44 protein-coding genes, 1 tRNA gene and 1 pseudogene (2 of these 46 cut by a window edge) are annotated in these 57,671 nt (G+C 58.5%); 22 read left to right on the forward strand and 24 right to left on the reverse strand.

What is annotated here, in order from left to right:
• Nucleotides 1–338 carry the 3' portion of a hypothetical protein gene (locus G536_RS0119785; protein WP_022825342.1) on the forward strand. Its footprint begins 55 nt before the window's first position, so only the last 338 of its 393 coding nucleotides appear in the window; its start codon lies beyond the left edge, outside the window; the stop codon is at nucleotides 336–338.
• Between the two features lie 117 nt (nucleotides 339–455).
• Here the strand turns inward: G536_RS0119785 and G536_RS0119790 are convergent, their stop codons facing one another.
• Nucleotides 456–2,153, reverse strand: a complete 1,698-nt coding sequence (locus G536_RS0119790; RefSeq protein WP_022825343.1) for a M28 family peptidase — start codon at nucleotides 2,151–2,153, stop codon at nucleotides 456–458.
• A gap of 131 nt (nucleotides 2,154–2,284) precedes the next feature.
• Nucleotides 2,285–2,764 carry a 2-C-methyl-D-erythritol 2,4-cyclodiphosphate synthase gene (gene ispF / locus G536_RS0119795; RefSeq protein ID WP_022825344.1) on the reverse strand — a complete coding sequence of 160 codons (480 nt, stop codon included), beginning with the start codon at nucleotides 2,762–2,764 and terminating at the stop codon, nucleotides 2,285–2,287.
• A gap of 249 nt (nucleotides 2,765–3,013) precedes the next feature.
• On the opposite strand from ispF, the gene G536_RS0119800 reads away from it, so the two are divergent.
• The 5 genes from G536_RS0119800 to G536_RS0119820 all read left to right on the forward strand — a co-directional run bounded on the left by G536_RS0119800 (nucleotide 3,014) and on the right by G536_RS0119820 (nucleotide 10,553).
• The gene (locus G536_RS0119800; RefSeq protein WP_022825345.1) at nucleotides 3,014–3,628 is read left to right on the forward strand and encodes a TetR/AcrR family transcriptional regulator; all 615 of its coding nucleotides are present in this window, start codon (nucleotides 3,014–3,016) and stop codon (nucleotides 3,626–3,628) included.
• 24 nt (nucleotides 3,629–3,652) lie between these two features.
• Nucleotides 3,653–5,353, forward strand: coding sequence for a TolC family protein (locus G536_RS30985; protein WP_022825346.1), 1,701 nt, complete (start codon nucleotides 3,653–3,655; stop codon nucleotides 5,351–5,353).
• 61 nt (nucleotides 5,354–5,414) lie between these two features.
• Entirely contained in the window at nucleotides 5,415–6,554 is a 1,140-nt protein-coding gene (locus tag G536_RS0119810; protein ID WP_022825347.1) for an efflux RND transporter periplasmic adaptor subunit, read from the forward strand.
• A gap of 191 nt (nucleotides 6,555–6,745) precedes the next feature.
• Nucleotides 6,746–10,162, forward strand: coding sequence for an efflux RND transporter permease subunit (locus tag G536_RS0119815; protein WP_022825348.1), 3,417 nt, complete (start codon nucleotides 6,746–6,748; stop codon nucleotides 10,160–10,162).
• Between the two features lie 127 nt (nucleotides 10,163–10,289).
• Complete coding sequence (locus tag G536_RS0119820; protein WP_022825349.1) at nucleotides 10,290–10,553, forward strand: acyl carrier protein; 264 nt, start codon at nucleotides 10,290–10,292, stop codon at nucleotides 10,551–10,553.
• A 439-nt stretch (nucleotides 10,554–10,992) separates the two neighbouring features.
• Here the strand turns inward: G536_RS0119820 and G536_RS33000 are convergent.
• Both G536_RS33000 and G536_RS29020 read right to left on the reverse strand, forming a co-directional pair.
• Nucleotides 10,993–11,346, reverse strand: a pseudogene (locus tag G536_RS33000) (YkvA family protein); the annotation flags it as partial.
• A gap of 177 nt (nucleotides 11,347–11,523) precedes the next feature.
• Nucleotides 11,524–12,126 (reverse strand): C40 family peptidase, encoded by a 603-nt coding sequence (locus G536_RS29020; protein ID WP_022825351.1) that lies wholly within the window; start codon nucleotides 12,124–12,126, stop codon nucleotides 11,524–11,526.
• 303 nt (nucleotides 12,127–12,429) lie between these two features.
• Here G536_RS29020 and G536_RS0119835 point away from each other — a divergent pair, with 303 nt between their 5' ends.
• Complete coding sequence (locus G536_RS0119835; protein WP_022825352.1) at nucleotides 12,430–12,792, forward strand: hypothetical protein; 363 nt, start codon at nucleotides 12,430–12,432, stop codon at nucleotides 12,790–12,792.
• A 95-nt stretch (nucleotides 12,793–12,887) separates the two neighbouring features.
• Here the strand turns inward: G536_RS0119835 and G536_RS0119840 are convergent, their stop codons facing one another.
• Complete coding sequence (locus G536_RS0119840) at nucleotides 12,888–13,619, reverse strand: SDR family NAD(P)-dependent oxidoreductase (protein ID WP_026880403.1); 732 nt, start codon at nucleotides 13,617–13,619, stop codon at nucleotides 12,888–12,890.
• Between the two features lie 157 nt (nucleotides 13,620–13,776).
• Complete coding sequence (locus G536_RS29025; RefSeq protein ID WP_022825354.1) at nucleotides 13,777–14,580, reverse strand: SDR family NAD(P)-dependent oxidoreductase; 804 nt, start codon at nucleotides 14,578–14,580, stop codon at nucleotides 13,777–13,779.
• Nucleotides 14,581–14,772: 192 nt separating this feature from the next.
• Between G536_RS29025 and G536_RS0119850 the strand changes: the two genes are divergently transcribed.
• Nucleotides 14,773–15,282 carry a hypothetical protein gene (locus tag G536_RS0119850; RefSeq protein ID WP_022825355.1) on the forward strand — a complete coding sequence of 170 codons (510 nt, stop codon included), beginning with the start codon at nucleotides 14,773–14,775 and terminating at the stop codon, nucleotides 15,280–15,282.
• 101 nt (nucleotides 15,283–15,383) lie between these two features.
• Here the strand turns inward: G536_RS0119850 and G536_RS0119855 are convergent, their stop codons facing one another.
• Nucleotides 15,384–17,648: a heavy metal translocating P-type ATPase gene (locus tag G536_RS0119855; RefSeq protein ID WP_022825356.1), complete on the reverse strand. Its 2,265-nt coding sequence runs from the start codon at nucleotides 17,646–17,648 to the stop codon at nucleotides 15,384–15,386.
• Nucleotides 17,649–17,850: 202 nt separating this feature from the next.
• Here G536_RS0119855 and G536_RS0119860 point away from each other — a divergent pair, with 202 nt between their 5' ends.
• Nucleotides 17,851–19,296: a phytoene desaturase family protein gene (locus G536_RS0119860; RefSeq protein WP_026880404.1), complete on the forward strand. Its 1,446-nt coding sequence runs from the start codon at nucleotides 17,851–17,853 to the stop codon at nucleotides 19,294–19,296.
• Nucleotides 19,297–19,583: 287 nt separating this feature from the next.
• Here G536_RS0119860 and G536_RS0119865 read toward each other — a convergent pair whose 3' ends face one another.
• From G536_RS0119865 to G536_RS0119890, 6 genes are all read right to left on the reverse strand, one after another.
• A complete protein-coding gene (locus tag G536_RS0119865; RefSeq protein ID WP_022825358.1) occupies nucleotides 19,584–20,648 on the reverse strand; it encodes a M14 family metallopeptidase in 1,065 nt (354 codons plus the stop codon).
• A 55-nt stretch (nucleotides 20,649–20,703) separates the two neighbouring features.
• On the reverse strand, nucleotides 20,704–22,086 hold the full coding sequence (locus G536_RS29030) for an ABC transporter permease (protein ID WP_022825359.1): 1,383 nt from the start codon (nucleotides 22,084–22,086) through the stop codon (nucleotides 20,704–20,706).
• A gap of 4 nt (nucleotides 22,087–22,090) precedes the next feature.
• Complete coding sequence (locus G536_RS0119875) at nucleotides 22,091–23,509, reverse strand: ABC transporter permease (RefSeq protein WP_022825360.1); 1,419 nt, start codon at nucleotides 23,507–23,509, stop codon at nucleotides 22,091–22,093.
• A 3-nt stretch (nucleotides 23,510–23,512) separates the two neighbouring features.
• On the reverse strand, nucleotides 23,513–24,220 hold the full coding sequence (locus G536_RS0119880) for an ABC transporter ATP-binding protein (RefSeq protein WP_022825361.1): 708 nt from the start codon (nucleotides 24,218–24,220) through the stop codon (nucleotides 23,513–23,515).
• A gap of 167 nt (nucleotides 24,221–24,387) precedes the next feature.
• Nucleotides 24,388–26,817 (reverse strand): TonB-dependent receptor, encoded by a 2,430-nt coding sequence (locus G536_RS0119885; RefSeq protein ID WP_026880406.1) that lies wholly within the window; start codon nucleotides 26,815–26,817, stop codon nucleotides 24,388–24,390.
• A 312-nt stretch (nucleotides 26,818–27,129) separates the two neighbouring features.
• On the reverse strand, nucleotides 27,130–27,480 hold the full coding sequence (locus tag G536_RS0119890; RefSeq protein WP_157530798.1) for a hypothetical protein: 351 nt from the start codon (nucleotides 27,478–27,480) through the stop codon (nucleotides 27,130–27,132).
• A gap of 245 nt (nucleotides 27,481–27,725) precedes the next feature.
• Between G536_RS0119890 and G536_RS29035 the strand changes: the two genes are divergently transcribed.
• From G536_RS29035 to G536_RS29040, 4 genes are all read left to right on the forward strand, one after another.
• Nucleotides 27,726–29,027, forward strand: a complete 1,302-nt coding sequence (locus G536_RS29035; protein ID WP_022825364.1) for a glycoside hydrolase family 28 protein — start codon at nucleotides 27,726–27,728, stop codon at nucleotides 29,025–29,027.
• 386 nt (nucleotides 29,028–29,413) lie between these two features.
• Nucleotides 29,414–32,704, forward strand: a complete 3,291-nt coding sequence (locus tag G536_RS0119900; protein ID WP_026880407.1) for a SusC/RagA family TonB-linked outer membrane protein — start codon at nucleotides 29,414–29,416, stop codon at nucleotides 32,702–32,704.
• Between the two features lie 22 nt (nucleotides 32,705–32,726).
• On the forward strand, nucleotides 32,727–34,502 hold the full coding sequence (locus G536_RS0119905; protein WP_022825366.1) for a RagB/SusD family nutrient uptake outer membrane protein: 1,776 nt from the start codon (nucleotides 32,727–32,729) through the stop codon (nucleotides 34,500–34,502).
• A gap of 43 nt (nucleotides 34,503–34,545) precedes the next feature.
• Nucleotides 34,546–35,397 (forward strand): endonuclease/exonuclease/phosphatase family protein, encoded by an 852-nt coding sequence (locus G536_RS29040; protein WP_022825367.1) that lies wholly within the window; start codon nucleotides 34,546–34,548, stop codon nucleotides 35,395–35,397.
• A gap of 92 nt (nucleotides 35,398–35,489) precedes the next feature.
• Here G536_RS29040 and G536_RS0119915 read toward each other — a convergent pair.
• A tRNA-Thr gene (locus G536_RS0119915) sits at nucleotides 35,490–35,562 on the reverse strand.
• Nucleotides 35,563–35,735: 173 nt separating this feature from the next.
• Between G536_RS0119915 and G536_RS29045 the strand changes: the two genes are divergently transcribed.
• The 3 genes from G536_RS29045 to G536_RS0119930 are packed head-to-tail and all read left to right on the forward strand — an operon-like array spanning nucleotide 35,736 to nucleotide 37,300.
• Nucleotides 35,736–36,200, forward strand: a complete 465-nt coding sequence (locus G536_RS29045; RefSeq protein ID WP_033370551.1) for a hypothetical protein — start codon at nucleotides 35,736–35,738, stop codon at nucleotides 36,198–36,200.
• A 45-nt stretch (nucleotides 36,201–36,245) separates the two neighbouring features.
• Nucleotides 36,246–37,019, forward strand: a complete 774-nt coding sequence (locus G536_RS0119925) for an FkbM family methyltransferase (RefSeq protein WP_022825368.1) — start codon at nucleotides 36,246–36,248, stop codon at nucleotides 37,017–37,019.
• Nucleotides 37,019–37,300: a DUF4834 family protein gene (locus G536_RS0119930; RefSeq protein WP_022825369.1), complete on the forward strand. Its 282-nt coding sequence runs from the start codon at nucleotides 37,019–37,021 to the stop codon at nucleotides 37,298–37,300. The genes G536_RS0119925 and G536_RS0119930 overlap by 1 nt, the downstream gene beginning before the upstream one ends.
• Nucleotides 37,301–37,435: 135 nt before the next feature.
• Here G536_RS0119930 and G536_RS0119935 read toward each other — a convergent pair whose 3' ends face one another.
• Nucleotides 37,436–40,054 carry a DUF5686 and carboxypeptidase regulatory-like domain-containing protein gene (locus tag G536_RS0119935; protein WP_022825370.1) on the reverse strand — a complete coding sequence of 873 codons (2,619 nt, stop codon included), beginning with the start codon at nucleotides 40,052–40,054 and terminating at the stop codon, nucleotides 37,436–37,438.
• Nucleotides 40,055–40,277: 223 nt separating this feature from the next.
• On the opposite strand from G536_RS0119935, the gene G536_RS0119940 reads away from it, so the two are divergent.
• Nucleotides 40,278–40,787, forward strand: coding sequence for a regulatory protein RecX (locus G536_RS0119940; RefSeq protein ID WP_022825371.1), 510 nt, complete (start codon nucleotides 40,278–40,280; stop codon nucleotides 40,785–40,787).
• 176 nt (nucleotides 40,788–40,963) lie between these two features.
• Here the strand turns inward: G536_RS0119940 and G536_RS29050 are convergent, their stop codons facing one another.
• The 5 genes from G536_RS29050 to G536_RS0119965 form a co-directional block, all read right to left on the reverse strand.
• Nucleotides 40,964–41,371 carry a hypothetical protein gene (locus G536_RS29050; protein ID WP_022825372.1) on the reverse strand — a complete coding sequence of 136 codons (408 nt, stop codon included), beginning with the start codon at nucleotides 41,369–41,371 and terminating at the stop codon, nucleotides 40,964–40,966.
• An 11-nt stretch (nucleotides 41,372–41,382) separates the two neighbouring features.
• Complete coding sequence (locus G536_RS0119950; protein ID WP_022825373.1) at nucleotides 41,383–42,018, reverse strand: DUF4230 domain-containing protein; 636 nt, start codon at nucleotides 42,016–42,018, stop codon at nucleotides 41,383–41,385.
• A gap of 97 nt (nucleotides 42,019–42,115) precedes the next feature.
• Nucleotides 42,116–43,036 carry a 1-aminocyclopropane-1-carboxylate deaminase/D-cysteine desulfhydrase gene (locus G536_RS29055; protein WP_022825374.1) on the reverse strand — a complete coding sequence of 307 codons (921 nt, stop codon included), beginning with the start codon at nucleotides 43,034–43,036 and terminating at the stop codon, nucleotides 42,116–42,118.
• A 119-nt stretch (nucleotides 43,037–43,155) separates the two neighbouring features.
• Complete coding sequence (locus G536_RS0119960; protein WP_022825375.1) at nucleotides 43,156–45,771, reverse strand: YfhO family protein; 2,616 nt, start codon at nucleotides 45,769–45,771, stop codon at nucleotides 43,156–43,158.
• A gap of 125 nt (nucleotides 45,772–45,896) precedes the next feature.
• Entirely contained in the window at nucleotides 45,897–46,820 is a 924-nt protein-coding gene (locus tag G536_RS0119965; protein WP_022825376.1) for an EamA family transporter, read from the reverse strand.
• 143 nt (nucleotides 46,821–46,963) lie between these two features.
• Here G536_RS0119965 and G536_RS0119970 point away from each other — a divergent pair, with 143 nt between their 5' ends.
• The 3 genes from G536_RS0119970 to G536_RS29060 all read left to right on the forward strand — a co-directional run bounded on the left by G536_RS0119970 (nucleotide 46,964) and on the right by G536_RS29060 (nucleotide 51,799).
• The gene (locus G536_RS0119970; RefSeq protein ID WP_026880410.1) at nucleotides 46,964–49,459 is read left to right on the forward strand and encodes a bifunctional UDP-N-acetylmuramoyl-tripeptide:D-alanyl-D-alanine ligase/alanine racemase; all 2,496 of its coding nucleotides are present in this window, start codon (nucleotides 46,964–46,966) and stop codon (nucleotides 49,457–49,459) included.
• Between the two features lie 155 nt (nucleotides 49,460–49,614).
• Nucleotides 49,615–51,012, forward strand: coding sequence for an alpha/beta hydrolase family protein (locus G536_RS0119975; protein WP_022825378.1), 1,398 nt, complete (start codon nucleotides 49,615–49,617; stop codon nucleotides 51,010–51,012).
• 166 nt (nucleotides 51,013–51,178) lie between these two features.
• On the forward strand, nucleotides 51,179–51,799 hold the full coding sequence (locus tag G536_RS29060) for an OmpA family protein (RefSeq protein WP_022825379.1): 621 nt from the start codon (nucleotides 51,179–51,181) through the stop codon (nucleotides 51,797–51,799).
• 150 nt (nucleotides 51,800–51,949) lie between these two features.
• Here G536_RS29060 and G536_RS0119985 read toward each other — a convergent pair whose 3' ends face one another.
• Entirely contained in the window at nucleotides 51,950–52,795 is an 846-nt protein-coding gene (locus G536_RS0119985; protein WP_071837774.1) for a carboxypeptidase-like regulatory domain-containing protein, read from the reverse strand.
• A 310-nt stretch (nucleotides 52,796–53,105) separates the two neighbouring features.
• Between G536_RS0119985 and G536_RS0119995 the strand changes: the two genes are divergently transcribed.
• Nucleotides 53,106–53,327, forward strand: a complete 222-nt coding sequence (locus G536_RS0119995; protein ID WP_342664772.1) for a FeoA family protein — start codon at nucleotides 53,106–53,108, stop codon at nucleotides 53,325–53,327.
• Nucleotides 53,328–53,333: 6 nt separating this feature from the next.
• The gene (gene feoB, locus G536_RS0120000; protein ID WP_084708721.1) at nucleotides 53,334–55,514 is read left to right on the forward strand and encodes a ferrous iron transport protein B; all 2,181 of its coding nucleotides are present in this window, start codon (nucleotides 53,334–53,336) and stop codon (nucleotides 55,512–55,514) included.
• 11 nt (nucleotides 55,515–55,525) lie between these two features.
• Here feoB and G536_RS0120005 read toward each other — a convergent pair whose 3' ends face one another.
• The 3 genes from G536_RS0120005 to G536_RS0120015 form a co-directional block, all read right to left on the reverse strand.
• Nucleotides 55,526–56,236, reverse strand: a complete 711-nt coding sequence (locus G536_RS0120005; RefSeq protein WP_022825384.1) for an SAM-dependent methyltransferase — start codon at nucleotides 56,234–56,236, stop codon at nucleotides 55,526–55,528.
• A gap of 140 nt (nucleotides 56,237–56,376) precedes the next feature.
• A complete protein-coding gene (locus G536_RS0120010) occupies nucleotides 56,377–57,153 on the reverse strand; it encodes an alpha/beta fold hydrolase (RefSeq protein WP_022825385.1) in 777 nt (258 codons plus the stop codon).
• 60 nt (nucleotides 57,154–57,213) lie between these two features.
• Nucleotides 57,214–57,671, reverse strand: partial view of a PH domain-containing protein gene (locus G536_RS0120015; protein WP_022825386.1) — the 3' portion only. Its footprint extends 172 nt past the window's final position; the window shows 458 of its 630 coding nt (coding positions 173–630); its start codon lies beyond the right edge, outside the window; its stop codon occupies nucleotides 57,214–57,216.

The following is a 57,671-nucleotide window of genomic DNA, read 5'->3' on the forward strand; positions in this document are numbered from 1 at the left end:
TTGATAGAATTGATAGCAGCTACCGGGCGCTGGGGTTCTTGCCAGGGTACTCACGCAACAGTTTGAGCCCTAAGTTGATTCTTCATGCAACGTACCTGGAAGTGAAAATAATGCAGACCAGCTACCACGAATATACGTCGTTGCGAGAGGTCGGCTACGAACCCGAAGGCTTTTTCAGTGGCCCCAAGCTACTTTTTAGCTTCACCGACGACACCGAATACAGCGTAACTCCCGCCTCCACGGCCATCCTCCGCGACCTGCTGGCTTTCTGCCAGGAAGGGAACTTCCCTCTGTCAGCCGCCGCCCAACAAGCCGCAACCGTACCCCAGAAGCCCTAGCTGCTAGTACCGCAACGAACATTAACAGAAAACCCGCCGAACTACAGAGGTTCGGCGGGTTTTCCATTTTATGCTAGCTGCCGCGCCCAGTGTGAAACGGGTGCTGCCTAAGCGGTATTACTTCTTGTTCGAGTCTACCACCAAGCGTTGGTCGCGGTTTACCACTTCCCAGGCGGAATAGAACACCAGGCGGGCGCGCTTTTCCATCTTCGGAAACTCGATTTTCTCTACTTCGTCGCCGGCACCGTGGTAGTCGTCGTGCACGCCGTTGAAGAAGAACGCCACCGGGATTTTGTGCTTGGCGAAGTTGTAGTGGTCGGAGCGGTAATAGAACCGGTTCGGGTCTTCGGGGTCGTTGAAGCGGAAGTCCAGGTCCATCTTCACGTACTTCTCGTTGGAGTTCAGCACGATTTCGTGCAGTTCCGACGACAGCTTGTCCGAGCCGATAACGTACACGTAGTCGCCTTTGCCTTCGTGGTCTTTATCGGTGCGGCCAATCATGTCGGTGTTCAGGTCGGCAACCGTGGTGGCCAGCGGGAAGATAGGGTGGTCAGTGTAGTACTCCGAGCCCAGCAACCCCTTCTCCTCACCGGTTACGGCCAGAAACAGGATGCTCCGGCGTGGACCATGGCCTTCTGCCTTGGCTTTCTGAAAGGCCTGCGCCATTTCCAGCAGCGTGACCGTGCCTGAGCCATCGTCGTCGGCGCCGTTGTGCACCTCGCCGCCGATGATGCCGATGTGGTCGTAGTGGGCCGACAGCACCACTACTTCGTCTTTCTTGTCGGTGCCTTCCATGTAGCCCAACACGTTTTCAGTGGTGAAGTCCTCCACTTTCTTGGGGGCCGTCACCATGAACTTCGCGGGCTTGAATGGGCTGGCTACCGGCTTGCTGGCTTTGTTAACAGCCGCCGTGTACTTGGTTACAGCCGCGGCGTTGGAGCCCAGCAGCTTATAGCCCACCGCCGGCGAGACGAAGAAGGCGGAAGCCCGGCGAGTACCTGGCTTGGCGTCCTTAAACGAAATGCTCGGCCGGCTAATATACTGCGTCATGCGGCCTGCTAGCTTCTCGAAGTTGCTGTTCGGGTTGAAGTCCACGAAGAACACCGAGCGGGCGCCCTTCTCAGTGGCCATGGCCAGCTTAGCGCGGAAGTCGTTGCCCCACTTGCTGCCGGCACCGTCTTTGCCCAGAATGGCCTTGCCGTCGGTGCCCGTTGGCTCGCCCAATAAAATCATCAGGTCTTTGCCTTTCACATCGAGGCCGGTATAATCGGAGTAGCCTTCCTGCTCGATGCCGTAGCCCGCAAATACGGGCTGCACAGCGGTTTCCGTCTGGAAAGGAGTGGTGCCCATGCCATAGAAGTCAGTCAGCCACTTATAGGTCTGGCCGCCCACTTTTAGGGTGCCGCCGTTTGCCCAAGTGCTGCGCTCCATCGTGAAGTGCTGCAAATACGGGTCGTCGGAGCCTTGTACCGGACCCGTTAGACCCAGTTCCCGAAACTGCTTGCTCAAATACTCGGCGGCCATTTTCTGGCCTTTCTCGCCGGTTTCGCGGCCTTCGTAGGCATCCGACGCCAAGATGGTCAGGTGCTTGCGCAAGTCCTCCTGCGTAATGGTGGGGCCGTACTGGCCAGCCAAATCCACCGCCGCGGTAGGCGCCGCAGCTACTGCGTCGGTAGCAGCGGCCGGGGTGGCTGCGGCTTCGGTTTTGGCCTTGCGCTTGGTCTTGATTTTTACTTTTTCGGGGGCCTTTTGCGCCACCGCCGAAGCCGTAACGCCCACTGCCAGCAGCCAGGTCAGAAAGGGTTTTTTATGCATGTACTGTGAATGAGTGAAGTGGTGTTTCAGTGAATCGGTGACTGAGCAATTTGGTGAGGTTGACGAGCTGGTTGCGCCACTGGCACAACTGGTAGTCGAACTCACTAAGTCACTCAATCACTAAATCTCTGCTAAGGTTGCACGATGAGGACGGAAGCGTAGGCGGCCACACCTTCGCGGCGGCCTACGAAGCCTAGTTTTTCGGTGGTGGTGGCCTTGATGCTGATGTCGTCGGTGGGGATGCCCATCACCTCGGATAGCACGCGCTGCATTTCCGCAATGTGCGGGTTCACCTTGGGCGCTTCCAGGCAGATGGTGGAGTCGATGTTGGAAATGGTGTAGCCGCGCTCCGTGAGCAGGCGCACCACTTCGGCCAGCAGCCGCTTGCTGTCAATGCCTTTGTACTGCGGGTCGGTGTCGGGAAAGTGGAAGCCGATGTCGCGCAGGTTGGCCGCGCCCAGCAGCGCGTCGCAAATGACGTGAATGAGCACGTCGGCATCGGAATGGCCGAGGGCGCCGTGGGTGTGCGGCACCTGAATGCCGCCGAGCCAGAAGGGGAGACCCTCCTGCAACTGGTGAACGTCGTAGCCGAAGCCAGTCCGGATTTTCATGGAATCAGTGGGAATAACAGCGAATGAAGCGGCAAGGTACAACAACCGCCGAACCGCTCCGGTACGGTTCAGCTTAGCGCCCAGGTTATGCGGTGCAATTGAAAAAAAGTGGCCGCTGCTTAAAGTAAAGTCAGTCCTGATTCGTCAGGCTAGAGGACGCCAGAACAGCAGGATGCAATTGGATAGCAAAATAAATATGGAAACTTTGGGTCCGATAAAAGTTTCCGCAGTATCTTTGCTGCCGAAGTCATGGAAATCAAAGACCGTATTTTATCCGCTGCCCTCACGCTTTTCACGCGCAACGGCATCAAAAGCGTATCGATGGATGACATTGCTACGCATTTAGGAATCTCGAAAAAGACGCTTTACAAGTGGTTTGAAAACAAAGACCAGATTGTATCAGCCGTTATGGCCAACCACCTGAACGGGGTGCAAGGCGAGTGCGAAGGCATTATATGCAATGCCCGCAATGCCGTAGACGAAATGATACTGATGATGGACTGGGCCAAGCGCCAGTTCGCTAATGTAAATCCCGCTACCCTCCACGACCTGCGCAAATATTATCCGGCCGGCTGGTCGCTATTACACGCCCACAAAAGCAAGTATATCCTCAGCCAAATTCAAGATAACCTACGCCGCGGCGTACAAGAAGGCCTCTACCGGGCCGACCTCGATGTGGAGGTGCTCTCCCGCCTGCACCTAGCGCACATCGATATCCTATTCGACCCCGAAATCTATCCGCACTCCGAGTTCGACCCTTCTCGGGTGCATTTTGCCTGCAACGAGCATTTCCTGCTCGGCATGGTCACGCTCAAAGGGCACAAGCTCGTCAACGAGTACCGTCACGTGACGGAAGAAGAATAAGCAACATCTCCCGCTTTTCCTGATATGAAAAACAACCTCCGCGTTTTGCTGCTGGCTGCCGGGCCGGGCCTGTTGGCCCCTGCCGGAGCCGCCCTGGCGCAGACCACTACTCCTGCCGCTCGGCCAACTCTGGGTGTCGCTACGGCCGCCGGTATCGTGCCGCTGTCGTTGCAGCAGGCCATCGATTATGCTGTTAAAAACAAGTCGAGTCTGCTGTCCACGCGCTTAGGCGAGCAAACGGCCAAAGCCAAAGTAGGCGAAATCAGAGCCGCTGGCTTGCCTCAGGTGAACGTAGCCGCCAACGTGGCCGACAACTTCAAGCTCCAGAAGGCACTGGTAGACTTCGGCGCTTTGGGCGGCGGTGGCTCGGCCACCACCCTTACGCAAGCCGATATTGCCGCCGCCCAAAGCGGCCGGACCGTGAACTTGGGTACCGTGGCGCTACCCGCAGAACCCGTGCCGCCGCAGGCGTTTGCCTTCGGGTTGCGTTACGCAGGCAACACTAGCGCGTCGGTGTCGCAGCTGCTTTTTGATGGGGCCTACCTGATTGGCTTGCGCGCTGCCAAGGTGTACGAAGACTTGGCCAAGAAGCAAACCCAGCAGGCCGAAATCGACGTGGTAGAGCAAGTGAGTAAGGCGTATTATAGCACGCTGGTAGCCCGCGCCCGCCTGGGCTTGCTGGCCCGCAACGTGCAGCGCCTCGACACAGTGCTCTATCAAACCAACGAAACCTTCAAGGCGGGTTTTGCTGAGAAGCTGGACGTGGACCGCCTGCGGGTGCAGCGCAATAACCTGATTGTGGAGCAGCAGAAAGCGCAGCGCCTCACCGAGTTGAGCGTGGCCTTGTTGAAGTTCCAGATGGGCTTGCCCCAGGATCAGTCCGTGCAGCTCACGGACTCTTTGGGAGCCGCTGTGGTAGATGCTGGTGCCCTGCGCCAGCGCTTGGGTAGCGCCAACTTTGCCACCGGCGGCGGCGACACCAGCCTAGGCGGCTTACCTACGGCTCCGGCTGGCGGTACCGCCGGTAGCCCTGGTTCCGAACAGGCTCGGCAAGACCAGCAGTCTGCTCTTAGTGGCGGCCGGACCAGCCAAATAGGCGCCACCTTCAACTACAACAACCGCATCGAGTTCAGCACGCTGGAAACCCAACAAGCCCTGGCTGGCCTCGATTTGGCTAACCGCCGCGCCGGTGCCTATCCGCGCTTGGTGGCTACGGCAGCCTACGGTTTCTCGGGTTCGGGCAAGGGTGCCGGCGACTTGTTTGCTTTCCGCGGACCGGATGCCCGCTCTTCCAACGGCTTCCCCAACCAGAACTGGTTTGGTTTTGGCAACGTGGGCTTAGCCCTGAACATTCCGGTGTTCGACGGTTTCCGCCGCAAGTACCAGGTGCAGCAGGCCCGCATTCAGCAGCAGACCCTGGAGAAAGGCTTCGAAACCCTGCGCCAGACCATCGACTTGCAGGATGCCCAGAGCCGCACCACGCTCATCAACGCCCTCGACGTGCTGGATAGCCAGAAAGCCAACCTGGAGTTGGCCGCCGACGTGGCCCGCGTGTCGCGCATCAAATTTCAGGAGGGCGTAGGCTCCAACCTGGAAGTGGTAACGGCCGAAACCTCCCTGCGCGAAGCCCAAACCAACTACTACGCCGCCATTTACGACGTGCTAGTAGCCAAAGTGGACCGCGACAAAGCCACCGGCGAGTTGTACAACCAAGCCAAAAAGTAAGCTGTTAGCCGATAGCGGCTCGCTGTTGGCTTTTCTCCGACGACACTCTCTTCTTTCTTATATGAATCGCCTTTTCCTGACGAAAGCTATCAGCTATCAGCTACTAGCTATCAGCTTATTCACCACCGCTTGCGGTAGCAAAGACCCCAAGGCTGAGCTGGCCAAGCTTAAGCAGGAGCAAGCCGCCAACCAGGCCAAGATTTCCGAGCTGGAAGCCAAAACCGGTGCCTCTGCCGATTCGGCGGCGGTAATCACCACGCCGGTTTCGGTTATCAAAGTGGCCCCCGAGAGCTTCAAGAGCTACCTGGAGCTGCAAGGCCGCGTTGATTTCGACCAGAACGCCACGGTAGGTGCCCGCGCCGCTGGTACTCTCACCAGCTTGCGCGTGCAGCGCGGCGACCGGGTAAGCAAAGGCCAGACCTTAGCTACCGTTGACGCCTCAGTGCTCGATGCTAGCATTGCCGAGCTGCGCACCCGCATGGATTTGGCCCGCGTGATTTACGAAAAGCAGGACCGCCTCTGGAAACAGCAGATTGGTACCGAAATCCAGTATCTGCAAGCCAAAAACAACTACCAGGCACTTCAGCGCAACCTGGCTTCGCTCAACCAACAAAAGGCCCTCTACAGCGTAATAGCCCCGTTTTCGGGTACCGTGGATGACGTTCTGCCTAAGCTCGGCGAAACCGTAGCGCCCGGTGCGCCTGTGGTGAAGCTGCTCAGCGGCGGCAGCACCGGCAAAATCGTGGTGGACGTGTCGGAGGCCTACGCTTCCCGCATCAAAGCTGGCGACAAAGCCTTAGTAACTATCCCGGATATGGGCGGCGAAGAACTGCCTGCCACTGTGCGCGTGGTAACCAGCACCATCAATCCTACCAGCCGGACCTTCACCACCGAGCTGCGCCTGAGCGGCAACAAAGCCGGGCAGCTGCGGCCCAACATGGTAGCCAACGTGCGCATCCTGAACTACGCTCAACAAAACGCCACCGTGCTGCCCGTTGACTTGGTGCAGAAAGACGAGCAGAGCAGCTACGTGCTGGTGGTAGACGACAAAGGCGGCAAGAAAGTAGCCGCCAAACGCATCATCAAAGTAGGCAATACCTACAACGGCAAAGTGGAAGTAACCAACGGCCTGCAAGCCGGCGACCAGGTTATTTCGGCGGGCTACCAGAATCTGAACGAGGGCCAGGTGGTGACTCTGTAAGGAGTTAGAAGCTGCCCCCTTGCTGCCCTCCCATGCGGAGAGAGAAACTAGTCCTACCTACTAGCCATCCTATACCACTGGTAAAACACCAGCGCTAGAAAATTAAAAACTAGTTCCCCCTCTCTTTTCGGAGAGGGGGCTAGGGGGTGAGGCCTTCGCCAGCACGCCTCAGAACGTCAAAACCAGAACTCATGCAGGATCCAGAAAAAGAGTTTGGCCCAACCAGTTGGTCCATTGATAACAAGACCAGCATTTATATTATCACGCTCATTTTGTGCGTGATGGGTATTTTCTCCTATATCAAGCTGGGTAAGGAGAAATTCCCCGACATCGTGATTCCGCGTATCATCGTGGCCACGGTGTACCCCGGTACTTCGCCTACCGACATCGAAAACCTGGTAACGCGCCAGCTCGAAAAGGAGATTAAGAGCGTGAACGGGGTGAAGAAAATCAACTCCACCTCCAACCAGGATTATTGCATCGTGGACGTGGAGTTCAACTCCGGTGTGGACGTGCAGTATGCCAAGCAGCTCATTAAGGACGCCGTAGACAAGGCTGCCAACGAGCTGCCCAACGACTTGCCCTCGCCGCCCACCGTGCAGGAAGTGAACCTGTCGGAGCTGCCGATTATGAACATCAACTTGGCCGGTAACCTGCCGGTTAACCAGCTGAAAAAGTACGCCGACGACTTCCAGGACAAGATTGAGGCCCTGCCCGAAATCACCCGCGTGGACATCATCGGGGCCCTGGACCAGCAGGTGAACGTGGACGTGGACCTGAACCGTCTGCGGGCTTCCCGCCTCGGCTTCAGCGACATCAGCGCCGCCATTGCCCGCGAGAACATCACCATTTCGGGTGGTTCGGTGAGTGTGGGCGACCAGAAGCGCGCCGTGCGTGTGGCCGGTCAGTACGCCCGCGCCGCCGACATTGCCAATATTCAGGTGAAAAACCTGAACGGCTCGGCTGTGCGCCTCGGCGACATTGCTACCGTTACCGACGCCTTCAAAGACCGGGAATCCTATGCCCGCCTCGACGGCAAAACGGCCGTTACCCTCAACGTTATCAAGCGCCAGGGCGAAAACCTGATTGACGCTTCCGATAAGATCAAGGAGATTATCAAGGACTCGAAAACCAGCTTGCCCAACGAACTGACCATCACCGTCACTGGCGATACCTCCAACGATACCCGTGTTACGCTCCATGACCTGATTAACACCATCATCATCGGCTTTATTCTGGTAACGCTGATTCTGATGTTCTTCATGGGCACTACCAACGCGCTGTTCGTGGGTCTTTCGGTGCCGATTTCCATGTTCTTGGCCTTCGTGATGCTGCCTATGTTTGGCTTCGCACTGAACATGATTGTGCTGTTCGGCTTCCTGCTGGCCTTGGGTATTGTGGTGGACGACGCCATTGTGGTAATTGAAAACACCCACCGCCTGCTCCATGAGCACCCCAACCTAACCACGGCCCAAGCGGCTAAATACGCGGCAGGCGAAGTGTTCATTCCGGTGTTGGCCGGTACGCTCACCACGGTAGCGCCGTTCGTGCCGCTCATGTTCTGGCCGGGGATAGTCGGGTCGTTCATGTTCTACCTCCCCGTGACGCTCATTCTCACGCTGATGTCGTCGCTGATTGTGGCCTTCATCATGAACCCGGTGTTTGCCGTGAGCTTCATGGAGCGCGAAGACCACCACGCCGAAGACAACAAGCCCAAGCTGACCAAGAACTTCCTGATTGCCATGGGCGTCATGACCCTGATAGCGGCTATTGGCTACGTGGCCGGGTCCACGTTTGTCGGCAACCTGATGCTGACGCTCATCGTGTTATGCTTCCTCGATAAGTTCGTGTTCATCCACCTGATTGCGGGTTTCCAAACCAAGGTGTTGCCCCGCTTTCAGAACGGCTACGCCCGCGTAGTAACCTGGGCCATCAAGCACCCGGCCCTGATTATGGTGAGTATGCTGGTGCTGTTTGTGGTATCAATATTCGCCGTAGGCGCACGTAGCCCGAAGGTAGAGTTCTTCCCCAGTGGCGACCCGAAATTCGTGTACACCTACCTGAAAATGCCGGTTGGTACGCGGGTGGAAGTAACCGACTCAGTGGCCCGCGTGCTGGAGCAGCGCATCTATAAGGTAATCGGCAAAGAAAACCCCGACGTGGAATCGGTGATTACCAACGTGGCCATCGGGGCCGGCGACCCTGGCGAAGCCACGGCTTCGGGCACCTCGCAGTCCAACCTAGCCAAAGTGGCCGTAGCTTTCAAAGAGCTGAGCGACCGGACTGGCCCCGCCACCAGTACTTATATGGATAAAATCCGGGAAGTGGTGAAAGGCATTCCGGGCACCGAAATTTCGGTGGACCAAGAGGCTAGTGGCCCCCCAACTGGCAAGGCCATTGCCATTGAAGTAGCCGGCGACGACTACCCCACGCTCATCAAGCTGTCCAAGGACGTGACCCGCTTCGTGGAGTCGAAGAACATTGGGGGTATCGAGCAGTTGCGCTCCAACCTGGAAGACCGGAACCCGGAAATTGCCGTGGACATCGACCGGATTCGAGCCAACCGCGAAGGCATCAGCACCGCCCAGATTGGCTCGGAAGTACGCACCGCCATCTATGGTACCGAAGCCAGTAAGTTCAAAACCCCCGACGACGAGTACCCCATTCAGGTGCGCTACGCCGAGCCTTACCGCTCCGACGTGGACGCCATCCTGAACTCGCCGCTAACCTTCCGCGACGCTACCGGCAGCATCCGCCAGGTACCTATTGCCTCGGTAGCTGACGTACGCTACGGCACCACTTACGGCGGCATCAAGCGCAAAGACGTGAAGCGCGTAATCACCATCAGCTCCAACGTACTCAACGGCTTCACCGGCCCCGACGTGGTAGCGCAGATTGAAACCGCCCTCAAGTCGTTCAAGGCGCCTCCGGGCTACATCGTGAAAATGGGCGGTGCTCAGGAAGACCAGCAGGAAACCAGTGACTTCCTTGGTGTAGCAGCTATTGGCGCCTTTGGCCTTATCTTCCTGGTGCTTGTAATGCAGTTCAACTCGGTGAGCAAGCCGTTGCTCATCCTCACCGAAATCCTGTTCTCGGTTATCGGGGTAATGCTGGGCTTGGCCGTTACGGGCATGAACATCAGTATCGTAATGACCGGGGTAGGTATCATTGCCTTGGCTGGTATCGTGGTGAAAAACGGGATTCTGCTGGTGGAATTCACCGACATTCTGCGGGCTCAGGGCATGCCGCTGCGCGAAGCCATTGTGCTGGCCGGCCGTACCCGCCTCAACCCGGTAATCCTGACGGCTACGGCCGCCACGCTGGGCTTGATTCCGCTGGCAATCGGTCTGAACATCGACTTCTACGAGCTGTTCAACTCCGGCCACGCCAACTTCTTCATCGGCGGCGAATCGGTAACGTTCTGGGGCCCGCTGGCCTGGACCATCATCTTCGGTCTGGTGTTTGCCACCGGTATCACGCTGGTAGTAGTACCCGTGATGTACCTGATGACCGAGAGCCTGAAGCTACGCTTGAAGAAGGAGCCCGAGAGTCCGGTTACTCCCGAGGAAAAGGCTGCTGCCCGCCCTCCGGTGTTAGCTGAAGTTTAGAATCTTTTCGGAACGGCTTGCAACCATTTCTGGCAACAACGGACTCCTTCGCCCGAACGGGCGGAGGGGCCATCCAGAAAGCCCAGCCCTCCTTTTTTAATTACCCTTGTTCTTCGTCGTTTCTCTCATGGTTTCTTCTACAACGACTCTCGCCCCCAAATCTATTCAGCAGCAAGTGCTGCGCATCATCAGCAAGCGCAAGTCCATCAAGCCGCAGCGCCTGCGTATCGGTAGCGACCTAAGCCGCGAGCTAGGTTTCGACACGGTCGATGTTGTCGACATTATCCTTGAGTTAGAACGCAGCTTCCACATCACCATCCCCGACGAAGTGCCCCTGGCCACCGTTGGCGACTTTGTGAGCTACGTAGCCTCACACGCCCACGCCGCATAGCCTAAACACACCTACTGCATTGCACAATAGAAAAGGCCCGAAACAAGTTGTTTCGGGCCTTTTCTATTGTGGTTGCGTTAGTAGCGCAGCGCGTCTACCGAACGTTGCCGCCCGTATTGCCACCGGTGAAACCGGTGTCGCTGCCGTAGCGGCTGCTGTCGGTGGTGTTAGCCGATACGTCGGCTTGGGGCGCGGCATCAGAAGCGGGTGCGGGTGTGCTAATGCTGGCCGGACCCGGCGTGCTGCTGTCCGGAGAGCCTAGGCCAGAGTCGGTGTTAGGCGTTTCTTTGGGAGCAGGTGTTACGTCGGTGGCGGTAGTGTGGCTGTCGGTAGGAGTGGTAGTACTATAATCGTTGTCTACTACTGCCACCGAAGGCTGGGTTTTTTCCCACTCCACGAACTTGTCCATCTCCTCTTTGATGGTGGTGCTGAACCAGGCTACCAGCGCTACGTCGTCGAGCAAGCCAAGCACCGGAATAAAGTCGGGAATCAGGTCGATGGGGCTCAGGAAGTAGAGCGTAACGGCAACGGCTCCAATAACTGTAGACGTGGGCAGGTGCGTGTATTCACCCGAAACCGATGCCCGAATCAGTCGGAACAGGGTCTGCATCGTTTCCCAAGCCTCGTGGGCAATGGAACCGATGTCGTTCTTTTCGCTGGCTTTCTTATAAGCGTCGGTGAGGAGTTGTTTTACGCGGGTTGGACGCTTCAGGTATTCTTCCGCGGTGCCCAAAAATTTCTTGAATATCGCCGACGAGGCCACCTGGTCGCCTTTGGGAGTTTGCTTAGCCATGATACAAGTAGGGTGAGAGTGAAAACGAACCGGAGCAAAAGTAGCCCCAACCGTTGTTGCCTGCCTATACTGTTTCAGCGCAAAATAGTTATCCGGAATGGTAGGCGCTGGCAATCAACAAAAAACCCTGCTCCGGAAGGGCAGGGTTTCAGTGGATACTTGCTTGTTGTGCAACCGTTAGTTGGTTTCGACGCGGCCGGCGGCGTAGAAATTGCGGTGGTAGTATTCCTGTTTCAGGGAGCTAACCATCACGCCACCGCTGCAGGCAGAATGCGCAAATTTGCCGTCTTTCAAGTAGATGCCAACGTGGTAGATAGGCTGGCCGGGGCCGCGGCGGAAGAACACCAAGTCGCCGGTTTCCATGGCGTCTTTATCAACGTGCTTTACGCTGCTGAACATCGAGCGGGAACTGCGCTGGAGCGTGATGCCGTATACTTCCTGGTACACGCGGGTCACGAAACCCGAACAGTCGGTGCCTTTTTTGGAGTTGCTGCCGTAGCGGTAAGGAGTGCCGATCCAGTCGAGCACGGTACGAAGCAACGTTTTGTTTTCGGTGTGGGCGAGGTTGACGCCGAGGGCTTGACCGTAGTAGTCGTAAGCAGCCGAGTCGTTGGCGGGAACTTCGAGTTTCTTGCTGTCGTCGTCAGAGAACAAGGAGAGCAACGAGGCTTCGGCGGCAACGGGGGCCGACGGGGAGCCGGAGAAGGAAGGAGTCTTTTCGAAGAAGAAGGAGAGGGCCATGGAGGCCGCGGCGAGGCAATACAGGGGAATATTCTTCATTGTCCGTCGTGGGGTGGCAAAAGTGGTTTTCGGAGTGGCCGAAGGAACCGGGAAGTACTTCTTATTCGATAGAAGCGGGGTGAAAAAAGGGAGGTAACAAACCAACAAAAGGTGGCAAAATCGAGAGGACTCTGTTCCGACCTATGATTCAAACTAAGCTCTAAAATTGGCAACAACCAAAGTTGGATACCGAAATGACATAATATTCTTCTAAAAGATCAACTTAATCTTGAAAAGAGCTTGCAACCCGCGCAACCAATCTGCTGGTTTGCAACGTATAATCCGCCGCCTTTTCCCTGCCTTATGAAGTCACCTATCATCATCGAGAATTCTCCCCTGGCCCGGCTGGCTCGCCTCAAGCTAGGCACCCGGAGCGTGGCTATGGTGCTGGGCAATAAAATTCACTTAAGTGGGGCTACCCGGGAGGAGTTTTTGAACGACCCGTATTGGGTGGCCCATGAAATGGAGCACATCCGGCAGTTCGAAGAGCACGGCAAACTGGGCTTTCTGCGCCGCTACCTAGTGGGCTGGGCGCGCTACGGCTACTACAATATTCCCTTCGAAATAGCCGCTCGTGAGGCCGCCCTGCTCAACGCCCCGCTTTACACTAGTGGCCAGCCACTACCCAACCCCGCCGACATGCACCAGGGACCGAAGGCGAAATAGTAAGATAGTGAACTAGTGAGTTTTCTATTCTAGTTGCGCTACTTGCGCGGTTTGAACAGCAAACTCACCACTTCACTATCTCACTATTTTACCCCTTATAAAGAAGCCAGTCGGCCACCGTCTACTACTAGGGTGGTGCCATTGACGAAGTTGGCTTCGGGAGAAGCCATGAAGCAGATAGCGGCGGCTAGTTCGTTGGGTGTGCCTACTTGGCCTGTGATTTTCTCTTTGCCGCTTTTCACGTTGGGGTTGCTCCACAGCATGGGCGTATCCACGGCGCCCGGGGCCACGGCGTTGATGCGGGCGTGGGTATGCGGAATTTCCAAGCTCAGCCCACGGACGAAGGCCTCAACGGCGCCTTTGCTGGCGGCATAGGGTACCACATTAGGAGTGGTTTGATGGGCGTGCACCGAGCTAACGGCCACAATAGCGCCGCGCTTCATGTGGGGCAAGCATAACTGCGTGAGCCGGAACAGCGCCCGTAAGTTTACGTTCATTACCTCGTCCCATTCTTTGGGGTCGAGCTTGAGCAGCGGCTTAAAGGTCATCATGGCGGCGTTACTGACCAGCACATCCACCCGACCCCAGGCATCCAAAATCTTCTGCACGGCAGCTTGCAAAGAGGCGTCGCGGCCTACATCGGCCCGAATGAAAATAGCGTCGCCGCCGGCTGCCTTTATTTCACTCACCACCTCCTTGCCATCGGCTACGTCGCGGCCCAGCACGGCTACGCAGCCACCTTCGCGGCCCATTTGGACGGCCACTGCCCGCCCGATACCCGAAGTAGCGCCCGTCACGAGGCATACCTTATTCTTGAAACGCTGCATAGCTGAAGTCGAAAGAGGGTGCCGGCTAGAGGCTATTGGTTGCAGAGAAATCGGTTTCATCTTCGCCGCCAGTTGTTGCCTTTACCCCACAAAAAAAGTTGCCGCTTCCCCGCGGCCAACGGAGAAACGGCAACCTCGACTATAAGTTTAAAAACTCTTACTTGGAAGGCTCTTCAAACACCTTGCGCATCCCCGCCGCCACCAAGCCGTCGGGAGTGATGTTAGTGAGCATGGCTTGGATTTTATTGGTGATACCGGAGATGACGCGGGTTTCGCCTTTCATCAGGGCCTCGTAACCGTCTTTGGCTACATCTTTAGGGTCGGCAAGGCCCATGACGCCGTGGGCGGCACGGGTGTTTTCGGCCCCGGCCCGCTCGAAGAAGTCGGTGTCGGTGGCGCCGGGACAGAGGGCCGTTACGGTTACGCCGGAGTCTTTCAGCTCGTTGGCCAAAGCCTCCGAGAAGCTCAGCACGAAGGATTTGGTGGCCGAGTACACCGCCATGTTGGGCGACGGGGTGAAGGCGGCCGTGGAAGCTAGCTGCAAAATCCGGCCTTTGCCGCGTGATACCATGTCGCGCCCAAACAGGAAGGTCAGCTCGGCTAGGGCTACAATATTGGTGTGAATTACGGCGCGGTTACGAGCCACGTCAGACTCCAAATAGGGGCCGTACTCGCCAAAACCAGCGTCGTTTACCAGTATATCTACGGCTAAGCCTTTGGCTTTCACTTCGTCGTACACGCGCTGGGCAGCTCCGTCGTGGCTTAGGTCTTGGGTGATGAGCGTGGGCTCAATCTGATGTACGGTGCGCAAGTGCTCGGCAAAAGTGTTGAGGCCCGTGGTGTTCTGATCGACCAGTACCAGCTGATACTTGTCTTTGGCGAAGAGATGGGCGAGTTCTTGGCCAATGCCACTGGCGGCACCGGTAATAAGAGCAACGGAAAGATTAGAATCGGCAGACATGGTGGAAAGGTTAGGTAAGTAGAGGGTACTGTGAGGCTTACTGGCTTATCGCTACTCTGGTTATGTTGAGCTTGGCTGCAAAAATCATCTGTGTAAAACCGTAACCCGCAGCTGGTTTTCAACGAATACTCTCGCACGAAAGCCGTTCAGTAGTCAGGCTTTCCTTCCGTTGTACCTTTTAAGTTATCAATCATGGCCAAGCACAATCAAGTAAACCCGACCGGTTCTTCCCTATCTGCTACCGATAGCCTCACCGACACAGCAGCGTCGCTCGGCAACGTAAACGACGATTCGTTTGAAACCACGACCAGCCAGCCTACTGCTTCGGCCTCTACGGCAGAAGGCAGTCAGCCGCAGGACACCCAGCGTAAGTCGTGGCTGAACCAAGATGAGCTGCTGAAAAACGTGAACCTGAACCAATTGCCCCAGTCAGTGAAAGACCTCGGCTCGAAAGCCGTAGACCAGTTCAACAGCCTGACCACCCAGCAGAAAGTAATTGGTGGCGCTCTACTCGTGAGCGGCCTGAGCTGGCTGGCATTGCGGAGCAAGAAATCCAAAGCATCATCGGACATCTATGCGCCCTACAATCCCAAGAAATCTGAGGATTCGAAGTGGAAATCCAGCAACGAATCGGTGTACCGCGGTGCTTCTGCCGGTCTGCACAACTCTGATACAACCTACGGCATCGAAAACGGCTTCTAAGCCAACAAGATAACTCGACAATAAAACGGCCCTGCACTCCTAGGAGTAGCGGGGCCGTTTTGTTGCTGGGCAGGCAACTGCTTGCTATAAAGCAAGTGCTATTACTGACTGCGGAAAGCGCGCAGGCGCAACGAGTTGGTTAGCACCGATACCGAGCTAAGGGCCATAGCTGCCGCCGCCAGCATAGGGGACAGCAAAATCCCGAACATCGGATACAGCACCCCCGCCGCAATGGGAATGCCCAAGATGTTGTAGATGAAAGCGAAAAATAGGTTCTGTCGAATGGTGCGGATGGTCTGGCGCGACAGTTCAATGGCCGTTACCACACCGTTCAAATCGGAGCGCATGAGCGTGATACCGGCTGCTTCCAGAGCCACATCGGTACCCGAGCCGATGGCCAAGCCAATGTCGGCCTGGGCCAGCGCTGGTGCGTCGTTGATACCGTCGCCGACCATGGCTACCACGCGGCCTTCCGCTTGCAGTTCCTTCACTTTGCTGGCCTTGTCGGCGGGCAGTACTTCCGCGAAATACCGCTTGATACCCACCTGGCTAGCTACCTGAGCGGCCGTTTGGGGGTTGTCGCCGGTCATCATTACCACTTCAATACCCAGCGCTTGCAGCTTGCGGATAGCCACTGCCGAGGTGTCGCGCACGGTATCGGCCACGCCCAGCAGCGCCACGGCCTGGCCCGCTACGGCCACGTACAGCACCGTTTTGGCTTCGGCTAATAGCTTTTCGGCTTGCGCAGTGAGTGCCGGTGAAAGCGCTATGCCAGCGTCGGTGAGCAGCCGCCGGTTGCCGATGAGCACGGGCTGGCCGGCTACCGTGGCCGATGCGCCGCGGCCTTCCAGGGCTTGAAAGTCGGTGGCAGTTACTTTCTCGGGGCTGTGCGTATCGGCGTAGCGCACCACGGCCTCCGCCAGCGGGTGCTCCGACTGGCGCTCCACAGCGGCTATTAACGGGAGCAGTTGAGTGGCGCTTTGGTTGGGTGCCACAAAATCGGTGACGGTGGGCTGGCCGCTGGTAATGGTGCCGGTTTTGTCGAGCAGCACGGTGTTCACCTGATAGGCTTTTTCCAGCGCTTCGGCGTTCCGAATCAGCACGCCGTGCTCGGCGCCTTTGCCAGTACCCACCATGATGGCCGTGGGCGTGGCCAGCCCCAACGCGCAGGGACAGGCAATGATGAGTACCGCCACAAAGTTGACCAGCGCCAGCGGCAACCGGGTGGCTTCTGGGGCGAGGCCGAACCACACCGCAAACGTGAGAATAGCAATAATCACCACCGTGGGCACAAATACGGCACTCACTTTATCGGCGAGGCGCTGAATAGGGGCGCGGCTGCCTTGGGCGTCTTCCACCAGCTTCACTATCTGGGAAAGCAGCGTGTCGGCGCCTACTTTGGTTACCCGAAAGCGAAAGGAGCCGGTTTTGTTGAGAGTGGCCCCGAACACCGGGTCGCCTGCTTTTTTCTCGACGGGCAAACTCTCCCCGGTCAGCATGGCCTCATCAACCGACGAATAGCCTTCGGTCAGGATACCGTCGGTGGCTATTTTTTCGCCAGGCCGTACCACCAGCGTATCGCCAAGCTGCACCTGCTCGATGGGCACGTCCAGCTCCTGGCCGTTGGGGCGCACTACGCGGGCGGTTTTCACTTGTAAACCCAGCAAGGCTTTCATGGCCGCCGAGGTTTGGGTTTTGGCCCGCATTTCCAGCACCTTGCCCAACAGAATCAGGGCAATGATGGTGGCCGTGGTATCGTAATAGACCTCTGGCATGAGGCCGCGGCTCATAAAGAAGTGCGGCGCCACGGTGGCGGCCAAGCTGTACAGAAAAGCTGCGCCCGTGCCCACGGCCACCAGCGTGTCCATGTTGGCGGTGCGGTGCCGCAAGCCGTTCCACGCCGATACGTAGAACTCGCGGCCACTGTAGAGCAGCACCGGCAGCGTAAGAGCCAGCAGCAAGTAGTTCAACCACTGCACGTTTAGACGCTGCATCAGGGCGGGCCACAGCATCAGCATACTCAGCGGCATAATCACCATGGCCAGCCCCAGCGCCACCCAGAAACGGCGCTTCAGCTGCTGATACGCTAGGGCTTTTTGGTGGTCCAGCTCGGCACTCCGGTCAGCGGCGCTGGTGTCGGGGGCGCGCTCCACCACGCCGTAGCCGGCCTGCACCACGGCCTCTTTCAGCGTGGCCGGGCTGGCTTGGTCGGGTAGGTAGTGGATGGTGGCTTTTTCGGTGGCGAAATTGACAAGGGCACTTTGCACGCCGGGCGTGCGGCTCAACGACTTCTCCACGAACGACGCGCACGACGCGCACGTCATTCCTTCGATGTCGAGGGTGGTAGTTTTGGGAGTGGAAGACATATAAATCAGCGAAATAAAAGCGGTAGGCCTATTTTGGCGTACAGTTGCCGTACAGCGTAAAGGCAATACAAAGGAACGGCCAGCCACCGCGCCGGGCAGTACGTAATCTTGAACAAGACCTACATAATTTCTAGTGCCCCAACCCGCGGATGTTGCCCAGGAAATTGCCCCGGCAGCCTCGCTGGCCGTAAACCAACCCCTGATGCGCAATTCCGAATACGATGCAGTAGTAGTGGGCTCGGGCCCGAACGGGCTGGCGGCGGCCATTGTGCTGCAACAGGCGGGCTTGTCGGTGCTGCTGCTCGAAGGCAAGAAAGAACTGGGCGGCGGTTTGCGCACCGCCGAGCTAACCTTGCCTGGCTTCCGCCACGACATCTGCTCGGCCATTCACCCACTGGCCGCCGCCTCGCCCTTTTTCCAAACCTTGCCGCTGGCGCAATACGGCCTGGAGTACATCACGCCTCCCGTTGCTGCCGCGCACCCCTTCGACGACGGCACGGCCGCCACAGTGGTCAACTCCCTGGCTGACACCGCCCGGAGCCTGGGCGCCGACGAACGCGCCTATCGGCAGCTGCTGGAACCCATCGTGAAGAGTTGGCCGAACCTGGCCCCCGACATCCTGGCCCCGTTGCACGTGCCCAACCACCCGCTCGATATGGCCCGGTTCGGCTTGTCGGCCCTGCAACCGGCTACGCTGCTGACCAAGCGTTTCCAGACCAAAGAAGCGCGCGGATTGTTTGCCGGCATGGCCGCCCACGCCATTCAGCCGCTGGAAAACCTGACCACTTCGGCCATTGGCTTGGTGCTGCTGACGGCCGCTCACCGCAAGGGCTGGCCGCTGCCCAAAGGCGGCTCGCAGCAAATTGCCGATGCGCTGGTGGCGCACTTCGTGGCCCTGGGTGGACAAATTGAAACCGGCACCTTCATTCGGTCCTCAGCACAGCTGCCCTCAGCCAAAGCGGTGCTGCTGGACATCACGCCGGCCCAATTGCTGCAACTAGCCGGGCACAAGCTCTCCAGTATCTATCAGTGGCAACTGCGGCGCTACCGCTACGGCATGGGCGTGTTCAAAGTGGATTGGGCCCTGGACGCCCCGATTCCGTTCACGGCCGAAGGCTGCCACCAAGCCGGCACGGTGCACTTGGGCGGGACGCTGGAAGAAATTGCCGCCGGCGAAAAAGCCAGTGCCGCCGGTCAGCACCCCGCCAAGCCGTTCGTGTTGCTGGCCCAGCAAAGTCTCTTCGACGATACGCGCGCCCCGGCCGGCAAGCACACCGCCTGGGCCTACTGCCACGTCCCGAATGGTTCGACGCAGGACATGACCACCGCCATTGAACAGCAGGTGGAGCGGTTTGCACCCGGCTTCCGGGAGCGAATCATCGGCCGCCACACCTTCAACCCCGCTCAAATGGAAGCCCACAACCCCAACTACGTGGGCGGCGACATCAACGGGGGCCTGCTCGACCTCACCCAGCTCTTCACCCGCCCCGCGCTGCGCGCCTCGCCCTACCGCACCTCGCAAGCCGGGCTGTATTTGTGCTCGTCGGCCACGCCGCCCGGCGGGGGGGTGCACGGCATGTGCGGCTACCACGCCGCCAGCCGCGCCCTGCGCGACGTGTTTCACTTAAAACCCGCCCCTTTGTATTAGGAGCCTATGTAATCAGGTAATTATGGAACTGCGCCCCGGCCCGATACTCTAGGCTGTGTGGACAGTAAATAGTCTACAGCAGATTATAATCGAAGGTCCGTCATGCAGAGGCAGAGCCGAAGCATCTCGCGTGCTGACGTTAGATTAGTAATCCTGCGTCAGCACGCGAGATGCTTCGGCTCTGCCTCTGCATGACTGCTTTTGTTAGGTTGCTGTCCACATAGGTTAGAATGTCGAACGGGGGCGCGGCAACTGTGGGTGTAGGCTGGAGGGCCTATTGGCTGCGGTTACTCTGGCCTGGGTGCTTCGCCGATGGTGAACAGATTGTCGCCTTTGTTGATGGGTGGCGTGGCCGTCATCAGCAACACCACCCCGTTGATGGGCGCTACTACGTCAGTCAGGTGGTTGCCGAATAGGTCAGTTACGTAGCCTAGCTTGCGGCCTTTGTAAATAAACTCGCCGGCTTTCACTTGGGGGAAGAAAAAGCCGGTATGCTGGCTGTCGATGCTCACGCGCCGGGTAACCAGATAGGGGGCCGGGGCGGCGGGTAGGGTGCCTTCCTCGATGCGCAAATGCACTAGCAGCCGGTGCAGCGCCTGCCCGATAAGAGCCACGTTTTCGGCCTCGGGCATGCCCAGGCGGCCACACTCAATATCGGCCGCCGGAATGCCTCGCTTGATGGCTTCGCGGGAACAGTATACGCTTTCCGCCTTGAGCGTGGGCTCGTTGCCGAACTGAATTACGTAGGGAAAGCCCATGGCCACGGCCATTTGCCGGCCTTTTTCGGATAGCTCGGGGGTATCGAAGTAGTTGTAGTAGCCGGCGTAAGGGCGCAGGTCTTCGGGGGCGTCGCCGGCGTGCACGTCCACCACATAGTTGCAGCGGCCAATGATGTCGTTGCTTAGCAGCCAAGCCAGCCGCTCGGTGACGGTACCGTTGGCCTTGCCCGGAAATACCCGGTTCAAGTTCTTGTTGTCCTGAGGGTTGACGTTTACGCTACGCCCCAGGAAGCCCGACACGTTAGCCAGATGCACCAGAATAACCGTGCCGCTGAGTTGGGTGGGGTCCAGTTCTCGCGCCAGCTGCTGAGCCGCCAGAATGGGCGGGTACTCATAGCCGTGCACCCCGGCAATGATGCCCAGCACCGGCCCCGGCTTACGCCCCTGGAACACCGTCACGGGCACCACCGCTGTGTCGCGCCCATCAATTACCGACAGCAGCACGGCCAGCTTCTGGCCCGGCGCTATTGACTTGCCGTTGAATTGAAAAGGCTTGCGGGGTGCGGCTACGAGGGAGGTGTTTACAACAAGAAAACCAGTAAGCAGCAGGCAAAAACGCAGTAAAATCAACATTGAAAGGCAATCAGGTAAAGAAAAAGCCAGCGGCTTGGAGCGTGTTTACAACCTCCTAGCGCGGCGAAACCGGGCGCACCCGCAGCAGCATCAACCCCAGTCCGTACACGGCTGCCACGCTCAGCAGCAGCTTCAAAAGCCCGTGCTGGGCGGTAGCTAGCTCCGGCTGGCTGGTGAAGGAATGCCGGGGCTCCTGGGCGTAGTCAGCGTGGGTGAATTCCACTTTGCGGAACAGAAAGGGGTAGTAAAACGCCCGTAGCGAATCGTGGTAGCGGGTGGCGCTGCGCTGGAAAGCCAGGTGCGTAGGTAGGTCGGAGCCGGCCAGGGCGTTGAGGCTGGTTTGGGCGTTGATGGCCGGGGAAAGCAGGTTGAGGGTTTCTACTAGGTTGTGGCGCGCTTGCAGGCCGGTGGCGTAGGCGGCGGCTTGCGGCGCCACGGCCAGGTCGCCGAGGTGCTGGAAGGCGTAGTACCAGCGCCACACGAACCGCTCCCGAATAGTAGCTGTGTCGCGCCACTGCGGGTAAAGGGCGAAAAAGCGGTTCATGGTTTCCGTTTTGGGTCGGTCCCAACCGCCGTGGATTTCCTCGCGCTGCTTGATGGTCAACTCGATGCCTTGCGGCAGCGGGCGGGCCGCCGCCACGCCCAAGCTCAGCAGGCTGGGTACCAGCACCACCAACGCCAGCCACACGCCCAGCAGCGCCACGGCATTCACGGCCGAGGTGCGCTGCAAGGCCGTGACCACCAGCACCACCCCAAACCAGAACAAGCAATACAAGGTGCTAAGCGCCAGCCAGCTAAACACGCGGCCATCCAACGGTACCCCGGCCCACGCCATGCCTACCCCCGACAGCAGCCACACCAGCCCCAGCACCAGCGCCACCCGGAAGGCCAGCTTGGCGGCAATAACCGTGGCCGACCGAATGGGCTGGGCCAGCAGCAGCGGCAAAATGCCTTCTTCCCGCTCACTGGACAGCAAATTGAAGCTCAAGGCAACGACCAACAACGGCAGCAGATACACCAGCACAAAAGCCAGGTCGAAGTTGCCGCTGAGCAGCTTCATGGGGTTGGTGTTATCGGTGGCATAGAGCTGGTTTTGGAGGCCCAGCAGGCGCAGCTTCACGTAGCTGGGGTTCACGTCGCGGAGGCCCAGGGAGAGGGCGGCCCACGGGTCGGGGTGGTGCACGGCGAAGGTGGAGTGGTAGTACCCGATGTCGCCGGCGTCGGCCGGGCCGGGGAACTTCACTTTCAGCTCCTCCACGTTGCGGTGGGTTAGCTCGGGCAGGGCGGCCAGTTGCTGCCGTTGCCGCTCTATTTCGGTGGTGCCGTAGTAGATGCCGTAGACACCCGTGGCCAGTAGCAGTCCGCAAAGCAAAACCAGGCCCTTGGCCGCCCGGAAGTGGCGCCACTCGGCGGCAAATAATATCCAGAATACGCGCATCAGCTTAGGCAACAGACGTTTTAGAAATCAGGCGCAGTCCCAGCCAGCACAAGCCCACAGCCCAAAGCAGCAGGGCCGCCACCGGCAGCAGCAGGCGCGGGAGCACCCAGCCCAGCGAAGGCGCCTGGTACGTGAAGACCGGCAGCTCACGCCAGGTGTCGGCCCCGAGGCGGCGCTCTTTGTCGCCGTGGCCCATGCTGGCTTGTAGGCCGTTTAGGCGCTGCACCAGCCCGTAGCGGTAGGCTTCGGCGGCCTGCTGGAAGTGCACGTAATGCGCAAAATCAGAGCCGGCTAAGCCCATCGAGAGCGGCCGGATGGCTTGGTAGGGGTTCAGCAACCCGGCCCAGTTGGAGAGGCGGTTTTGTTGCTCGTAGGTGGCATTGAGGGCCGCAAAATGCTGCTGATACACCTTGGCCGAATATTCCTCGCCGGCTGCCATCTGCACCCCGGCCAAACTCACCGGCAGCTTTTCCTCTGAGTCAACGCCGTACTTCTTCAGCAGGGCCGCCTTCAGGGCTTCCGCGCGTTGGTCGTGCGGGTCGTGGCCATCAATGCCGTGCTGGGCCTGCTCGTGCACCTCGGCGTCCATCTGGGCTTTGGTGATGGTGGGGTAGAGCGTGGCGCCCAGGTTGGCGGTGGCTTTGGGCAGAATAATGCAGCCCAGAATCCAGAAGCCCAGCAGCGTAATCAGGGCCGCGCGGGAGCTGGCCTGCCAGGCCGATACTACCACCGCCCCCACCACAAACACAAAGAAGTACACCGCGTAACCGACCACAAACAGCACCAAGCGCGCCACCAAATCGGGGCCGCCGGTGAACTCTTCGCCGGTAAACAGCAACGCCGCCGCCAGCACCAGGGCCGGTGCTACCACCAGCGCCACCGCCCGGCTGTAGCCCACAATTTTGCCCCAGGCTACCTGCCGCAAGGTTACGCCTTGGCTGAGCAGCAGCTTGAGGGTGCCCGTTTCGCGCTCCTCCGTGAAGGCCCCAAAACACAGGAAAATAATCAGCAGCGGCACCAGCAGTTGCAGCACAAAGGCCACCGTCATTTCCCCAAACCGAATAAGCGAACCGGCCTGCTGGGCTTGGCTGAAGTTGATGCTGTTCTGCTGGTGGGCCTCCAGGTACGCGACGCTGCCGGTAAAGGAGTCCACGCCGGAATCCAGCAAGCTCAGCCCCGACTTTGGCCGGAACGCAAACGAGCCGTAGTGGGCCACGCGGTGCGGGTGCCGGGCCGGCTGGTTGCGAAACTGGTCGTTCACGGTTTGCTGGGCCAGTTGGCGCTCCTGTTGCAGGGTGCGGTACGAGGCTCGGCCCACCAGTGTGGCCGCCAGCAGCAAGAGCAGCACCAGCCCGCTGAGCACCGCAAAGCGCCGGTCGCGCAGGGTGCTGACAAATTCTTTTTGCGCAATGGTCTGTATCATCGGCTAGTTCATGTAGGTGAGGTAGAGCTGCTCCAGCTCTTGCGCGTTCAAGGTGGCGGTGGGGCGCACGTCCACCAGCTCGCCTTCGCGCATGATGCCCACGCGGGTGCCCACTTCCTTGGCCCTGAAAATGTCGTGGGTGGCCATGAGCACGGCCGTGCCCTGCTCGCTAAGGCGGCGTAGCAACTCCGAAAACTCGTTGCTGGCTTTGGGGTCGAGGCCGGAGGTAGGCTCATCGAGCAGCAGCACCTTGGCGTGCTTGGCAACGGCAATGGCAATGCCCACCTTCTGGCGCATGCCCTTGGAGTAGGTGCCCACCCGCCGCCGTACGGCTTCCGTGGGCAGGCCGGCATCGGTGAGGTAGGCTAGCAGCTCGCTCTCTGGGTATTTGAAGCCCGCCAAACTGCTAAACAAAGCCAGGTTTTCCAGCCCCGACAAATGGGGGTAGAGCATCACGTTTTCCGGAATGTATGCCAGGTGCTTCTTGATTTCGAGCGGGTTGGCGGCCACTTCCAGCCCACCCACAAAGGCTGCGCCCGAAGTCGGGGCAATGAAGCCCAGAAACAGGTTGATGGTCGTGGACTTGCCGGCCCCATTCTGGCCCAGCAAGCAGAAAATTTCGCCTGGCGCAATCTGCAAGTTCAGTTCGCGCAAGGCCAGCTTATCGGCGTACTGCTTGCGCAGTTCCCGGGCTTCGAGAAGGTAGGTCATAGGGTGATTTTCGATTAGTAAAAGGCCGTCATGCTGAGCTTGCCGAAGCATCTCTCCCGTAGTGGTAAATCCTGCTATGAGGCCTAAGCGGGAGAGATGCTTCGGCAAGCTCAGCATGACGTTCTGATGGTGTGTCTTACTTGCTCTGGCTAATCTGCTCTGCCAGCCTAAAACGTGTAGCCCATGGTGGCCATGAAATTGCGCCGGGCGCCGGGGCTGGCGCGGAAGAAGTCGTAGCCGCCGACGAAGTAGTATTTGTCGAGCAGGTTGTTCACGTTCAGGTGGAAGTTGAACTTGCCGGTGGTGTAAAACAGGGCCGCGTCCAGGGTGGTGTAACTCGGCCAGTAGGCCCAGTAGTCTTCGCCCGTAACCGTGTTCTTTACCTGGTTTTCGGAGCGGCGCTTACCCACGGCGTTGCCGCCCACAGCCACGCCCAGCCCGCGCAAGGCCGGCGTCACGAAGGTGTACTTGGTCCAGAGCCCGGCCGAGTGCTTGGCGGCGTTGGCCAGGGGCTGCCCGTTTTCCGCCGGTAGGTCGGCATCCAGCACTTCGGAGTAGTTGAAGGCGTAGTTGGCGTTCAAGCTCAAGTTGGGCAGAATGTTGCCCACCATTTCCAACTCGGCCCCGCGGGAGCGGGCCTGGCCGTTTTGCCGGTACACCTGGCCGCCGTCGGCGGTGAGGGCGCCGGTAGGCACCAGCTGGTTGCGCTTCACAATCTGGTACACGGCCACCGTGCCCAGCAGGCCCTTATCGAAAAACTCGCCCTTCAGGCCCGTTTCCAGCTGGTAGCTGGTTTCCGGGTTGAAGGAGGTATTGCGGCCGTAGCGCTCTGGAAAGCGGATGTACTCGGGCTTGAGCGGCCGGAAACCGGCGCTGTAGCTAGCAAAGTAGTTCAGGTTGTCACGCAGGGCGTAGGTGAGACCGGCGCGGGGCAGCAAGCGACGCTGCTGAATGTTTTGGGAACCGTCGCCGTAGTCCCGCTCATCGGCAAACAACTCGTAGCGCACCCCCAGCAGCATATCCAGGCGCGGCGTTACGGCAATTTGGTCCTGCACGTAGAGGCCGGTGGTGTGGTACACCGAGTTGATGTAATCGACGAAGAACTGGGGTAGCGGCCGCCGGATGTACTTGCTGGGGTCCTGGATTTCGTACACCGGATTCTTCAAATCGAAGGTCAGTGGAGTTGCCACGCCGTTTAGCAGCTTTTGCCGGGCCTCAAACATGGTGCTTTGCGGGTCGGTGGTGAAGCGGATGTAGTCCACGCCCGTTACCACTTTGTGCTGAAGTGGGCCGGTAGCCACGTTCACCACGAAATACGAAGCCAGGTTCTTGGTGTATTCCTCGGCCCGGCGGTCAAAGTAGCGCAGGTTCATCACCGTGTTGGCCGGGGCGTCGGCGTAGGTGTTCAGGGTGCGGTGCTCGCTCAAATCCTCGTGGTAGGTGAAGTCGAGGTACGAGGCATTAAACGACAGCCACTCGGTGAATTTGTGGTTGAGCGAGGCGTTCAGATAGTAGGTGCTGGTGCGGAAATAGTCGCTCGGCTGGCTCAGCGTAAACGAGCGGGGCAACGCGTACAACTCACCGCCCCGAATGGGCAGGCCCCGGTCTAGGTAGCCATCAATGTGGGTGTATACCAGTTCGGCGTTGATGGTGGTTTTGTCGGTGGGCAGGAAGGTAACCGTGGGCGCCACCATCAGGGAGCGAGTGTCGTTCACGTTGCGGAAGGTATTCGACTTCTCGAAGCCCGTATTGAAGCGGTAGAGTACGTTTTTCTGCTCGTTCAGCGGCCCCGTCAGGTCGGCGGTGGCGCGCATGGTATTGAAGCTGCCCGTGGAGAAGGTGAGGGCCTGCCGGGATACGTCGAGGGGCTTCTTGGTGACCATGTTCACCGTGCCGCCGGGGTTGATGTCGCCGTACAGGGCCGCGCCGGGGCCTTTCAGCACTTCCACCCGCTCCAGGTTCACTGTGAGGGGCGCCTGCGTAAACGAGTTGCCGTAGCTGAAGCCCGAGCGGAGCCCGTTCAGCAGCCGGAAGCCGCTTTCGTAGCCGTTGCGGAAGCCCCGAATCGTGAGGTCGTCGTAGTGCGAGTACTGCGTGACGCCGGCCACGTTCTTCACCACGTCGGTGAGGCGCAGGGCCTGCCGGTCCTCCATCAGCTCCTTGGTAACCGTGGAAATAGACTGCGGCACATCAATGGGCCGGGTGGCCGTTTTGGTGCCCACAAAGCTGTAGTCGCTCTTGTAAGTGGTTTCCTTGCGGCCCAACACTTCCACTTCCTGCAAGGCCGTGGTACTGGGTTGCAGAGTGAAATCCACCGTTAGGGTAGGGGTTTCGGAGGTCAGAACCACCGTGCGGCGCTGTTCCTGGTGGCTCATGCTCCGGGTGATGAGCGTGTATTCGCCCAGCGGCATCGTGAGCGAAAAATGCCCATCGGCCCCAGTGAAGGCGGAAAAGCGGCCAGAGGTTTCCACCACCGAAACTCCTTCCAACCCGTGGCCGGTCGGCCCGTTTACGTGCCCATCAATATGGCCCGTAGAAGACTGCCCCGCTCCCAGCATAGGCCAGAGCAGCAGCAGACACGCTAGTAGTCGTTGCATGAAAAAGAAAGCATACCCAGCCCCAGGGCGCAAGGCCTCCGGGCAGAGTGAAGTCAAGAAAAGAGAGGGGAATGGCTGCCAACTCGTGCTGACGCACGGCGGAATCGGGCAGAAATAGGCAAGGCTTACCCCAAAACGGCTATATGCGCCGCAGTGCCAAGTGCTGATGAAAGTAACGTGCTGCTAAACTGCGCGTTATCTGGTGCTCAGCCTGAAATCAACGCGGTGATTTACAGCGCCTACAAGGCAGCCAGCACGTAGCAGTCCGCAGACTTTACCCAGCAAAACAGGAACAGCAGAAGAGGGGTAGCCCTACGCGCAGACAACTGGAGGCCCGCGCAGGGAAGCACCATCTAGCAGGTGCGAGGCCCGGCAAACTGGCGCCTGGGGGCAATATTTGGCGTAAGCCACTACGCGCACCGGCCCGTCTATGCTCACCGGCAGCGCCGGCTGAAACGGCGCGTCATACAGCTGCTCGACGTGGCAGTGCTGGTGCTTAACGGAAAACACCGCTTTGTTGCCCGACTTAACTGCCAAGGTCAGCACCGGCGCGTCTTCGGTGTGCTGGTGAGCGTGCAGGCGCAGCATAGCCGCCTCGGGCATCCACACCCGAATAAGCAGGGCTATCAGCCCCCATGCTATGATTTTGCGTCCTGTATTCACTCGGGCATCACCTACTGGTTCCGGGCAAAGGTAGGTACAAACCTTTAATGCAGCATTGCTGCATTAAAGGAATTGCCCGGCTGGTTCAGTATGGCGCACCTACTTTGCCCGGAGGAGCTTGTGAATTCATCTGTAATCCTGCTCAGCACAGCTCACCAAGGAAGTAGAATCTTCAGCCAACCTAAGTTCAGGAGCAACCCCTACCTTGCGTACCTATCGTATTGCACCTCAATTCCTGCCTCCCTATGAATAAAACGCTGCTGTTGTTTCTTTTTTGCGTGGTTGCGCTGGCCCGGCCGGCGCATTCCAAAGACTACCTCATCACCAAGTTTGGCGCGAGTACTGATAGCACCAAACTCAACACCAAGGCCATCCAGAGTGCCATCGACAAGGCTAGCGCCAGCGGCGGTGGGACCATCGTAATTCCGAAAGGGGTGTTTCTGAGCGGGGCGTTGTTTTTCAAGCCCAAAACCCAGCTGCGGGTGGAGGCCGGCGCCAAGCTCAAGGGCTCCGACAACATTGCCGACTACCCGCTGGGGCCGTCGCGGATGGAGGGCCAGAAGCTGGATTATTATGCGGCGCTTATCAACGCTTACAAGGTGAACAACTTCCGGGTGACAGGCCCCGGCAAGATTGACGGCAACGGGCTGCGGTTCTGGAAGGCGTTTTGGGCGCACCGGGACTCCATGCAGAAAGCCGGCAAATCGTCGACCAACTTGGAGGTGCACCGGCCCCGGCTGCTTTTCATCTGGGGCTGCGACAATGTGGTTATCGAAAACGTGAAGCTGCACAACGCTGGCTTCTGGACCACCCATCTCTACCAGTGCAACAACGTCCTGATTGAAGGCTGCGACATCCGTTCCCCTTTCCGGCCGGTGAAGGCTCCCAGCACCGACGCCGTGGACATTGACGTATGCAAGAAAGTGACCATCCGCAACTGCTACATCTCCGTCAATGATGATGGCATTGTGATGAAAGGCGGCAAAGGCCCCAACGCTCAGAACCTACCCGAAAACGGCCCGATTGAAGACGTGCTGGTGGAAAACTGCACCTTCGGCGAAGTGCACGCGGCCATAACCTGCGGCAGCGAGTGTATTCATGCCAACCGCATCACGGTGCGCAACTGCAAAGTGGACAACGACCGGCCGCTGCTGCTCTTCAAAATGCGCCCCGACACCTACCAGCTCTACGAAAACATCACCATCGATAACATCACCGGTAAGTGCGGCACCATCGTCACGTTGTCGCCCTGGACGCAGTTTTTCAACATGGCGGGCAGCACCGAGAAGCCTTTTGGTACCATCCGCAACATCACTATTTTCAACGTGAAAGTGAACTGCAAACAGTTTGCGGTGCTCGATGGCAACCCCACGGACAAGGTGGAAAACATTGTGTTTAAGAACGTGAATGCCACGGCCCAGAAAGTTGAGTTTCCCAACAAGTACCCGGCCGTGAAATTCGAGAACGTGACCCTCAACGGCGCGCCGCTCAAAGCCACGCAAGATGCTCGGACCGGCCCAGCCGTAACTCCCCTGAAGCCCGACTAGCCCCGAGCAACGTTTGTGCAATAACAAAACGCCCCGCCAGCTTCTGGTGGGGCGTTTTGCGTTGCGGGCTTTGCTAGTCAGTAGGAGTATTACCGGATTGTTACTAAAACGACAACGAATCGAGGCCTAGCTGTTACCAATTTGTCAAGTCTATTTATTGTTAAATAAACCACAATTATGCTGCTCTATCTTTGAGGCTTGAAAGGGGTTTCGTACAATCAAGTGCGTGTTGATGTTGATTGTAGTATCGCCATTGGCTCAATAGAACCCTGTTTTCTGTAGTGTTTCCAATAAGTGAAAACGCCAAAGTTCAATTCTTTGGCGTGCGGTACATCTGTGTCTTGACCTCAGTTTTTTCTCTCCGGAAAACTAACCTAAGCCCATGCATGAAAACATCTACTAGCTCTTTCGGGTGGAAGCAACGTCTGCTTACGCCCGTGGCAATATGTTGCAGCGTTACTGCCTATGCGCAACAAGCCCAAACCGTTACGGGCCGCGTGACCGATAAGGCGGGCGAAGGGCTGCCCGGCGTAACGGTGCTGGTAAAGGGCACCAGCGCGGGCGCCAGCACCGGCCCCGACGGTGCCTACAGCGTGCAGGTGCCCAGTGGCGCTACCACATTGGTACTGTCGTTTCTGGGTTTCCAGCCGCAGGAAGTAGCCATCGGGACGCGCACGGCCATCAACGTAACCCTAGCGCCCGACTCGAAGGCCCTGGACGAAGTGGTGGTAGTAGGCTACGGTACTCAGAAGAAGGCCAACCTGACCGGGGCCGTGGACCAGGTATCGTCGGAGGTGCTGCAAAACCGCGCGCTGCCCAACCTCACCCAGGGCCTGCAAGGCGTGCTGCCCAACCTGAACCTGGTGCCCGGCGACGGCAAACCCACTACCTCGCCGGCCTATAACATTCGGGGAGCCACGTCCATCGGGCAGGGCGGCAACGCGCTGGTGCTGATTGACGGCGTGGAAGGTGACCCGAGCCGCATCAACCCCAACGACGTAGCCACCGTGACAGTGCTGAAAGATGCCTCGGCTGCCGCTATTTACGGGGCGCGGGGCGCGTTTGGCGTAGTGCTAATTACCACCAAAAACCCCTCGAAAGAGAAAACCAGCGTTACCTACGCCTTCAACCAGTCCATCAAGAGCCCAACCACGGTGCCCGATTTCGTGACGGATGGCTACGTGTTTGCCAATATGTTCAACGAGGGCTGGTCGGCGTGGAACGACTACTCGCAGACGCCGCAGAACATCAACAAAACGGTGAAGTTCTCGCCCGCCTACCTGGCCGAGCTGAAGCGCCGTTCCGAAGACCCCAGCCTGCCGAAAGTGGAGGTAAATTCCGCCGGCGAGTACGTCTATTACGGCAACACCGACTGGTACAAGGAGCTGTATAAAAAGCGCACCAGCGCCACCGAGCACAACCTGTCGGTGTCGGGGAGCAGCGGCAAGGCCAGCTTCTACGCCACGGGCCGCTACTTCGGGCAGGACGGTATCTTCCGCTACAACTCCGACGATTACCGCATGTACAACTTCCGGGCAAAGGGCGCTATCGACCTGTTCCCGTGGCTGCGCATCGACAACAACACCGACTACTCCAGCATGCGCTACCACAACCCGCTGAACGTGGGCGAGGGCGGCGGCATCTGGCGCAACATTGCCGACGAGGGCCACACGGTAGCGCCCATGTTCAACCCCGACGGCACTCTCACGTACTCGGCGGCCTACACCGTGGGCGACATGTGGTACGGCAAAAACGGCATTGACCTCGACGAGCGGGTGACGCGCAACACCACCGCGTTTCTGGCGCATTTCTTTGAAGACAAGGTGCGGCTCAACGGCAACTTCACGTTCCGCAACACCGACAACGACCGGACCCAAACCCGCGTGCCGGTGCCCTACAGCCGCAAACCCGGCGTGATTGAGTACGTGGGCACCAACACCAACGACCTGCTGCGCAACTTCGGCCAGACCCGGTACGTGGCCGCTAACCTCTTCGGCGAGTACGAAAACCACTTCCAGGACGTCCACTATTTCAAGGCCATGGTGGGCTACAACTACGAGCAGTCCACGTTCCGGGGCCTGCAAACCCAGCGCAACGGCCTGATTTACCAAGATGCGCAGGACATCAACCTGGCCTTGGGGCAGTCGATTACCACGCAGGGCGGCTGGGACCGGTGGAACATCATGGGCGGCTTCTACCGCCTCAACTACTCGTTCAAGGAACGTTATTTGCTGGAAGCCAGCGGCCGCTATGATGGCTCTTCGAAGTTCCCTTCCAACGAGCGGTTTGCCTACTTCCCCTCGTTCTCGGCGGGCTGGCGTCTGTCCAATGAGTCGTTCTGGGAGGTGTCGCCGAAGCTGATTTCCGAGCTGAAAATCCGGGGTTCGTACGGGGCGCTCGGCAACGGCAACATTAACTCTTACGCCTACCAGGAGCAGTTTGGTATTTCGCAGTCGGGGCGGGTGCTGAATGGGGTGCGGCCGCAGCTCACCAGCCAGCCGGGCGTTATTCCGGACGGCCTCACCTGGGAAACGTCCACCACCAAAGACCTGGGCTTCGACTTGAGCATGCTGGATAACCGCCTCACGCTGAACGCCGAAGGCTACATCCGCAACACCACCGACATGTTCACGGTGGGCATGACGTTGCCTGCCGTGTTTGGCACGGCGGTGCCCAAAGGCAACTACGCCGACTTGCGCACCAAAGGCTGGGAAGTGGCCCTGAACTGGCGCGACAACCTGGACCTGGGCACCAAGCCGCTCAGCTACGGTGTGCGCCTCACGCTGGCCGACTACCAAGCCACCATCACTAAGTACAACAACCCCAACAAGCAGCTCAACGACCCTAACAACAACAGCGCCGACCTCAGCTACTACGAGGGCCAGAAGCTGGGCGAAATCTGGGGCTACACCACCGACGGCTTCTTCACCTCGCAAGACCAGATTGCCAGCTCGCCCTCGCAGGCGCTGTTCCGCGCTTCCACCAGCGGCCAGCTGCTGCCCGGCGACATCAAGTTTGCCGACCTGAACGGCGACGGGGTCATCAACAACGGCGACAACACGGTGGGCAACCCCGGCGACCGGCGCGTGATTGGCAACGCCCTGCCGCGCTACACCTATGGCGCCATGGCCGACGCCAGCTGGCACGACTTCTTCGTGTCGGTGTTCTTCCAGGGCGTGGGCCACCAGGACTGGTACCCCGGCTCCGAGGCTGGCACGTTCTGGGGCCAGTACAATCGGCCGTACAACAAGATTCCGAAGTCGCAGCTGGGCAACATCTGGTCGGAGGACAACCCGGATGCCTATTTCCCGCGCTACCGCGGCTACGTGTCGCAGAACGGGGCCGGCGAGCTGAGTCAAACCCAAACCAAGTACCTGCAAAACGTGGCGTACGTGCGTCTGAAGAACATTCAGCTCGGCTACAACCTGCCCCAGTCGTTGATTGGGCGCATCAAGATGAGCAACGCGCGGGTGTTTGTGTCGGGTGAGAACCTCTGGACCTGGTCGCCCTTCTACAAAATCACCGAGGACATCGACGTGGAAAACATCGGCCGCTCCGACATGCTCCTGAGCCCACCCTCGGCCTCGTCTACCAACCCCAACAGCAACAGCAGCGGCAACGCCAACAATTACCCCATCCTGAAAAGCGTAACGCTCGGGCTGTCAGCTACTTTCTAACCCGGCGCAAACTTACCGCATCATGAAAAGATATTTTGGTTGGCTGATTCTGCTAACCCTCACGTTTGCCAGCTGCGAAAAGCTGGACCAAGAGCCGGAAGCCACCGTCACGAACGAGGCCGTATTCAGCAGCGAAGCCGGCTTGCAGCTCTATTCCAACTCGTTCTACGACGTGCTGCCCACGGCCAACGACATCCACCAGGGCGACGCCATGGCGGACTACTCGGCCCGCACTCAAGTGCCCGATTTCTTGCGGACCGGGGCCTTCAGCGCCCGCCAAAGCTCGGGCTGGGACTGGACCCGGCTGCGCAACATCAACTACTTCATTGCCAACTGCAACAACCCCGCTATTGCGCCCGCCACGCGCAACCACTACCTCGGGCTGGCGCGGTTTTTTCGGGCCTGGTTCTACTTCGATAAGGTGAAGCGCTTCGGCGACGTGCCGTGGATCAGCAAGCCGATGGCCGTAAACGACCAGGCGCTCTACAACGGCCGCGACCCGCGCACGTTGGTGATGGACTCGGTGCTGGCCGACCTGAATTTTGCCTGCCAGAACCTCAACACCACCGCCGACAACAGCCGCAGCCTGATTACCCGGCAAACGGCCTTCGCCTTCAAGTCGCGGGTATGCCTATTTGAGGGCACGTTTCGGAAGTACCACACCAGCTACAACTTAGCCGGCAGTGCCAACACCTGGCTAACGGAAGCCGCGTCGGCCGCCAACACCGTCATGACTACCGGCGGCTTCAGCCTCAACACCGCCGGCGGCACCGATAAAGCGTATCGCCAGCTGTTCACCAGCACCGCCGTAGTACCGTCCGAAACCATTCTGGCGGCCGTGGTGGACCCGGCCCTGAGTATCTACAACGACGCCAACTGGTGGTGGACCAGCGCTACCTACGGTGCCCGCGTCAGCCTGATTCGCACGTTCGTGAACACCTACCTCAACATTGATGGCACCCCGTTCACTAGCCGGCCGGGTTACGAAACCCTGCCGTTTGCGCAGGAAGTGAAAAACCGCGACAAACGCCTGCAACAAACCATCCGGATGGGTGACTACAAGCGCGTGAACGGGGGCGCATTGGAGCCAGCGCCGCCGGTTTTCTCCTATACCTACACCGGCTACCAGCCCATCAAGTGGACGCTCGACGACACGTATTACGACGGGGGCAGCCGCAATATCAACTCTCTGCCCATCATGCGCTACGCCGAGGTGCTGCTGAATTTCGCCGAAGCCAAAGCTGAACTAGGCACCCTCACCGACGCCGAATGGGCCCGTACCGTGGGCGCGTTGCGGCAGCGGGCGGGTATTACCGGCGGCCTAGCTGCCAGGCCCACTGTGGTGGATACGTACTTGCAAACCAAGTATTTCCCTGGTATCTCCAACGCGGCGCTGCTGGAAATACGCCGGGAGCGGGGCACTGAGCTGGCGCTGGAAGGGCTCCGGTTCTATGACCTAGTGCGCTGGCACCGCGGCGAGCTGATGGACATGACCTGGAACGGCTTCTACGTGCCCGCCCTCGACCAGCCGCTCGACTTGAACGAGGACGGCATTCTGGATGTGGCCTTTTACACCACGCTGCCCGCCAACCGGCCCGCCGGTGTCACCTACGTAAACGTGGCGCCCACCATCAGCGGCGGCAGCCCCAACCCACAACGCCTCAGCAACGGCACCTCCGGCGAAATCACCTGGCTGACCACCATTCCACGCCGCTGGGAGGAAAAGTACTACCTGTACCCCATCCCGGAAACCGACCGGCTGCTCAACCCCAAACTGGGCCAAAACCCCGGTTGGTAAGTAATTCTGTTTACCTTTCTCTTCTTCCCTTTCCTTGGTTGCTATGATTAAAAAGGCCCTCTGCGCCCTGTTTCTGCTGCTTGCTGTTTCGGCTACCCTCTCGGCCCAAACCATGAAGGTGGCCACCTACAACGTCCGCTACGACAACAAGCAGGACACGGCCAACGCCTGGCTCCGGCGGCTGCCGCACCTCACCAACCTGATTCGCTTTCAGGATTTCGACTTGTTCGGCACGCAAGAAGTGCTTTACACCCAGCTTCAGGACATGACCAGTAAGCTGCCCGGCTACGCCTATATCGGGGTGGGCCGCGACGATGGCAAGCAGGCCGGCGAGTACTCGGCCATCTTTTATAAGCAAGACCGATACAAGCTACTCAAGCAGGGTACTTTTTGGCTGGCGCCCACTACCACGGCGCCCGTGAAAGGCTGGGATGCCGCCCTGCCGCGGGTGTGCACCTGGGGGCAGTTTCAGGAGAAAAATACCGGCTTCACCTTCTACCTCTTCAACACCCACTTCGACCACGTAGGGGTGGAAGCCCGCAAGGAAAGCGCCAAGCTGATTCTGGCCAAAATCAAGGAAATGGCCGGTACCTCACCCGCCATCCTCACCGGCGACCTGAACGTGGACCAGCGCAACGAAAGCTACACTTTGCTCAGCACCTCGGGCACGTTGAAAGATGCTTACCAAACGGCGGCCTTGGTGTACGCGCCTAACGGTACGTTCAACAACTTCAAAACCACCACCAAAACCGACGCCCGCATCGACCATATCTTCCTGAGCCCGGCCTTCACCGCCACCCGCTACGGCATTCTGACTGATACCTACGGCGGCGGCAAAATCCCCTCCGACCATTACCCGGTGGCTATTGAAGTGCGGTATTCAACGAAGAAATAGCCGGTCAACCTCGTAAGTCCCGCTGGGCCTGCTGCTGCCGATAAAGCAAAAAGGCTCCTTCTCATGTGAGAAGGAGCCTTTTTGTTTGTGTGAGCCGATTATTGGACTCGAACCAACGACCTGCTCATTACGAATGAGCTGCTCTACCAGCTGAGCTAAATCGGCGTTTCCGAGGCGACGTATCCGCCAGGGGCAACAAAGATAGAAAGCGCAAGCAAAAAGCCGATAAAAACGAGTTGTATTTTTTGCACGAGCTTCTAATCGGGTCAGGCATAACTACTCGATTGGCTTTCCCGTTTCCAGGAGCAGAACCACTAACTGGCTATGCGCTGCTGCTTATGAAGTCAACCAAATCATCCGTTGTACCCCAGGCCCTGGCCAGCGGCTTGGCCGGCGCTACCGTCCTCACCCTGCTCCACGAAACCGCGCGCCACCTGCGCCCCCACGATGCGCCGCGGATGGATGTGCTTGGTATGCGCGCCCTGCGCAAGCTGCTAGGCAAAGCCGATGCTCCTCAGCCTGACCATGATACGCTGTTCAACCTAACAATGGCCGGCGACATACTGTCTAACGGATTGTATTTTAGCTTAGTCGGACGAGGTAAGAAAGCCTGGCGGCGTGGAGCTGTTCTGGGGTTGGCAGCTGGCGTAGGTGGCGTGGTGCTACCGGGGCCGTTGGGCCTGGGTGAGGCCCCCAGCAACCGCACCCCCCAAACCAAACTCATGACCGTAGCCTGGTATCTGGTGGGCGGGCTGGTGGCGGCTGGTGCGTCGCGGGCGTGGACCAAGGCCCGGAAACGGTAAGACGCTGCCGAGTTTTCCCGGCTTTCCGGCATCTTTGCGGCTGTTATGGTGAAACAACTCCGCAAACTCCTGGTCCGCACGCTTGGCTTCGAGCGGTACATTCGTTTTGTAAGCGGGGTGTACCTGCGGCTAGTGGGCGCGGGCTGGGGCAAGAAGAAATACCCGGAGCTGTTTTTTCTGGAGAAAATAGTGAAGCCCGGTTTTGTGTGCCTGGATATTGGCGCCAACTTGGGCTATTACTCCGTGGCCCTCTCGAAGCTGGTAGGGGCCGAAGGGCAAGTGCTGGCGGTAGAGCCCATTCCGGCGTTTCAAGCCATTTGGCAGGATAACGTGAAGCGGAGCGGCTTCCAGAATCTTACGCTGTTGCCCTATGCCCTCGGCGGCCAGGACACCACCGTGCAGATGGGCACGCCCGAGCGCAACGGCCTGCTGCACCACGGCATGACCAAAGTAGCGTCTAGCAACCCCAACGAAACCTACGCCCGCACCTACGACGTGCCCATGCGCAACCCCGACGGTTTGCTGGCCCATCTGCCGCGCCTCGACTTTGTAAAGTGCGACGTGGAAGGCTTTGAGTACGAGGTGTTTCGGCACATGCAGGCCACGTTGCGCCGCTTCCGGCCGCTCATCCAAACCGAGTTGAACGGGCTGGAAAACCGCCGCGCCGTAGCGAATCTGTTGGCTGATCTGGGCTACAAACCATTTTTGCTCTCCGAGCGTTCTGAACTTGTACCCTGTACCGAGACCCAGCTGGAAAGCGCCGTTTCGGCCGATTTTTACTTTCAACCCACTAATTCCACCTCCGAAGCAACTTCTTGATGGTCAAGTTTCTGCTGATATTTTTTCTTGTTTCTATTATCCTGCGTTTTGTCCTGCCGGTGCTGATGCGCTGGCTGGTGGTTGCCTTCGTGAAGAAGCAGACCCGCCGCTACGGCGCGCAGTTTGGGGCTAACCCGTTTGAGGCACCGCGGCCCGAACCGAGCCACAACGGCCCCACTAACGGCCAAGTACACGTCGATTATGTGCCACCCAAGCAAAAGCCCGCTCAGCCCAAGGAGTTCAAAGGCGGCGAGTACGTGGATTTCGAGGAAGTGAAGTAAGCCGGCATTATCTGTCATAACGTCGCGTGTAAATTGCGTGCGTCGTTCCTGACAAGCCAACAACAGAAAAGCCCTTGACGCTAGCGTTAAGGGCTTTTCTGTTGTTGCAAGCTTACGTTTTTGGCTGCCTTCCAGCTAGAACCCAATGCCAATCCGTACGCCAGTGCCTACCCGCTCGCCGGATTGCAGGCCGGTGTAGAAATCCACGCGTATCACCTTGAATACGTGTTCCAGCCCGACGCCTATTTCCACGTAGTGGTCGGTTTCGGGGGTGGTTAGGTAGTTGAGCGAGGCCACTTCCTGCCACTTCAGTTGGCGCAACAGCGGTATTTTGTTTAGGAAGAAGCCGTTGAAATGGTGGTTGTAGTGCGCTTCCAGGAAGCGGTTTCGGGTGCTGTAGCGGTAGTAGTCGAGCAGCTGGAAGTCGGTGAAGTCGGCGGCCAGGTAAGTGCGGTTGCCGCTGAAGTGGCGGTAATCCATGAACGACAACTCGGGCTTACCCAGGAAGCCGCCAGCCGCTACTTTGTAGGTGCTCGTACCCAACAGGCCCATGCCAATGCTCTGCCGAATACCGGCTTCCAGCAGCGTGTAGCGCACATCGGAGCCCAGTAAGCCGCCGAGGCCCTGCCGCCAGGTGCCCGAGAAGGTGGGGAACTTGGAGCTTAGGTTGATCTTGCCATCGGGGCGGCTGATGTAGCGCTGGCCGGGCCGGAAAGATGCCGTCAGCTCAACCGTGGCGGCTTGGTTACGGCCGAAACCGGTGCCGTTGGGCAGCTCGATATTCAGGGGCTGGTTGGGCGTGAAGGCCACGCCCGGCTTATCCACCCACAGGTCGATGGTGGTGTTTTCCAGTTGGCGCCGGTCGTAGTAGCTCAGGGTGCCTTGCAGCGTGAGGCCGTTCACTACCTCGTTTTGGTAGCTGACTTGCGCACCGTCGCGGCGGTAGAGCTTGGCGTAGTTGCGGTTTTTGAACAGCGTGTAGTACGTGTTGATGAACGGCGTCAGTTGGGAGCTGGCATCGAAATTCTCGATGAAGCGGCCCGCCTGGAAGCTCACCCGCGCCACCTTGGCCGGCGCGTATTGCCAGGTAGCGGCCAGGCTCGGGCTGATTAGCTCGTTGCTGAAGCCATAGCGCACCGAAGGCGTGATGGTATAGAACCGCCGGTCGTCGGTGCGCTGTGTGAATGTGACTTGCGGCTGAAGCACAGCGCCTTCCACGGTGTTGTAGTTGAGGATGTTGAAGACCGGCGCTACGTACCAGTACCGCTTCCGGAACGAGTTGGAGTAGCTGTAGCCACCCAGCAGTAAAGAGCTGGGAGAGAACTTGTTGCGCACCCGGTCCAAGGAATCCTGGTAGGGCCGCGAGTTGCGGATTACTTCGGTGCTATCTTTTACGTGGTAGTCTTTCTGCTCCTCGGCCGTCAGCGGAATGGGCCGCACGGTGTCCCAGTAACTGGAGTCCCGCTCGTTCACACCTTTCTCCACTAGCATCACCTCGCCGCGCTTCAGCTTGCCAATGCTCATGCCCACTGTGTCGCGCTCCGCGAGCTTGGTTTGGCGGCGCACCTCGCGGTTGAGGCCGGCCAGCTTGGGCTTCTGCTTGCGAATATCGGCGGCGGTTTCGCGGGTGACGGGGGCGTCGGCGGGCTCATTGGCGGCTACGGGCGGGGCGGGACGGTTGGGGTAAGTGGGCGTGACTTTGTAGTTGGAGAGTACCGCCGTGAGGTAGCCGCTACCCTTGAAGCCGAACGCCGTGAAACCCACTGTAATCTTCTGCGACTGAATCACCCACACGTCGGAAGGGCCCGGCGCGGGCGCAAACAGCTGCTCGATGTGAAACTGGTCCACGTAATCGAGCTGGGCGTTTTTGTCGAGGTCCAGGGAAATGGAATGGATGCGCCAGGTGCCATCCACGATGTAGATGTGGCCGCTGGAAAACACCGGGTCGGTGCGGCGGCGGGGCGTGACGCGGATTTTGTGCACCGTCACGCCGCCCTGTTGGGTGGTACCTTCCAGCTCGTATTTGTAGAACAACATGGCCCCATCGGCAATCGGCGACACGAAGCCGCGCTCGGAAAAGCCGCTTTTCAGCACGTTCTCGTAGAAATTGAGGCCCGCGCCGCGCCCGGCCCGGTTGAAGCTAATGCCTTTCGTGTCGCCGCTGACCCGCGAGGAAATCATACGCTCCTGTATCACGTTGGGCTGCCGGAAACTCATATCCGACACCGATTCGGAGAGGTAGAAAATGCCCGGCTTAATATCGGGACCCACTTTGATCAGGCCGAACACTTTGCCCGGTACTTCCAGAAAGCGGGCCAGCGTTTTGATGTAGGCGCGGGCTCGGAAGGCAGCCACTTCGCGCAGATGATAGCGCCGCCACTGCTGCGCCTGCTGAATAATGGCGTAGGCAGGGTCCCGGTCGGTGGAGCGCACCACCACTTCCTTCAGCTTGTAGCTGTCCGGCGTCAGGGTCACGTCGAAGACGGTGGCCGTGTCGCCGCCCGCCACGCGCACCTGCTCGATGCGCGGCTTGTAGCCCACGTACTGAAACACCAGCTCGTACTGGCCGGGCTGGAGCCGCAATTGGTAGTTGCCCTGCTCGTTGGTGGCGGTGCTGGTGGTAGTGGCGCGCACGGCCACGTTGGCGAAGGCTAGCGCCGTGCCCTGCGGATCGGTTATGCGGCCCCGTACTATGCCAGCCGAGGCAGTAAGCGTGACGAGCAGCAAAGTAAGTAGTAGGTAGTAACGCGGCATTCGGCAACGAGTATAGTTGGTAGCAAGATAGATAGGATAGCCTACCAAAAGGTTGTCTGTGTACTGAACAACAACCCGATTCCGGGGGCGGTTTGTAGCCAGGTTGCCGGTAGCTTTATTTCACTAACGCGGCCAGCTACGGAATGCGTACGGCCCGATTGGTGTTGTTTCCCCGGCCCTCAAGTGCCTATTTGCATTGATTGTATTCCCCTTGCCCCCGTTTATGTACCAGCCCGACAAAAAGAAGAAAACCTACACGCCCGGCGAAGCTCTCCACAAAATAGCCGCCTTTTGCGCCTACCAGGAGCGCAACCAGAAGGAGGTGGAAAGCAAACTGCGCGAGTATGGCCTGGACGAGGACGAAGCCGGCGAAATTATCATCCGGCTGAGCCGGGAAAAGCTGCTTGATGAGGAACGCTACGCGCAGGCCTATGTGCGCGGGCACTACCGCAACAAGAAGTGGGGCCGCCGCCGCATCACGCAGGAGCTTAAGCAAAAAGGTATTTCCGAGTACTGCATCAAGTCGGGCCTCAAGGAAATCGACGGCGACGAATACTACCAGAACCTGCTGAACCTACTGGAAAAAAAGGACCGCCAGGAAAAGGAGCGCAACCCCCGCATCCGCCGCCAGAAGATTCAGGTGTACCTCACCGGCAAAGGCTACGAGCAGGACCTCATCAAAATAGCCCTCGATGACTTAGGCAAAGCGCCGGAGGAAGACGATGAGGAGTAGGGTATTGAGGACAGTAGCTGTCTTGTAAATACGATAGGCCGTCATGCAGAGGCGGAGCCGAAGCATCTCGCGTACTGATGTTGGAATAGCAACCTGACGTCAGCACGCGAGATGCTTCGGCTCCGCCTCTGCATGACGTTAGGAATCGGGCTCAAATGCTCAACTGTTCGCAGATTCTAGTTGATGATGCGCACTTGGTACGATTCGCCTTTGTCGCGAATGAGACAGGCGCCATTCAGGAGCACCATGTTGGGGTTTTGCAGATGCTGGACGGGGTTACGCACCAACGGAATTTCGTGGTGGCACCAGCGGCATTTGGGGCCGGCGGTGGGCGTGAAGTGGCCGCCGCACGGGCAGGCTGGCAAGGTGGTGGCAATTTGGGCGAGTAGCTCTGGGGTAGCTCCGTAGTACACCAGCTCCTGCGCTTCCCGGTTCAGATAAACGTTGGAGCACTGCGAGCAATAGAAGTGCGGAAACGCTTCGCTCATGCCGCTGGAGCGCCAACCAATATTGTCTTGCTGGCAACTGGGGCAGTGCAAATTCCCAACCCATTGCAAGCTGCCCTCATATTCTACGATTTCCATAAGCTGAAAAGTTAGCGTTGCGCCGGGCGGAGCGGGTTTTGCATTTGCTGCGTTAAGATTACGCGGCGGCCGGTCATGGTTTCCAGCATGGGCTTCAGGATTTGCTGGGCATTCCTTTCAGTTTCAGCCAGAATGCCGGATTGCAGGGCAGCGCGGCGCACGTTGGTTTCCGCGTATTTATAGCCCGCATCTACCAACTCGGCGTCCTTGAAAAAGCCGTTTTCCACGCTGTACACGCGGCTGGCGCTGTGGTCGATTTGCCACGTGCACAGCTCGGCGGGCGGCAGCGCCACGCGCACCACGGAGTCGCCTTCAAACACCACGTCCTGGGCCCGCACCTTGCGCAAATCCAGGCAGCCGATGGCGTTGCCGGCCACGATGAGAGCCACTTTGGCATCGGGCAGGAAACGGTAGGTGCTTTTCTTGTACTCCACCACATCCTTGAAATGGTAGCGCACCAGCTCCAGGCGGCCCAGACTTTCCACTTTCTCCAGTACTGTATTGTGCGTGACGGTGATGCGCGGGGCAGGGTCCAAGGGGTTTTCGAGCCCGTCCAGCGCCGGCCGGACTTTCGTCCAGAGAAACCACCCCAGCCCCACCAGAAACAGCAGCGGCAACAAACGGCGGAGCAACAAGGAAAACGACATACGGTAGCAGCAAAAGCAAGAGAACAATTGGTTGTTCTACGGCATTGCCGCAAGTTTTGCCGACGAGCTACCCCCGAAAATAACGCAGTGCGTGGCTTCAGCTGCCAGCCGGCCACCATGCACTACGGCTCCCAAACCGCTGCCGGAACCCGGTCCAGCCTTGCAAGCCGCCGGTGTGCACCGCTACCACCGTGGAGTGAGGCGCAAAGTAGTCGTGGCGCAGCAAATCGAAGATGCCGTACAGGAGCTTGCCCGTGTAAATAGGGTCGAGCAGGACGCCGTATTGGGTTTCGAACTCCTGAATGAAGCGCAGCAGCTCCGGCGAGAAATGCGCGTAGCCGCCTAGGTGGTAGTCGGTGCGCAGGTCGTAGTTGGGGTAGGTGCGGCCGGTGGCGGCTTGGGTTAGCGCGTTAATGTCGGTGCGCAGAAACTCGCCACCTTTCAGGGCCGCTATGCCTACTACCTGGTGCTGGCCAGCCAAGCCAGTAAGCAGGCCCGCTAGCGTGCCGCCTGTGCCGCAGGCCACGCACAGGTAGTCGAAGGCGGTTTCAGTGGTCAATTCGCTTACTAGTTCGGCGCAGCCCGGTAGGGCCAGGGTGTTGGAGCCGCCTTCGGGAATGACGTAGGCCGGGCCGGTTTCGCGCAGTAGCTCCGCCAGAAAATCCGGGTCGTGCTTGCGGCGGTAGGTGGTGCGGTCGAGGTAGCGCAGCTGCATTCCGTTGGCGGCGGCGCGGGCTAGGGTGGGGTTGAGGGGTTGGGTTTCCTCTCCCCGAATCAGGCCAATGGTGCGCAGTCCTTGCAGGCGGCCCGCAGCGGCCACGGCGGCAATATGGTTGGAAAACGCCCCGCCAAAAGTCAGCAGCGTATCGTGGCCAGCCTGGCGGGCTGCCTTGAGGTTGTATTTCAGCTTGCGCCACTTGTTGCCCGGCAGCTCAGGGTGCGCCAGGTCGTCGCGCAGGAGCAGCAGCCGGATGTGGCGGCGGGTGGCTTCGGGAGCGGTTATGGGTTGGAGGAGCATAAAAGGGTTTCTCGCAGAGGTGCGCAGAGGAAAACGCAGAGGTTCGCAGTGTGCAACGATTTACGTTAGACCACTGCGAACCTCTGCGTTTTCCTCTGCGCACCTCTGCGAGAAAAGTATTACACCAAAGCTGGCTCAGTAGCCGACGGCTTCTGCCGCAGGGCATATACCACGGCCCCAATCAGCGCCAGAATCAGCAGCACCGACGAAACCAACGACACCGTGTTGCCGATGGCATACTCCGTGGGCTCGAATTTGAACTCGATGGTGTGGCTGCCGGCGGGCAGCGGTAGGGCGCGCAGCACGTAGTTGGCCCGCACGTAGGGCACTTTCTTGCCGTCAACGTAGGCGTTCCAGCCATCGGCGTAATAGATTTCCGAAAACACCACAAAGGCATCGGCGGTAGCGGTGGCGCGGTACGTCAGGGCATCGGGCTCGTACTTGGTTAGCACGATGGTGGAGCCGGGTGCGCTGTAGCTGGTTTTGCTAAGCGGAAACTTAGACGCATCCACTACGGCCGTGGTAGCCGGGTTCAAACCAGTTAGGGCGTTGATTTCCTGGTCGGGGTTCTGCACCTTCTGGATGTCGTTTACAAACCACGCATTGCCGAGGGCGCCGGGGTTGCGCTGCACCTGCTCGGGCGTGCCCTGCTGCCCTTCCTGCTGTGGCCCCTGCGCCGGCTGAATGATGTAGCGCGCGTTCAGCATGTTGAGCACCTGCAAGTTGTTGCGCGAAATCTGCCGCTCAATCAACTCCTGGTAGCGGCGCAGCTTGGCGCCGTGGTAGCCGCCAATGCTCTTGTGGAAATACGAGGTCTGGGCTTCGTTGAAAGGGTTGGCCAAGTTCAGTACCCGGTAGCTAAGGTCTTTGTCCTGCAAAATCTGCTGGTCAGCCGCCGAAGGCACGAAGCCTTGGGCTACGGTTTCCGTCTGGAAGTTGTCGTCGTTGAGGTAGCGCTTGTCCACGCCCCACAAATCCACCAGCGTCAATATACCCACCAGCGCCGCCGCCATGCCCGCCGACAGCTTGCGCTGCAAGTAAAACCACAGCGTACCGGCTGCCAGCGCAATAAACACAATGGAGCGCAACACGTCCGTCCGCAGCAGCGAAGCGCGGTCTTGCCGAATAGCATCCAGCGGGAAGCCTTGTTGCTGAAGCTGGGCATCAATAGGCGCCGAGAAATCAGCCCCGAGGCCAATTAGAAACGCCAGTACGCACACACCCACCGTGACACCTAGCGCCAGTAGCACTTTGCGCTTGAGGTCGGCGGTTTCGGGAGCATCTACGGTGGTTTTGGCACTCAGGGCGGCCAGGCTGGGGTGCGTGCTGGCCCCAGCAGCGGCCAGGCCCACCACCCGGTTGCGCAGCACGCGGCCCAGCGCTAGTACCGCCAGTAGCGGCATAGCCAGCTGCGCAATCACTAACGCCATGCTCACCGCCCGGAACTTGTTGTAGCCTGGGAAGTAGTCGAACATCAGGTAGTTGAACGTCTCGAAGTTCTTACCCCAGGCCAGTACAATCGACAGCAGCGTGCCGGCTGCCAGCCAAGTGCGGGTGCGCCGGTCGGCTACCAGCAGGCCCAGCACAAACAGGAAGCACACAATAGCGCCCACGTACACCGGGCCACTGGTAATGGGCTGGTCGCCCCAATAGGTAGGCATATGGGCCAGATAGTCGGCGAGCTGCACGGGCGGCACACCCAAGGCGCTGAGGGCCTTGCCAGTGGCCGAATTGTCGCTGAGCTTCATTTGCGAAGCGCCGCCGTAGAAGTTCGGAATCAGCAGCGTGATAGTTTCACCAATGCCGTAGCTGTAGCTGAACGCGTATTCCCGGTCGAGGCCCGAGCCGCCGGTGCCATCGTCGCCGGCCGCCGCCGCGGGGGCAGGCTGGCCGGGGTCGGCGGGGGCTGGGGTTTTTAGTTCCGAGCGGCCCCGAATGCTGTATTTACCGTATTCGGCGGTGGTGTAAAGGCGGCCAAAGCTTACGCCCACAGCTAACAGCGCCGCCAAACCCAGCAGCACCGTGCGGCCCATAAAGTCCGCCAGGCGCTTTTCGCGGAACGCAAAAACCAATTCTACGATGCCGAACACCAGCACCAGCAGCAACAGGTAGTAGGTGATTTGCAAGTGGTTGGAGCGCACGTTCATGGCTAGCCCCAAAGCAAACAGCGCCGTACCCAGCCACCGGTTACGCCGAAACGCCACTATCAAGCCCGCCAATACCAGCGGCGCGTAAGCTAGCGCCAAGCTCTTGGTGTTGTGCCCGGCCGCCAGAATTACAATGTTGTAGCTGGTGAAGCCCAGTGCCACTGCGCCCACGCCGCTGACCATTGGCGTAAGGCCCACGGCTACGAACAGAATGTAACCGCACACCAGCGCCAAAAACAAGTTGGCTACCACCGCCGGCAAGCCCAGCGTGAAAATACTATGCAGGTACACGCTCAGGTCGCCGGGGAAGCGGGTGCTGATGAGGTAGGTAGGCATCCCCGAGAACATGGAGTTGGTCCAGAGCACTTCCTTGCCGGCCGCACGGGCCAGCTGTAACTCGTGGGCGCCCCCATTGAACTGCACGATGTCGTGCTGGCTCAGGGTTTTGCCCCCGAATACAATGGGCGAGAAGTACAGCACGGCCAGCACCAGAAAGAACAGCACGGCCAGCAGGTGGGGCAAGGCCCGCCACCACAGCGGCGCGGCAACCGGCGCGGCGGCCGTCGGGGCAGAGAAAACGGTAGACATCAGCAGGGAATAGGAATTCTAAAATCCGTCCGAAGGTAGCAAACCCCCTAAAGAAAGCTATTAGCTGCTGGCGGTTAGCTGTTGGCTTTTCCGGTTCTATTCAAAAAGCCAGTGGCCAGCAGCCATCAGCTAACTGCTTCGTTTGGGAGGGAGGATGAGGTTCTTGTTGCACGGAACTGCACGTTATAGAGCACCACCGATAGTAGAATCACGCCGTACGCTATGCCCTGTGTGAGCGTAGCGGCCTCGCCGAAATACAGGAACGCTAGCGCGAAGCTCACTACCGGATTTACGTACATCATAATCCCGACTGTGCCCGAGGGCAGCGCGTTGAGAGCGTACAGATTCAGAAAGAGCGGCAGCACTGTGAATACCACACTCAGAACGGCGGTGTATCCCAGTAGCTTACCATCGGCGAAACCGGCCAGGGGCTGCGCGCCCAATAGTGGCGACAACGGCAGCACCACCAGCGCCGCCAACAGCAGCTGCACGGTAAGGAGCACCAGCCGGTCGTAGCCTTGCAGGCGGCGCTGCGTGATGAGGTACAGGGCGTAAGTGAAGGCCACTACCAAACTCATCAGCAAAGTGCGCAGCTCACCCACTCCCAGCAACAGGCAGCTCAGTGCGCTCAGCGCAATGGCCGCCCATTGGTTGGGCCGCAGTTTTTCGTGCAGCATGGCAAACCCCAGCAGGGCCGTGAGAATAGGGCAAATCAGATAAGAAAACGAGCCTGCCTGTACGCTTACCTCGTTGATTACATAAATAAACAGCAGCCAGTTAGCCGTCAGCAAAAAGCCTCCCGCCACTGTGCCCACCACCACACTACGCCGTTCGGCGTGGCCCGCCACCTGCCACTGCTGCGCTACCGTCCGCACCGCCGCGCGCCGGCCCAGCCCATGAATCAAGAGCAATAGGACCAGAGACAGCAAGATGCGGAAAAACAGAATCTGGCCGCTGGCATAGCCATGCAGGATCCGTAGCGGAATAGGGAAGAAGCCCCAGATAAGAAAAGCTGCCAGGGCCGCCAGATGATAACGAGAAAGTTTCAAGCGAAAAACCGGAAATGAAAAACAAGCCGCAAAGGTACGGCAAAGCCTGCTCTGGTTTGGGACTCCTAATAAGGTTGACGTAGGTTAGCCGCCCCGCAACCTCGGCGGTATCCCATACGGTTCCGTTTTACCTTTGCCGTATGATGCTTGACTTCACTGCCCTGCCCGCCCTCACCCACGGCACCCTGCTGCAACCTCCCGCCGCACCCGCTCCCGTACACCAGCTGCTGCTCGACAGCCGCCGCATCGGGCAGGCCACGGGCAGCGTGTTTTTTGCGTTGCGCGGCCCCCAGCACAACGGCCATCTGTACTTGCCGGAGCTGTATGCGGGCGGCGTACGCCTATTTGTAGTTGATAGAGCAGAGGGAATTCCGGGCGGGTTAGCAGCCTATCCGGAAGCGGGGTTTCTGCTGGTGACCGACGCCTTGGATGCCCTGCAAGCCGTTGCGGCGGCGCATCGGCGGCAGTTTCGGCTGCCGGTGTTGGGCGTTACGGGGTCCAACGGCAAAACCATTGTGAAGGAGTGGCTAGCGCAGCTGCTGGCCCCCGATGAACTGATTTGCAAAAGCCCGCGCTCCTACAACTCGCAGGTGGGCGTGCCGCTCAGCGTATGGGAACTGAACGCCACGCATACGCTGGGTGTTTTTGAAGCCGGTATTTCGCAGCGCCATGAAATGACGCGCTTAGCTCGCGTTATGCAGCCCACGCTCGGTTTGTTCACTAACATTGGTACGGCGCACGATGCCGGCTTTGCCAATCATCGCGAGAAAGTGGAAGAGAAGATGCAGCTGTTCCTCGATGTGGACACGCTGTTCTATTGCCTCGACCATGAGCCGATTCACGCCGCCGCCCAACAGCACCTACCCGCGCACCGCACTTTCACCTGGAGCCGCCTGCACCCTCATCTGGCGCATGTAGCCGTAACGGTAGCCGAATCGTCGGGTGACCGGACGGTGGTGCGCGTAAGTTTGGCCCGGCCGCTGCCGCAGGAGCACACGTTCACGCTGCCCTTCGCCGACGAGCCTTCCGTGGAAAACGCGCTGCATGCGCTGTCGGTGCTGCTGTGGCGGCAAGTGCCCGCCGCTGAAATCCAGCACCGCCTCGACCGGCTCCAGCCGGTAGCCATGCGCCTGGAAATGAAGCAGGCTCTCAACGACTGCTACGTTCTCGACGACACCTACAACAACGACTTGGCCGGCCTCAACCTGGCCCTCGATGTGCTGGCCCGTCAACCTCGCCGGGGCCGCCGCACCCTCATCCTGAGCGACGTGCTGGAATCGGGTTTAACTGGCGCCGAGCTGTATGCCCGCGTGGCTGCGCAGCTGGCCACCCACGGCGTGGAGCGGCTGGTAGGGGTGGGGTTGGAAATCGGGCAGCACCAAGCGCTTTTCCAGCAGGTCGAAGCCATGTTCTATGATACCACCAATGACTTTCTGCGGGAGTTTCGGCCCGATGCCTTTCGCCAGGAAACCATTCTGGTGAAAGGAGCCCGCCGATTCGAGTTCGAGCGGATTGTAACGGCATTTCAGCGCCAGATTCACGGTACGGTGCTGGAAGTGGACCTGGAGGCGCTGGCTCAGAACCTAAACTTCTACCGTAGCCGCATTCAACCAGGCACCAAGCTCATGGTGATGGTGAAGGCATTTGCCTACGGTAGCGGCTCTTATGAAGTAGCCAATCTGCTCCAGTTTCACCGCGCCGACTACCTCGCCGTGGCCTATACCGACGAAGGCGTAAGCTTGCGCCAGCACGGCATCAGTCTGCCCATCATGGTGATGAACCCCTCGCCCGATGCTTTTCAAGTGCTGCGCCAATATCATCTGGAGCCCGAAATATACTCGTTCGAGCGCCTGCACGACTACCTCGTGGCCGCCCGGCAGCAGCCCTTACCCGCCATCCACCTTAAGCTCGATACCGGCATGCGCCGCCTGGGCTTTGCGGAAACCGACTTGCCGGAACTCTGCGCCTTGCTACGTGAAAATGCCACCCACCTGCGTGTCGCCAGCGCCCTCACCCACTTAGCTGGCGCCGACGAAGAGCAGCACAACAGCTTCTCTCAACAGCAGTTGGCGGCTTTCCAACGCATGACGCCGCTTCTGGAAGAAGCACTAGGCTATTCTATTATCAAGCATGCCCTCAATTCGGCAGGTATCCTCCGCTTCCCGGAGGCCCAAATGGATATGGTGCGCCTCGGAATTGGCCTCTATGGTGTGGAAGCCACCGGCCGCGAACAAGACGCTTTGCGGCCCGTCAGCAGATTGCGCACTACCATTTCGCAGGTGAAAACCTTACCGCCCGGCGAAACGGTGGGCTACGGCCGCCGCGGGCAGGCTGCGGACTACGAGCGGCGCATTGCTACGCTGGCCATCGGTTACGCCGACGGCTATGACCGGCGCTTCGGCAATGGTGCGGGCGAGGTGGTGGTGCGGGGCCAGCGCGCACCCCTCATTGGCAATGTGTGCATGGATATGTGCATGATAGACGTCACGCACATCAGCGCCGCCCAAGCCGGCGACGTTGCTGAAATATTTGGTCCGCAGTTGCCATTACCGGAGTTGGCTGGCCGCATTGGCACTATTCCATACGAGTTGCTGACCAACGTGAGCGAGCGAGTGAAGCGCGTGTTTTTTGCTGAATAATGCTGCGTCAACGCAATTTTGAGGTGCCAGTTTAATATAACCCGACTAGATATACTTATATTGCGAGAAAGTGTATAGCTGCGTTAAAGCATTCATACTTCAACTTTTTCACTTGGCTAAGTTTATTTATTGCTATTTCTCTGTTGACATCTGACATGAAGAAGTTCGTTGGTGCGTGGGTGTCACGCCGCTGGTTGCTGGTGCTGTGGTTGTGGATGATGGGTGGATCAGCAGTTATTGCCGCCCCCGCCATGGATGGTTTGTGGAAAGGCCCGTTGAAAATGCCGGGTGGTGAGCTAGAAGTGATATTTCGCCTGGTTAGCCTCACGGGTGGCTCCTACTTCGCCACGCTCGACGTGCCCATGCAGAAAGTAAGCCACATGGCGGTACAGGTGGAAGTGCGCGGCGACACGGTGGTATTTGCGGCAGAAGAAGCCGGGAGCCGCTTTATTGGTCAGTTGGCTCCCGATGGCAAGAAACTGACCGGGCAATGGCGGCAACCTGGTTTGGAAGCAGCCCTAACCCTCACCTTCGCTCCGGCCGCTGTCAATACTGCTCCCAAAGCCCGCCTGACGCCACCCTACCGCGAAGAAGAAGTAACCTATACCAACGTGCCGGTGAATCTGCGGCTGGGCGGCATGCTCACGGTACCGGCCGGCCCCGGCCCATTTCCGGCCGTGGTGCTGGCATCCGACGCGGGCGGCCAAGACCGGGATGCTACCGTGGGCGACTACCGTCTCATGGGAATTCTGGCCGACCACCTTACCCGTCGCGGTATTGCCGTGCTGCGCTTCGATGACCGGGGTATTGGCGCTTCAGCCGGAGATTTTGCCGCCGCCACCACTGCCGAATTGGTGGGCGACGTGCAGGCTGGGTTGAATTTCCTGCGCACCCGCTCTGAAATTGATGTGACGCGCATTGGGGTGGTAGGCCACGGCGAAGGCGGTAACGTGGCGCTGCTGTCGGCTGCACAACCCTTGCCACCAGCTTTTGTGGTTTCGTTGGCGGCATTTGGGCAATCTGGCAGTGCTGCTATCTTACAGCAGCAGAAAGCGTTGCTACGCGGCATTGGTGTGCAGGACCCAGATATCAACTCCTTCATTCGGCAGCAGCAGGCCTTGCAAGCCGTGGTAACGCAAAACCCGGATTCCAAGAAAGCACAGCAGATATTAGTGAAAATGATGCGCCAGTATGACGCTAGCTTAGATACCATCACGGCCCAGAACCGTGCCGCTGAACTGACCTCACCGCGCTACCGGAGCCAGCTGGCCTTCAATCCCGCCGCCCGGATGGAGCAGGTGAAATGCCCGGTATTGCTGCTAGGTGGCACCGCCGATGCATCAGTAGCTGCCGAGCCCAATCTTAATGGCCTTGCCAAAGCACTGCACAGCAACCCTGATGTAACCAGCAAGAAGCTCCCTGGCGTCAACCATCTGTTTCAGGCCGACCCCGGCGAGTGGGCTGTAGTGAATGGGCAGCCGCACGAAACCTTCTCGCCAGCAGCGTTGGAACTGATTCGGAGCTGGATAGCCGAGCATACCAAAACCAAGTAATTCTGTCCCAAATCCACTTTCGAGCCGCTAGCTGTACCGTTCAGCTAGCGGCTCGATTTGTTACGTGCGTATCCCGCAAACCTGCCACCAAGCAGTGAACTTCCCTTTTCAGGCTGCGTAAGTGCGTCCAAACCTTTCTTTCCCAATCATTACTTCCCTATTTCCCATGCACAAGCCTCTGCTTTCCGCCTTAGCCCTGACTGCCCTGCTGTCAACCGCTTGCAACGACCTGAAAAAGCCTGAAGCCAAGGATGAGCCCCAAGAAGCTACAGCCGACACAGCAGTGGTGTACCGCAAAGGCGAAACAGTAGCCGATGCCGCTGCCGGTGCCGCCAATTCCGTGGATGCTGCCTGGGACATGACCAAAGCCAAGCTAGCCGACGCCAAGTACGAGGAAATTGATTTGCCGGAAATTTCAGTGCGCGACGACGACAAATACAGCGTGTATGGCCTGGAAGAAACCGTGCTCTTCGATACCGATAAGGCCGAAATCAAGCCGACGGCTACGCGGGCCCTATCAGAAATTGGAGGCTCCATTGGACGCCGCTACGGCAAGAGCCAAGTGCGCGTAATGGGCTTTGCCGATTCGAGGGGCGACAAAAGCTACAACAAAGAGCTAAGCGCCAAGCGCGCCGAAGCCGTAAAAAACTGGCTCACCAGTAATGCCAGTATTGGGGCCGACCGGGTCAGCCTGGAGCCCATGGGCGAAACGGCCCCGGTAGCAACCAATGCTACGCCGGAAGGCCGCCAGCAAAACCGCCGCGTAGAAATTGCGGTAATCAAGTAATACACGCTTTGTCTAGGTACTGGTGTGCCTCCTCCTAGTACATGTAAACTAAAAAGGGGCTCCGAATGGAGCCCCTTTTTAGTTTATAAATATCTAATGATGTTTTGTATTTGAATAGCACCTCAGCACATAACCAAATCAGCACATCAATTAATCCTTAATCTGGTCTACTTCGGCTTTAATCATGGCGTTGTAGCGCTGGCCATTACTGGCTAAAGTCAGCAGGCTCCAGCCTTTGCCCATGGTGTAGCTCCAGGTGCGGCTTTCCTTGAACTCGAAGGTCGGACGCATGATCTGGCCGTAGGGGGTGTAGGTGTCCATGAAGTTGGTGGTGTAGAATTTGTCACCACTTACAATCCATTCCATGGCTACAAAAAAGCCTTCCGTTGGGGCCTCAATGTTGTAAGGCGTCAAATCGATGGTGTACCACTCGCCGCCTTTAGGAGCCGATACTACCACGTTTTCGGTGAGGATGTCGGTGTTAGGCGAGTTATAGTTGCCGTCGGGCTTGTAGAGGCGCACCCGGAACGGCTCCCGTGGGAAACCATGCTCCCCAATGTAGAACGATACAGAGCGTACGTTGCCAAGCTTCTTGTTTTTGTCGTTTTTCACGAAGAAGGCATATTGGCTGCCTGGCATCCCCTGAATCATCCCCTCACCCGGTGTCGTCGACTTCGAGCCCAGCGATAGATCTTTTACCTTGCCGCCTTTCACTGTTACGTTGCCTAGCTCAATTACGCGCTTTGGCACTTCCACAATGAGGTCGGCCAGGTTGGCATTGCCGCGCTTTACTAGCACCGCAACGCGTTTGTAGCCTAAGGCTAGCACTACTAGGGAGTCTTGGGCGTTTTTGGTTGGCATGGCCATTTGGAAGAAGCCATATTCATTGGTCAGAGCACCAGTCTGTTCTTCTTTCAGCCCAATGGAGGCGAAAGGAATGGGCTCTTTCGTCTTCTGATCGACGATGCGACCGGACAGACGATTCTCTTGGGCCATGCTAAGCGCTGGGAGTATCAAGAGAAAAGTGACGAAAGCAAGTACGCGTTGGATCATATTGTGTATGCTATAGTTATATCCCAAAAGTAAAATGATAACGCCGATTTTCGGCACGTTTTCTTTAAATATTTATAAAAATGCAATTCCTGAAAGGAATATTTATAAGGTACTTAGCACTGGACTTGCTGCGTCGGGGTACTTTGGTCGAAACCTAAATGGGTTGTACCTTTGTTTAAAGGAAGTCTAAATAAACCCTGCTGCCGTGTCCGTTCGTCCCACCTCTGTCAAAGCCATTGCCGCTCCTCGAAGCGTGAAAGATCTGCATTTAGGCGAGACGGGTACGATTTGCTGCTTGAAGGATCCAGAAATGGCCCTCAAGCTGTTGGAAATGGGTTGTATCCCCGGTACGCAGGTGCGGCTTAATAGCCGTGCACCCCTAGGGTGTCCTATTACCTTAGTGGTAGGCGAGGCCGCAGATTACACTTTGTCGCTGCGAGTGAGTGAAGCAGCAACCATCATGTTGAAGGAGTAGCCGCGCATGCGTGATGCCGGAATTCGTACCGCCCCCGCCAGGGCTGCTGCTGCGGCAGCAGCTTTGGAAACTGCCGCTTTGCAAGCTGCACCGCGCGGCCTGACGCGCATTGCGCTGATTGGCAACCCCAATTCCGGGAAAACTTCGCTGTTCAATCAACTCACAGGTCTCAACCAGAAAGTTGGGAATTTCCCTGGCGTGACGGTGGACCGTAAGACTGGGGTCAGCCAGCTTACAGCGCAGCACCGCGCCGAAATCATCGATTTACCGGGTACGTACTCGCTCTATCCGAAGAGCTTGGACGAGAAGGTGATAACCGACTTGCTCTACGATAAGACGTCGGGGCAGTACCCGGATTTTGTGGTGGTGACGGCCGATGCCAGCAACCTGCGCCGCAACTTGCTGCTGTTCACGCAGCTTGCCGATTTAGGTCTGCCACTGGTACTGGCTCTGAATATGATGGACGTGGCTGCCCAGCACGGCATCAACATCGATTTGAAGGCCTTACAGGAGGAGTTGGGTGTACCGGTTATTCCCATGAATGCCCGTAAAGGCATTGGGGTAGCCGCGCTGAAAATTGTAATGGCCCAGCAGCTCGATGCGCCTACCATACAGTTCTACGAGCCCGACGAAGTTCTTGTGCCAATGCTGCGGCAGATTCGGTACTATTTCAACCTGCACAACGACTACTTAGCGCTACACTACGCGCACCAGTTTCGCCACATCAGCTTCCTGACCGCCGATGACCGGGCGTACGTGGGGGAGCTGGTGGCGAAGTACAACTTCGAGCCAACCCCGCGGCAGGCCCAGGAAACCATTGACCGATACGCCCGCATCAACGAGCTGTTACTGAACGTAGTATCGGTTACAAGGACTGAAAAAGCCGAGCCGTATAGCAACCGCCTCGACCGGGTACTCACGCACAAAGTGTGGGGCTACCTGATTTTTGTGGCGGTGCTGTTTTTGCTATTCCAGGCAGTATTCTCTTGGGCCAGCTACCCGATGGAATTAATTGATACAGGTGTAGCCTGGATTAATGGCCTGATCCAAAGCAATTTCAGTGGCCCGCTTATTAGTCTGCTGACGGAAGGCGTGCTTGCGGGTTTAGGTGGAGTGCTGATTTTTATTCCGCAGATTGCCTTGCTATTTGCCTTCATTGCGGTGCTCGAAGAAACCGGCTACATGGCCCGGGTGACATTTATGATGGACCGCATCATGCGTAAGTTCGGGCTAAACGGCAAAAGCGTGGTGCCCCTGATTTCGGGCATGGCCTGCGCCGTGCCAGCTATTATGAGCGCGCGCACCATCGAGAACCGCAAGGATCGGATGATTACCATCTTCGTGACGCCACTGATGAGCTGCTCGGCCCGGATTCCGGTGTACACGGTGCTCATTGGGCTGGTAGTACCCGACCAGCCGGTGCTGGGCATCTTCAACTTGCGCGGTGTGGCCCTGATGGGGCTGTATTTGCTAGGTTTCGTGTCGGCAGTGGGGTCGGCGTGGGCGCTGAAGCTGTTCATGAAAACCAAGGAGCGGAGCTACTTCATCATGGAGTTTCCGGTATACCGCTGGCCGCGCTGGAAAAACGTGGGCCTTACTATTGTGGAGAAGGTGAAAGCCTTTGTGTTTCAGGCTGGTAAGGTCATTATTGCTATATCGGTAATACTATGGGTGCTGGCTTCGTATGGGCCGAGCAACTCGCTGGAGCAAGCCGAACAGAGGGTGCGCGCTAACACCGCAACGCTAAATGCTGCCGAGGTGGAAACCCGAGTTGCTTCGGAAAAGCTGGAGGCCTCTTACGCTGGCCGCTTCGGGCATCTGATTGAGCCAGCCATCCGGCCGCTGGGGTTCGACTGGAAAATCGGGATTTCGCTGCTGACTTCGTTTGCGGCTCGGGAAGTGTTTGTGGGTACCATGAGCACCATCTACAGCGTGGGGCAGGATGCCAATGAGCTAACCGTGCAGCAGAAATTAGCCGCCGAAAAAGGTCCGGACGGGCAGCCTTTCTTCACACCCGCCCGCGCCGGCTCGTTGCTAGTGTTCTACGTATTTGCTATGCAGTGCATGAGCACCCTGGCCACCACCTACCGCGAAACCAAAGGTTGGACTTGGCCTATGCTGCAATTGGTATACATGACGGGCTTGGCTTACTTGGCTTCTCTACTGGTATATCAAGTATTGAGCTAAGCGGCTAAGCGCTATTTTCCAATCAGGAAAACCGCCGGTTGCTTATGAATTTCAGGTAAACCAGTTTTTTTCCAACCGGCTACGGTATCGGTGCGAACGTACTCGTTGGGGGCGGTGAGGCTAGCTGCAATGCAGAGGCGCGTAGCGGAATGCAGTTGGCTTAGCAGATCCTCCAGCATCTGCATGTTGCGGTAGGGCGTCTCAATGAAAAGCTGGGTTTGGTGCTGTGCCAATGCCAACTTTTCCAGCTGCTTGATGGCTGCGGCCCGGCGGCTTCGTTCAATGGGTAAGTAGCCGTGGAAGGTGAAGCTTTGCCCGTTCATGCCCGAGGCCATCAAGGCCAGTAACAAACTGCTTGGCCCCACTAGCGGCACCACTTTTATGCCGAGCGTGTGAGCCGCTCGCGCCAGTTCTGCGCCTGGGTCGGCAATGCCGGGGCAACCCGCTTCCGAAATTACGCCTGCATCCTGCCCGGCCAGCACGGGTTTTAGAGCAGCTTGAATTTGGGCTTCAGTGCTGTCTTTGTCGATGACGCTGATACGCAACTCCTCAATTACCTGGGCCGGGGCCACACTTTTAATGAAGCGCCGGGCCGTACGGGCATTTTCCACCAGAAAGTAAGACAACGCTGCTACTTGGGTGCCAATCTGTGGCGGTAGCACCTGCGGGGCCGTATCGTCGGCGAGGATGGTAGGAATCAGGTAGAGGACGCCAGGCTGCACTAGAGGAGGGTTAGGTGATGATAGTAGCTAACAAAAAGCCGTTTCGTTACATCTTGTCATTCCGACGCAGGGACAATCTGGGCAAAGTCGTTCAACAATATTACCCAGTTTCCTCCTGCACCGGAATGAAAGGTTGGGGGCTAGCTTTTGGTGAAGGCATCGACCAGCCCGAACACTTCATCCGGCTTCTCGGCATGGACCCAATGGCCAGCATCCACTATAGTTTCCACCTGGGAGTTAGGGAACAGCGCCGGAATGACGTGTAGTTTATCTTCGGTGGTGATGTAGTCGGACTGGCCTCCGCGGATGAACAGGGCAGGTTTCAGGAACGGCTCGGAGTTGTTGATTTCCGCCCCAATTTCGGCAATATGTTGGGTGAGAGCTGCCAGATTCTGCCGCCAGGCAAATGAGTTGTCGTCGAGGCGGTATAGGTTTTTTAGCAGGAACTGCCGCACGCCCGGCTGCCGGATGTGCTGGGCTAGCGCCTCATCGGCTTGCTGGCGGCTTTCCAGCGTGGTGAGGTCCACGGCATTCAAACCAGCCAGAATATTGTCTTGGTGAGTCATGTCGGACAAGCCGGGGGCAATGTCCACTACGATGAGTTTGGCTAGCCGGTCGGGGTGGTCGAGGGCGAAGCGCATGGCTACTTTACCGCCCATGCTGTGGCCCATTAGCGTGGTATCGGGGCCAAGTTGCAGGCTCTCGAACAAGGCCAGCACGTCGTTGCTCATCAGCTCATACGTATGCTCGGGCGTCTGGAAAGAGCGCCCATGGTTACGCAAATCCGCGCTGATAACGCGGTGGCCGGTATCGGCCCAGCGGCGCGCCAAAGTCTGCCAGTTGTCGAGGGTGCCAAAAAGGCCGTGCAGAATAACCAGAGGGGCACCCTGGCCTATTTCGCGGTGGTGTAGCAGCATAGGTAGAAGCAGAAAGAGCGGGCAAAGGTCGGGACTGGCGGGCATATCTGCCGCGGCGGCCTAAGCTGTGAGGTGAGTAGGTCGGCTGGGGTTGGATTGAATGGTGCAGAAAAGCCGCTGCTGTTGCTCCAAATGGGTGTTTCGTAAGAATTCAGCTAGCCCGGTTAGCTTCATCAACAAGCAGGTGATGGTGATGCTTTGTCCATTGCGCAGCTGCAGTTGCACGTACTCGTAGTTGCTCCAAAACAAGCGCCGTGACGAGCAGCGGACGTACAGCACCCGTTGAATATCGGCGCGGCTAAACGGTTGGCGCAGCCCGTCCTCGTACACTTCCAGTAGGTTCTGCTTGGGCTCGAATACTACTTCAGTGGCATGGTTGTGCAAGTAATAGTGTGCATGCAGCAGGAAGGCTGGCAGTGCAAAGCCTACTATCAGTCCCGAAAACAGCAGCAGTAGCACCAATTCGTAAGTAGACAACTCGCCGGCAAAGAAAAACGACGCCAGAAAAGGTAAGCCCA

The organism is Hymenobacter norwichensis DSM 15439, assembly GCF_000420705.1.
GTDB classification, from domain to species: Bacteria; Bacteroidota; Bacteroidia; order Cytophagales; family Hymenobacteraceae; genus Hymenobacter; species Hymenobacter norwichensis.

Coding starts and splice junctions, on each gene's coding strand:
- G536_RS0119790 (WP_022825343.1), bottom strand. CDS start 2,153: ATGCATAAAAAACCCTTTCTGACCTGGCTGCTGGCAGTGGGCGTTACG.
- ispF (WP_022825344.1), bottom strand. CDS start 2,764: ATGAAAATCCGGACTGGCTTCGGCTACGACGTTCACCAGTTGCAGGAG.
- G536_RS0119800 (WP_022825345.1), top strand. CDS start 3,014: ATGGAAATCAAAGACCGTATTTTATCCGCTGCCCTCACGCTTTTCACG.
- G536_RS30985 (WP_022825346.1), top strand. CDS start 3,653: ATGAAAAACAACCTCCGCGTTTTGCTGCTGGCTGCCGGGCCGGGCCTG.
- G536_RS0119810 (WP_022825347.1), top strand. CDS start 5,415: ATGAATCGCCTTTTCCTGACGAAAGCTATCAGCTATCAGCTACTAGCT.
- G536_RS0119815 (WP_022825348.1), top strand. CDS start 6,746: ATGCAGGATCCAGAAAAAGAGTTTGGCCCAACCAGTTGGTCCATTGAT.
- G536_RS0119820 (WP_022825349.1), top strand. CDS start 10,290: ATGGTTTCTTCTACAACGACTCTCGCCCCCAAATCTATTCAGCAGCAA.
- G536_RS29020 (WP_022825351.1), bottom strand. CDS start 12,126: ATGAAGAATATTCCCCTGTATTGCCTCGCCGCGGCCTCCATGGCCCTC.
- G536_RS0119835 (WP_022825352.1), top strand. CDS start 12,430: ATGAAGTCACCTATCATCATCGAGAATTCTCCCCTGGCCCGGCTGGCT.
- G536_RS0119840 (WP_026880403.1), bottom strand. CDS start 13,619: ATGCAGCGTTTCAAGAATAAGGTATGCCTCGTGACGGGCGCTACTTCG.
- G536_RS29025 (WP_022825354.1), bottom strand. CDS start 14,580: ATGTCTGCCGATTCTAATCTTTCCGTTGCTCTTATTACCGGTGCCGCC.
- G536_RS0119850 (WP_022825355.1), top strand. CDS start 14,773: ATGGCCAAGCACAATCAAGTAAACCCGACCGGTTCTTCCCTATCTGCT.
- G536_RS0119855 (WP_022825356.1), bottom strand. CDS start 17,648: ATGTCTTCCACTCCCAAAACTACCACCCTCGACATCGAAGGAATGACG.
- G536_RS0119860 (WP_026880404.1), top strand. CDS start 17,851: ATGCGCAATTCCGAATACGATGCAGTAGTAGTGGGCTCGGGCCCGAAC.
- G536_RS0119865 (WP_022825358.1), bottom strand. CDS start 20,648: ATGTTGATTTTACTGCGTTTTTGCCTGCTGCTTACTGGTTTTCTTGTT.
- G536_RS29030 (WP_022825359.1), bottom strand. CDS start 22,086: ATGCGCGTATTCTGGATATTATTTGCCGCCGAGTGGCGCCACTTCCGG.
- G536_RS0119875 (WP_022825360.1), bottom strand. CDS start 23,509: ATGATACAGACCATTGCGCAAAAAGAATTTGTCAGCACCCTGCGCGAC.
- G536_RS0119880 (WP_022825361.1), bottom strand. CDS start 24,220: ATGACCTACCTTCTCGAAGCCCGGGAACTGCGCAAGCAGTACGCCGAT.
- G536_RS0119885 (WP_026880406.1), bottom strand. CDS start 26,817: ATGCAACGACTACTAGCGTGTCTGCTGCTGCTCTGGCCTATGCTGGGA.
- G536_RS29035 (WP_022825364.1), top strand. CDS start 27,726: ATGAATAAAACGCTGCTGTTGTTTCTTTTTTGCGTGGTTGCGCTGGCC.
- G536_RS0119900 (WP_026880407.1), top strand. CDS start 29,414: ATGAAAACATCTACTAGCTCTTTCGGGTGGAAGCAACGTCTGCTTACG.
- G536_RS0119905 (WP_022825366.1), top strand. CDS start 32,727: ATGAAAAGATATTTTGGTTGGCTGATTCTGCTAACCCTCACGTTTGCC.
- G536_RS29040 (WP_022825367.1), top strand. CDS start 34,546: ATGATTAAAAAGGCCCTCTGCGCCCTGTTTCTGCTGCTTGCTGTTTCG.
- G536_RS29045 (WP_033370551.1), top strand. CDS start 35,736: ATGAAGTCAACCAAATCATCCGTTGTACCCCAGGCCCTGGCCAGCGGC.
- G536_RS0119925 (WP_022825368.1), top strand. CDS start 36,246: ATGGTGAAACAACTCCGCAAACTCCTGGTCCGCACGCTTGGCTTCGAG.
- G536_RS0119930 (WP_022825369.1), top strand. CDS start 37,019: ATGGTCAAGTTTCTGCTGATATTTTTTCTTGTTTCTATTATCCTGCGT.
- G536_RS0119935 (WP_022825370.1), bottom strand. CDS start 40,054: ATGCCGCGTTACTACCTACTACTTACTTTGCTGCTCGTCACGCTTACT.
- G536_RS0119940 (WP_022825371.1), top strand. CDS start 40,278: ATGTACCAGCCCGACAAAAAGAAGAAAACCTACACGCCCGGCGAAGCT.
- G536_RS29050 (WP_022825372.1), bottom strand. CDS start 41,371: ATGGAAATCGTAGAATATGAGGGCAGCTTGCAATGGGTTGGGAATTTG.
- G536_RS0119950 (WP_022825373.1), bottom strand. CDS start 42,018: ATGTCGTTTTCCTTGTTGCTCCGCCGTTTGTTGCCGCTGCTGTTTCTG.
- G536_RS29055 (WP_022825374.1), bottom strand. CDS start 43,036: ATGCTCCTCCAACCCATAACCGCTCCCGAAGCCACCCGCCGCCACATC.
- G536_RS0119960 (WP_022825375.1), bottom strand. CDS start 45,771: ATGTCTACCGTTTTCTCTGCCCCGACGGCCGCCGCGCCGGTTGCCGCG.
- G536_RS0119970 (WP_026880410.1), top strand. CDS start 46,964: ATGCTTGACTTCACTGCCCTGCCCGCCCTCACCCACGGCACCCTGCTG.
- G536_RS0119975 (WP_022825378.1), top strand. CDS start 49,615: ATGAAGAAGTTCGTTGGTGCGTGGGTGTCACGCCGCTGGTTGCTGGTG.
- G536_RS29060 (WP_022825379.1), top strand. CDS start 51,179: ATGCACAAGCCTCTGCTTTCCGCCTTAGCCCTGACTGCCCTGCTGTCA.
- G536_RS0119985 (WP_071837774.1), bottom strand. CDS start 52,795: ATGGCCCAAGAGAATCGTCTGTCCGGTCGCATCGTCGATCAGAAGACG.
- feoB (WP_084708721.1), top strand. CDS start 53,334: ATGCGTGATGCCGGAATTCGTACCGCCCCCGCCAGGGCTGCTGCTGCG.
- G536_RS0120010 (WP_022825385.1), bottom strand. CDS start 57,153: ATGCTGCTACACCACCGCGAAATAGGCCAGGGTGCCCCTCTGGTTATT.